At 53.0% G+C, this 57,014-nt stretch carries 61 protein-coding genes and 2 pseudogenes (2 of these 63 cut by a window edge); 13 read left to right on the forward strand and 50 right to left on the reverse strand.

Features of this window, described 5'->3' with window-relative positions; all coding sequences use genetic code 11:
* The 11 genes from MKY58_RS16075 to MKY58_RS16125 form a co-directional block, all read right to left on the reverse strand.
* On the reverse strand, positions 1-710 hold the 5' portion of the coding sequence (locus tag MKY58_RS16075) for an extracellular solute-binding protein (RefSeq protein ID WP_339321173.1). The gene continues 517 nt to the left of window position 1, outside the view; 710 of the gene's 1,227 nt are visible here — the first part of the coding sequence; it begins with the start codon at positions 708-710; the stop codon falls past the left edge of the window.
* Positions 605-985 (reverse strand): hypothetical protein, encoded by a 381-nt coding sequence (locus tag MKY58_RS16080; protein WP_339321174.1) that lies wholly within the window; start codon positions 983-985, stop codon positions 605-607. Before MKY58_RS16080 ends, MKY58_RS16075 begins: the two co-directional genes overlap by 106 nt.
* Before the next feature lie 36 nt (positions 986-1,021).
* On the reverse strand, positions 1,022-1,918 hold the full coding sequence (locus tag MKY58_RS16085; RefSeq protein ID WP_339321175.1) for a carbohydrate ABC transporter permease: 897 nt from the start codon (positions 1,916-1,918) through the stop codon (positions 1,022-1,024).
* Between the two features lie 15 nt (positions 1,919-1,933).
* Entirely contained in the window at positions 1,934-2,806 is an 873-nt protein-coding gene (locus MKY58_RS16090; protein ID WP_339325175.1) for an ABC transporter permease subunit, read from the reverse strand.
* A gap of 221 nt (positions 2,807-3,027) precedes the next feature.
* Entirely contained in the window at positions 3,028-5,349 is a 2,322-nt protein-coding gene (locus MKY58_RS16095) for an AraC family transcriptional regulator (RefSeq protein ID WP_339321176.1), read from the reverse strand.
* 148 nt (positions 5,350-5,497) lie between these two features.
* A complete protein-coding gene (locus MKY58_RS16100) occupies positions 5,498-6,049 on the reverse strand; it encodes a DUF4269 domain-containing protein (protein WP_339321177.1) in 552 nt (183 codons plus the stop codon).
* A 25-nt stretch (positions 6,050-6,074) separates the two neighbouring features.
* Positions 6,075-6,230, reverse strand: a complete 156-nt coding sequence (locus tag MKY58_RS16105) for a hypothetical protein (RefSeq protein ID WP_339321178.1) — start codon at positions 6,228-6,230, stop codon at positions 6,075-6,077.
* Positions 6,231-6,260: 30 nt separating this feature from the next.
* Entirely contained in the window at positions 6,261-6,842 is a 582-nt protein-coding gene (locus MKY58_RS16110) for a histidine phosphatase family protein (RefSeq protein WP_339321179.1), read from the reverse strand.
* A 14-nt stretch (positions 6,843-6,856) separates the two neighbouring features.
* Positions 6,857-7,348 carry a GNAT family N-acetyltransferase gene (locus tag MKY58_RS16115; RefSeq protein WP_339321180.1) on the reverse strand — a complete coding sequence of 164 codons (492 nt, stop codon included), beginning with the start codon at positions 7,346-7,348 and terminating at the stop codon, positions 6,857-6,859.
* Positions 7,332-8,300 (reverse strand): aminoglycoside phosphotransferase family protein, encoded by a 969-nt coding sequence (locus tag MKY58_RS16120; RefSeq protein WP_339321181.1) that lies wholly within the window; start codon positions 8,298-8,300, stop codon positions 7,332-7,334. The genes MKY58_RS16115 and MKY58_RS16120 overlap by 17 nt, the downstream gene beginning before the upstream one ends.
* Before the next feature lie 85 nt (positions 8,301-8,385).
* Positions 8,386-8,844 (reverse strand): RidA family protein, encoded by a 459-nt coding sequence (locus tag MKY58_RS16125; RefSeq protein WP_339321182.1) that lies wholly within the window; start codon positions 8,842-8,844, stop codon positions 8,386-8,388.
* 268 nt (positions 8,845-9,112) lie between these two features.
* On the opposite strand from MKY58_RS16125, the gene MKY58_RS16130 reads away from it, so the two are divergent.
* Positions 9,113-10,570, forward strand: coding sequence for an ATP-binding protein (locus MKY58_RS16130; RefSeq protein ID WP_339321183.1), 1,458 nt, complete (start codon positions 9,113-9,115; stop codon positions 10,568-10,570).
* 79 nt (positions 10,571-10,649) lie between these two features.
* Here the strand turns inward: MKY58_RS16130 and lepB are convergent, their stop codons facing one another.
* The 5 genes from lepB to MKY58_RS16155 form a co-directional block, all read right to left on the reverse strand.
* Positions 10,650-11,321 (reverse strand): signal peptidase I, encoded by a 672-nt coding sequence (lepB, locus tag MKY58_RS16135; protein ID WP_339321184.1) that lies wholly within the window; start codon positions 11,319-11,321, stop codon positions 10,650-10,652.
* Positions 11,322-11,372: 51 nt separating this feature from the next.
* Positions 11,373-11,648, reverse strand: coding sequence for a hypothetical protein (locus tag MKY58_RS16140; RefSeq protein WP_339321185.1), 276 nt, complete (start codon positions 11,646-11,648; stop codon positions 11,373-11,375).
* A gap of 62 nt (positions 11,649-11,710) precedes the next feature.
* The gene (locus MKY58_RS16145) at positions 11,711-12,232 is read right to left on the reverse strand and encodes an N-acetyltransferase (protein ID WP_339321186.1); all 522 of its coding nucleotides are present in this window, start codon (positions 12,230-12,232) and stop codon (positions 11,711-11,713) included.
* Positions 12,233-12,324: 92 nt separating this feature from the next.
* Positions 12,325-12,834 (reverse strand): hypothetical protein, encoded by a 510-nt coding sequence (locus MKY58_RS16150; protein WP_339321187.1) that lies wholly within the window; start codon positions 12,832-12,834, stop codon positions 12,325-12,327.
* A 208-nt stretch (positions 12,835-13,042) separates the two neighbouring features.
* Entirely contained in the window at positions 13,043-14,743 is a 1,701-nt protein-coding gene (locus MKY58_RS16155; protein WP_339321188.1) for an MFS transporter, read from the reverse strand.
* A gap of 159 nt (positions 14,744-14,902) precedes the next feature.
* On the opposite strand from MKY58_RS16155, the gene MKY58_RS16160 reads away from it, so the two are divergent.
* A complete protein-coding gene (locus tag MKY58_RS16160; protein WP_339321189.1) occupies positions 14,903-15,529 on the forward strand; it encodes a TetR/AcrR family transcriptional regulator in 627 nt (208 codons plus the stop codon).
* Between the two features lie 59 nt (positions 15,530-15,588).
* Here MKY58_RS16160 and MKY58_RS16165 read toward each other — a convergent pair whose 3' ends face one another.
* From MKY58_RS16165 to MKY58_RS16185, 5 genes are all read right to left on the reverse strand, one after another.
* Positions 15,589-15,930, reverse strand: coding sequence for a YrdB family protein (locus MKY58_RS16165; protein ID WP_339321190.1), 342 nt, complete (start codon positions 15,928-15,930; stop codon positions 15,589-15,591).
* A 53-nt stretch (positions 15,931-15,983) separates the two neighbouring features.
* The gene (locus MKY58_RS16170) at positions 15,984-16,139 is read right to left on the reverse strand and encodes a hypothetical protein (RefSeq protein WP_339321191.1); all 156 of its coding nucleotides are present in this window, start codon (positions 16,137-16,139) and stop codon (positions 15,984-15,986) included.
* A gap of 37 nt (positions 16,140-16,176) precedes the next feature.
* Positions 16,177-16,353, reverse strand: a complete 177-nt coding sequence (locus MKY58_RS16175; RefSeq protein ID WP_339321192.1) for a hypothetical protein — start codon at positions 16,351-16,353, stop codon at positions 16,177-16,179.
* Between the two features lie 144 nt (positions 16,354-16,497).
* The gene (locus MKY58_RS16180; protein ID WP_339321193.1) at positions 16,498-17,502 is read right to left on the reverse strand and encodes a serine hydrolase domain-containing protein; all 1,005 of its coding nucleotides are present in this window, start codon (positions 17,500-17,502) and stop codon (positions 16,498-16,500) included.
* A gap of 91 nt (positions 17,503-17,593) precedes the next feature.
* Positions 17,594-18,145 (reverse strand): GNAT family protein, encoded by a 552-nt coding sequence (locus tag MKY58_RS16185; protein ID WP_339321194.1) that lies wholly within the window; start codon positions 18,143-18,145, stop codon positions 17,594-17,596.
* A 114-nt stretch (positions 18,146-18,259) separates the two neighbouring features.
* Here MKY58_RS16185 and MKY58_RS16190 point away from each other — a divergent pair, with 114 nt between their 5' ends.
* Positions 18,260-19,291, forward strand: a complete 1,032-nt coding sequence (locus tag MKY58_RS16190; RefSeq protein ID WP_339321195.1) for an aromatic acid exporter family protein — start codon at positions 18,260-18,262, stop codon at positions 19,289-19,291.
* Here MKY58_RS16190 and MKY58_RS16195 read toward each other — a convergent pair.
* The 14 genes from MKY58_RS16195 to MKY58_RS16260 all read right to left on the reverse strand — a co-directional run bounded on the left by MKY58_RS16195 (position 19,249) and on the right by MKY58_RS16260 (position 29,987).
* Positions 19,249-19,884 (reverse strand): nucleotidyltransferase family protein, encoded by a 636-nt coding sequence (locus MKY58_RS16195; RefSeq protein ID WP_339321196.1) that lies wholly within the window; start codon positions 19,882-19,884, stop codon positions 19,249-19,251. The genes MKY58_RS16190 and MKY58_RS16195 overlap by 43 nt on opposite strands.
* A complete protein-coding gene (locus MKY58_RS16200) occupies positions 19,881-20,918 on the reverse strand; it encodes an XdhC family protein (RefSeq protein WP_339321197.1) in 1,038 nt (345 codons plus the stop codon). Before MKY58_RS16200 ends, MKY58_RS16195 begins: the two co-directional genes overlap by 4 nt.
* Complete coding sequence (locus MKY58_RS16205) at positions 20,884-21,432, reverse strand: (2Fe-2S)-binding protein (protein WP_339321198.1); 549 nt, start codon at positions 21,430-21,432, stop codon at positions 20,884-20,886. The genes MKY58_RS16200 and MKY58_RS16205 overlap by 35 nt, the downstream gene beginning before the upstream one ends.
* 8 nt (positions 21,433-21,440) lie before the next feature.
* On the reverse strand, positions 21,441-22,274 hold the full coding sequence (locus tag MKY58_RS16210) for an FAD binding domain-containing protein (RefSeq protein ID WP_339321199.1): 834 nt from the start codon (positions 22,272-22,274) through the stop codon (positions 21,441-21,443).
* Positions 22,261-24,588 carry a xanthine dehydrogenase family protein molybdopterin-binding subunit gene (locus tag MKY58_RS16215; RefSeq protein ID WP_339321200.1) on the reverse strand — a complete coding sequence of 776 codons (2,328 nt, stop codon included), beginning with the start codon at positions 24,586-24,588 and terminating at the stop codon, positions 22,261-22,263. Before MKY58_RS16215 ends, MKY58_RS16210 begins: the two co-directional genes overlap by 14 nt.
* A gap of 130 nt (positions 24,589-24,718) precedes the next feature.
* Positions 24,719-25,153, reverse strand: coding sequence for a GNAT family N-acetyltransferase (locus tag MKY58_RS16220; RefSeq protein ID WP_339321201.1), 435 nt, complete (start codon positions 25,151-25,153; stop codon positions 24,719-24,721).
* 74 nt (positions 25,154-25,227) lie between these two features.
* The gene (locus MKY58_RS16225) at positions 25,228-25,776 is read right to left on the reverse strand and encodes a 2'-5' RNA ligase family protein (RefSeq protein WP_339321202.1); all 549 of its coding nucleotides are present in this window, start codon (positions 25,774-25,776) and stop codon (positions 25,228-25,230) included.
* A gap of 24 nt (positions 25,777-25,800) precedes the next feature.
* A complete protein-coding gene (locus tag MKY58_RS16230) occupies positions 25,801-26,202 on the reverse strand; it encodes a DUF6508 domain-containing protein (RefSeq protein WP_339321203.1) in 402 nt (133 codons plus the stop codon).
* Positions 26,203-26,253: 51 nt separating this feature from the next.
* Positions 26,254-26,463: a hypothetical protein gene (locus MKY58_RS16235; RefSeq protein ID WP_339321204.1), complete on the reverse strand. Its 210-nt coding sequence runs from the start codon at positions 26,461-26,463 to the stop codon at positions 26,254-26,256.
* 185 nt (positions 26,464-26,648) lie between these two features.
* On the reverse strand, positions 26,649-26,945 hold the full coding sequence (locus MKY58_RS16240) for a hypothetical protein (protein ID WP_339321205.1): 297 nt from the start codon (positions 26,943-26,945) through the stop codon (positions 26,649-26,651).
* A complete protein-coding gene (locus MKY58_RS16245) occupies positions 26,942-27,526 on the reverse strand; it encodes a GNAT family N-acetyltransferase (RefSeq protein ID WP_339321206.1) in 585 nt (194 codons plus the stop codon). The genes MKY58_RS16240 and MKY58_RS16245 overlap by 4 nt, the downstream gene beginning before the upstream one ends.
* 13 nt (positions 27,527-27,539) lie before the next feature.
* On the reverse strand, positions 27,540-28,223 hold the full coding sequence (locus tag MKY58_RS16250; RefSeq protein WP_339321207.1) for an HAD family hydrolase: 684 nt from the start codon (positions 28,221-28,223) through the stop codon (positions 27,540-27,542).
* A gap of 28 nt (positions 28,224-28,251) precedes the next feature.
* Positions 28,252-28,656, reverse strand: coding sequence for a glyoxalase superfamily protein (locus MKY58_RS16255; protein ID WP_339321208.1), 405 nt, complete (start codon positions 28,654-28,656; stop codon positions 28,252-28,254).
* Between the two features lie 191 nt (positions 28,657-28,847).
* Positions 28,848-29,987, reverse strand: coding sequence for an MFS transporter (locus MKY58_RS16260; RefSeq protein WP_339325176.1), 1,140 nt, complete (start codon positions 29,985-29,987; stop codon positions 28,848-28,850).
* A 368-nt stretch (positions 29,988-30,355) separates the two neighbouring features.
* On the opposite strand from MKY58_RS16260, the gene MKY58_RS16265 reads away from it, so the two are divergent.
* Both MKY58_RS16265 and MKY58_RS16270 read left to right on the forward strand, forming a co-directional pair.
* Positions 30,356-30,937 (forward strand): TetR/AcrR family transcriptional regulator, encoded by a 582-nt coding sequence (locus MKY58_RS16265; RefSeq protein WP_339325177.1) that lies wholly within the window; start codon positions 30,356-30,358, stop codon positions 30,935-30,937.
* Positions 30,938-31,093: 156 nt separating this feature from the next.
* Positions 31,094-32,011: an aldo/keto reductase family oxidoreductase gene (locus tag MKY58_RS16270; RefSeq protein WP_339321209.1), complete on the forward strand. Its 918-nt coding sequence runs from the start codon at positions 31,094-31,096 to the stop codon at positions 32,009-32,011.
* 191 nt (positions 32,012-32,202) lie between these two features.
* Here MKY58_RS16270 and MKY58_RS16275 read toward each other — a convergent pair whose 3' ends face one another.
* Positions 32,203-32,775, reverse strand: coding sequence for a TetR/AcrR family transcriptional regulator (locus MKY58_RS16275; RefSeq protein WP_339321210.1), 573 nt, complete (start codon positions 32,773-32,775; stop codon positions 32,203-32,205).
* A gap of 305 nt (positions 32,776-33,080) precedes the next feature.
* Here MKY58_RS16275 and lpdA point away from each other — a divergent pair, with 305 nt between their 5' ends.
* Positions 33,081-34,454, forward strand: a complete 1,374-nt coding sequence (gene lpdA / locus MKY58_RS16280) for a dihydrolipoyl dehydrogenase (protein ID WP_339321211.1) — start codon at positions 33,081-33,083, stop codon at positions 34,452-34,454.
* A gap of 153 nt (positions 34,455-34,607) precedes the next feature.
* On the opposite strand, the gene MKY58_RS16285 is transcribed toward lpdA, so the two are convergent.
* On the reverse strand, positions 34,608-36,035 hold the full coding sequence (locus tag MKY58_RS16285) for a PLP-dependent aminotransferase family protein (protein ID WP_339325178.1): 1,428 nt from the start codon (positions 36,033-36,035) through the stop codon (positions 34,608-34,610).
* Positions 36,036-36,148: 113 nt separating this feature from the next.
* Between MKY58_RS16285 and MKY58_RS16290 the strand changes: the two genes are divergently transcribed.
* Both MKY58_RS16290 and MKY58_RS16295 read left to right on the forward strand, forming a co-directional pair.
* The gene (locus tag MKY58_RS16290; RefSeq protein WP_339321212.1) at positions 36,149-37,084 is read left to right on the forward strand and encodes an EamA family transporter; all 936 of its coding nucleotides are present in this window, start codon (positions 36,149-36,151) and stop codon (positions 37,082-37,084) included.
* A 671-nt stretch (positions 37,085-37,755) separates the two neighbouring features.
* The gene (locus MKY58_RS16295; protein ID WP_339321213.1) at positions 37,756-38,247 is read left to right on the forward strand and encodes a pyridoxamine 5'-phosphate oxidase family protein; all 492 of its coding nucleotides are present in this window, start codon (positions 37,756-37,758) and stop codon (positions 38,245-38,247) included.
* 98 nt (positions 38,248-38,345) lie between these two features.
* On the opposite strand, the gene MKY58_RS16300 is transcribed toward MKY58_RS16295, so the two are convergent.
* Positions 38,346-38,636 carry a YfzA family protein gene (locus MKY58_RS16300; RefSeq protein WP_339321214.1) on the reverse strand — a complete coding sequence of 97 codons (291 nt, stop codon included), beginning with the start codon at positions 38,634-38,636 and terminating at the stop codon, positions 38,346-38,348.
* Positions 38,637-39,267: 631 nt separating this feature from the next.
* Here MKY58_RS16300 and MKY58_RS16305 point away from each other — a divergent pair.
* On the forward strand, positions 39,268-40,956 hold the full coding sequence (locus MKY58_RS16305; RefSeq protein ID WP_339325179.1) for an RICIN domain-containing protein: 1,689 nt from the start codon (positions 39,268-39,270) through the stop codon (positions 40,954-40,956).
* Positions 40,957-41,074: 118 nt separating this feature from the next.
* Here MKY58_RS16305 and MKY58_RS16310 read toward each other — a convergent pair whose 3' ends face one another.
* A complete protein-coding gene (locus tag MKY58_RS16310; RefSeq protein WP_339321215.1) occupies positions 41,075-41,431 on the reverse strand; it encodes a helix-turn-helix domain-containing protein in 357 nt (118 codons plus the stop codon).
* Positions 41,432-41,594: 163 nt separating this feature from the next.
* Here MKY58_RS16310 and MKY58_RS16315 point away from each other — a divergent pair, with 163 nt between their 5' ends.
* Positions 41,595-42,185: an NAD(P)H oxidoreductase gene (locus MKY58_RS16315; protein ID WP_339321216.1), complete on the forward strand. Its 591-nt coding sequence runs from the start codon at positions 41,595-41,597 to the stop codon at positions 42,183-42,185.
* Between the two features lie 423 nt (positions 42,186-42,608).
* On the opposite strand, the gene MKY58_RS16320 is transcribed toward MKY58_RS16315, so the two are convergent.
* From MKY58_RS16320 to MKY58_RS16355, 8 genes and pseudogenes are all read right to left on the reverse strand, one after another.
* Positions 42,609-43,001: a hypothetical protein gene (locus tag MKY58_RS16320; protein ID WP_339321217.1), complete on the reverse strand. Its 393-nt coding sequence runs from the start codon at positions 42,999-43,001 to the stop codon at positions 42,609-42,611.
* A 57-nt stretch (positions 43,002-43,058) separates the two neighbouring features.
* Positions 43,059-43,211, reverse strand: a complete 153-nt coding sequence (locus MKY58_RS16325; protein WP_339321218.1) for a hypothetical protein — start codon at positions 43,209-43,211, stop codon at positions 43,059-43,061.
* Between the two features lie 21 nt (positions 43,212-43,232).
* Complete coding sequence (locus tag MKY58_RS16330; protein ID WP_339321219.1) at positions 43,233-43,616, reverse strand: VOC family protein; 384 nt, start codon at positions 43,614-43,616, stop codon at positions 43,233-43,235.
* A 17-nt stretch (positions 43,617-43,633) separates the two neighbouring features.
* Entirely contained in the window at positions 43,634-44,149 is a 516-nt protein-coding gene (locus tag MKY58_RS16335) for a GrpB family protein (RefSeq protein ID WP_339321220.1), read from the reverse strand.
* Positions 44,150-44,188: 39 nt separating this feature from the next.
* The gene (locus MKY58_RS16340; RefSeq protein WP_339325180.1) at positions 44,189-44,785 is read right to left on the reverse strand and encodes a class I SAM-dependent methyltransferase; all 597 of its coding nucleotides are present in this window, start codon (positions 44,783-44,785) and stop codon (positions 44,189-44,191) included.
* Positions 44,785-45,324: an HAD-IIIA family hydrolase gene (locus MKY58_RS16345; RefSeq protein ID WP_339321221.1), complete on the reverse strand. Its 540-nt coding sequence runs from the start codon at positions 45,322-45,324 to the stop codon at positions 44,785-44,787. Before MKY58_RS16345 ends, MKY58_RS16340 begins: the two co-directional genes overlap by 1 nt.
* 271 nt (positions 45,325-45,595) lie before the next feature.
* Positions 45,596-45,691: pseudogene (locus MKY58_RS16350) on the reverse strand (L-2-haloalkanoic acid dehalogenase); the annotation flags it as partial.
* A 127-nt stretch (positions 45,692-45,818) separates the two neighbouring features.
* Positions 45,819-46,649, reverse strand: a complete 831-nt coding sequence (locus MKY58_RS16355; RefSeq protein WP_339321222.1) for a helix-turn-helix domain-containing protein — start codon at positions 46,647-46,649, stop codon at positions 45,819-45,821.
* Between the two features lie 134 nt (positions 46,650-46,783).
* On the opposite strand from MKY58_RS16355, the gene MKY58_RS16360 reads away from it, so the two are divergent.
* The 3 genes from MKY58_RS16360 (at position 46,784) to MKY58_RS16370 (ending at position 49,806) form a co-directional block, all read left to right on the forward strand.
* The gene (locus MKY58_RS16360; RefSeq protein ID WP_339321223.1) at positions 46,784-48,067 is read left to right on the forward strand and encodes a Gfo/Idh/MocA family oxidoreductase; all 1,284 of its coding nucleotides are present in this window, start codon (positions 46,784-46,786) and stop codon (positions 48,065-48,067) included.
* Between the two features lie 34 nt (positions 48,068-48,101).
* Positions 48,102-48,749, forward strand: a complete 648-nt coding sequence (locus tag MKY58_RS16365; protein WP_339321224.1) for a GerAB/ArcD/ProY family transporter — start codon at positions 48,102-48,104, stop codon at positions 48,747-48,749.
* A gap of 166 nt (positions 48,750-48,915) precedes the next feature.
* A complete protein-coding gene (locus MKY58_RS16370) occupies positions 48,916-49,806 on the forward strand; it encodes an AraC family transcriptional regulator (protein WP_339321225.1) in 891 nt (296 codons plus the stop codon).
* Positions 49,807-49,916: 110 nt separating this feature from the next.
* Here the strand turns inward: MKY58_RS16370 and MKY58_RS16375 are convergent.
* The 3 genes and pseudogenes from MKY58_RS16375 to MKY58_RS16385 form a co-directional block, all read right to left on the reverse strand.
* Positions 49,917-51,889: pseudogene (locus tag MKY58_RS16375) on the reverse strand (beta-L-arabinofuranosidase domain-containing protein).
* A 26-nt stretch (positions 51,890-51,915) separates the two neighbouring features.
* Positions 51,916-56,523: a discoidin domain-containing protein gene (locus tag MKY58_RS16380; RefSeq protein ID WP_339321226.1), complete on the reverse strand. Its 4,608-nt coding sequence runs from the start codon at positions 56,521-56,523 to the stop codon at positions 51,916-51,918.
* A 17-nt stretch (positions 56,524-56,540) separates the two neighbouring features.
* On the reverse strand, positions 56,541-57,014 hold the 3' portion of the coding sequence (locus tag MKY58_RS16385; RefSeq protein WP_339321227.1) for a carbohydrate ABC transporter permease. The gene runs 402 nt beyond the window's last position; the window shows 474 of its 876 coding nt (coding positions 403-876); its start codon lies off the right edge, out of view; the stop codon is at positions 56,541-56,543.

The raw sequence follows: 57,014 nt of genomic DNA on the forward strand, positions 1-57,014 counted from the left end.
CAGCGGAGCGCCAGCTCCGGATTTTTGGCTTTTTTGGTGATGATGAAGGCGCCCGGCGTCAAAGCCGTCGTGTCGACGGCGGCATACTGCACGCCTCCCGGTCCTTTTAACGGCGGAACCGCTTTGTATTCCTTCCAGCGTCCGCTGTCCCCCATGAGCTGCGTGAATACGCCTTCATGTCCGCCCGTGGATGCCCCCAAGATGACCGTACCCGGATTTTCCCCCTGCTGAATCAGCTGGTTTTCGTCCTGGGTGAACGATTCCGGCGCAATCAGGCCTTCCTTGTAGAGTTTGTTCAGATACCGCAGGCCCTCGCGCCATTCCGGCTTGTTGAAGGCCACGTCCAGTTTGCCGTCCTTAATGAACATATGCTTGCTGCTTGATCCGTACACCGGATTATAGATAAAAGAGTTCATCAGGAACGCGTCGATGGTCGAACGCCATGATTTTTGCGTGATGGACAGCGGGATTTCGTCCTTTTTCCCGTTGCCGTTCGGGTCGTTTTCCTTAAAAGCCTTCAGCACGTTGTAGAGCTCGTCGGTCGTTTTCGGCATCTCGAGCCCCAGTTTCTTGAGCCACGGCTCATAGATCCACATTTTTTGGCTCATCGAGCAGTGGTAGCAATCGTTGACCTCGGGGAGCGCATAAATGTTGCCGTCGATCGCCGTGACCGTTTTTCCTGCATGCTTTGTTCCGGAACGACCTCCCATTCGATATGGACGTTCGTTTTTTCCTCATACCATTTGGTGAACTCGTTCGTTTCGAAATTTTCCACCAGCGGGTTGCCGCGCACCATGATTTTCAGCGTTGTTTTTTCTTTAACGAGCGGATAAGTCCCCGGCGGCGTCAGCTCTACAGTGCCCGCAGCGGGCGGGTTGCTTCCTTTCGTATCCGCGCTCCCCTCTTTCGCGCCCCCGGAGCAGCCTGCGAGCAGCATGCCGGCGGCAATGACGATCCCCGCGATTTTATTCAGCTTTTTATACATAACGCCCCTCCATCGATTTCAATTTTGGCTTCCGTTCTATCCTTTTAATGAACCGATCATGACGCCTTTCACGAAAAACTTCTGCACGAACGGGTACACCACCAGAAGCGGCACGGATGTGACGACGATCAGCGAATATTTGAGCAGCTCCCGCAGTCCCTGGCGCGCAGCGGCCGTTTTGGCGTCCCCGAGCATGTCGATATTGATCTCGTTTTGGACGAGAATGTCCCGAAGAATCAATTGCAGCGGATACAGCTCCGCCCTTTTAAGAAAAATCATCGCGTTAAAATACTGGTTCCAATGCCCCACGGCATAAAACAACGCAATGACCGCCAGAATCGGCCCCGAAAGCGGCAGCACGATCCGGAGCAAAAAACGAAAGTCCGAACAGCCGTCCAACTGGGAGGCCTCCAGCAATTCGCCGGGGATCGTCGTTTGGAAATAGGTGCGCATGATGATGACGTTCCAGACGGACAGCGCCCCCGGGATCAGCATGGACCACACGGTGTCGATCATGCCCAAATCTTTGACAAGCAGGTACGTCGGGATCAGCCCCCCGCTGAACATCATCGTAAACACGAACAGCAGCATGAACATGTTCCGCCCGCGAAAATCGACCCTGGACAGCGGATACGCCGCCAAAACCGTAAACAGCAAATTGATGCCGGTTCCCGCCACCGTATAAAAAATCGTGTTCATGAAGCCGCGCACGACCATCGTGTTTTTGAACACGGCCCGGTAGCCATCCAGCGTCGGTTCGACCGGCCACAACCATACCCGTCCCGACAACACGGCGCTGCTCGAACTGAATGAAGCGCTTACAACATACACAAGCGGGTACAGCACGATCAGCATGACAAGCGTCAACACGCAATAATTCACGATCGTAAACAGACGGTCAGCGCCGGCTTCTTTTATTTTCATTGCATGCATAGTTCCGCCGCCTTTCTACCATAAGCTTTCCTGCTTCAATTGCTTCGCCGTCTGATTGACGATAATCAGCAGGATGAATCCGATCACCGCTTTGAACAGGCCGATGGCCGTCGCATAAGAGAAATTCATCGCCTGCGAGACAAGCCCAACCTTGTAGACGTATGTGTCGATCACTTCCGAGGTGCGCAGATTAAGCGGGTTTTGCATCAGCAATATTTTCTCGAAGCCCGTCTCCAGCATCTGTCCCGTGTTCAAAATAAGCAAGATGACCGCGATCGGGAGAATGCCGGGCAAATCGATATGACGCATCCGCTGAACCTTGGTCGCGCCGTCCATGACGGCCGCTTCATGCAGCGCCGGGTCGATGCCGGACAGCGCCGCCAAATAAATGATGCAGGCGAACCCCGTGTTTTGCCATACATGCGACCAGACGTAAATCGATTTGAACCACGACGCCTGCGCCATAAAATGGTACGGACCGAGCCCGAACCAACCGAGCAGCGTATTGACGAGCCCCGTCCGCGGATCGAGGAACTGCAGCAGAAGGCCCACCAGCACGACCAGCGAGATAAAATACGGCGCGTACGTGATCATTTGGACCGACTTTTTGAAGCGTTCGTTTTTGACGTAATTGAGACCGAGCGCCAGGATGATCGGGAACGGAAAACTTGCGATCAGCGCGTAAAAGCTGACCACGAGCGTGTTCCGGAGCAGCCTCCAAAATTCATGCGAGTGGAAAAAACGCTCGAACTGCGCGAATCCGACCCACGGGCTGCCGGTGATGCCTTTAGTCACGTTAAAATCCTTAAACGCGATTTGCGCTCCGTACATAGGCACGTATTTAAATACGATGATGTAAATCAGCGGCAAGGCAAACAAAGCGTACAGCTGCCATTTGCGCGTGATGTCTTTCCAAAGATTCAGCTTGGTCACCCCCTTTGTTTTGGATGGAAAAATCCGGCCGGTGACCACATCTTAATTGAAAGCGCTTCATTGCGTAAATCTGCATGTTTTGGCGGTTATGCCGGGCTTTAGAAAAGGCATTATTCCGTTTCCCCGGCGGTATCCGTTTTTTAAGAAAAGGCTGCGTGCGGCGGCCGTTTGGGCCTTTACGCTTCACGCGGCCGGGAAATTTTGCGGTATTCGGTGGCGCTTACGCCGTTAGCCCGTTTGAACGCCCTGCTGAACGAGTTCAGCGACAAATACCCGGTCCGGACCGCAATTTCGCTGACGGGAATTCCGGTTCCGGCCAGCAGCCGCTTCGCCTCATCCATGCGGACATGCTCCAAATAATCGGAAAAGTTCATTCCGGTCTGCTCTTTGAAAAAATAAGACACGTACGCTTCCGAATTCCCGGCTTCCCTCGCGAGTACCGCAAGGCTTAAATCCGGATCCGGGAAATGGCTGTCGATATATTCCATCAGCTTGGCAGCCAGCGTATCGTTATGGCTCCGTTTTTGTTCCTCATGCTTGCGGCACAGTTGCATTAGGGCTTGAAAAAGCTTTTGGACGGCTTCATCAGGCGACCATGCGGGATCGGAAACTTCCAGCACCACCTTCATCTCGTCGGTCAACGCATCCCGGTTCGCGAAGGAAGGCTCGCAGCATTTCATCAGCGTTCCGCTCAGCTCCTGGGCCAGCAGCTTATGGGCGACGACGGGCAGCGGACCGCTGCCTTCGTTTTTCTCCCGGATTTCCCCGATCAGCCGGGCCGTCTCCGGCTCGTTGCCCGAACGCACCAGCTGGATCAATCGCTGTTCCACGTCGGAAGGGTAAAAATAAACGGGCGGCGGCACTTCCGCTTCCTCATAAAACAATATCGGCTGCCGATCGCTCCAGGCCGCGTTCACTAGAAGAAACTCCGCTTCGCCAAGGGAACGATAAACTTCGGTCAATCTCGTCTGGCACGTGCCCACGGCAATCCAAAGCCCGGAATGGCTGGTTTGCTTCACATGATCATGCAATTGCGCCACCAGCCGTTTGACCCCTTGCATAAAATCGTCCGGCGTTTCGCCTTCCCCGTGAACGAGCAAAGCCAGTTTATTTTCGCCTAGATCATGCGCCTGAGCCGAGATCTGCACCTCCGGCCCGATCGATGGGATGGCGTCCCGGATGTTCAGTTTCACAATGTCCAGCTCCGTCAGCATCTCCTCGTTGTACGGAGCATGGTAGCCCCGAATTTGGACGGCGGACACGGCGAAATATCCGCTCCTCAGCTCCATCCGGGCATGCTCCATGGCGGCTTCGACCTCGCCCATGGACGTATACCCGCCCTGAAGCAGACGATCAAAAAACACGCTGCGAAGCAAAGGGACCTGCGCCTCGAGCCTGCTGCTCAGCTCGCCATGGCTTTCGACCAGCGCGGAAACGGAGCTGCGGATGTCGTCCATCAGGTTGCCGAGCGGGCGGTTTTTGCGGCCCCCGGGTTTCAGCGGCAGCAGCTGCAGCATTTTAAACACGGGCCTGCTGCTCCGGTAGGCCAGCAAAGCCGCAACAGCGAGCCCTGCGCCCAACGCCAGCATAAATACGGTTAACGTCAGCTCTTTAATGTAATTGGCCTTGGCAAGCACGACCGTCTCCGGTTGGGCGGATACGTAGGTCCAGCCGTTGTACTGGGAAGTCGTTTGCGTGATCAGCATCTTTTTCCCGTTCCAATCAAATAAGGAAAAACCTTCTTTAACAGGAAGCGCTTTCATGATTGCGGTCGTCGGATCCATGCCCACGTAACTGATCAGGTTGCCGTTTTGGTCCGCAACATAAGCAAACCCTCCCTGCTCGGCATCGATATGCCGCAGCATCTCTTGAATTTGCTTGTTGTCGATCAGCACGGTAATGACGCCTCCGCCGTCTTTCGTGCCGAAGGACTGCATGTAGCTCACGACCGAATACGGTTTTCCTTCATACAGAACCTGCCTGCCAGGCTTATAGGTTTTGTAATAATACCGCCCGAAAAGCTCGTCGTGCCACTCATCGTAGGATTTGCCGTCATAACGCAGCTGCAGGCCGTAGAACTGCTTGGCATCGTACACCTTGCGGGGCGAAATGAACATGCCGCTGTTTTTGTACGCGATAAAATAATCGATGATAAAATGGTTGGTTATCCGGTAATCGAACAAGCTTTTTTCCAGGTCCCAGAGCCGGAAAGGATTCGTTTGCTCGAACGGGGCTTTGACGAACTGAAAGGACTGTATTTTGGACTCGCTGGCCATCTGCTGCGCAATCGTCTCCACTTCGGCAAAACGGCCGTCAAGCGCCTCGCGGATTTGGCCGAGCGCCGCCGCATTGCTTTTCATCGTTTCCGATTCCACGAGCGACGATGTTTTATGGTAGGCGAACCACCCCGCAAGCAGAGACCCGAGCAATATAAGCACATATGGAACAAAAAATCGAAGGATCAACGTCGCGCGTTCACTGGAAGCATTCACAGCCATATCCCACCTTTGGATCTGTTTTACGGATCATGCCGGCCGCACGCAGCGGCCGTTTCCTTAACGATTATAAAATGCGGCAGATCATTTGAAAACGCATTCATCAAAAAAAGAAGCCGGCCGGACTGTAAGTTTTCCGGCACGGCTTCCCCTATGCGGGTTCAAACCCTTGTTGAACAAGGAACAGCCCCAGCTTTTCCTCGTCCCAATCATGCATGTCAAGCAGCCGCTGATACGGATCTCCTTCGAGGCTGAGCAGTCTGGCAAAGGCGGGTTCGGTTTTGACGCCGCTGCTTTTTAATTTTCTGACGTCGTCGCGGAATACGGATCCTAGCCGTTTCAATATCCGGTCTTCGACGACCATATGTTTATAGGCGTTCTGCTGCGTCACCGGCCGGTTCTGGGCAAATATCTCGACGGGCCACGAACCGAACCGAAAATTACATACGATGACCTTGTCGCCATGCATGCGTTCCCGGCTTAACGCAAAACGCTCCAGCGCGCCGTATGCCGGGATCACAACCTGCTCCAGCGCCTCCGGTTCCCGCATCTCGCAAATGATATCCAAATCGCTGTCTTCGACATCGATCTCGATCGGAATGGTTCCGGCGAGGACCGGGCTGAATGCCGCCAATGTTTTGAAAATGCCCAGCCGGTCGAGCGCCGCAAAGGCCTCCCGCTGCTTCGCGTTTCCTGTTTTCAAGTATGAAATATCCATAAAAGGTTGACTATTCCGGGTATCGATCGTGATCCTTCCTTTCCGCCTTCCGCTGCCGGTCCCGATCCAGCGCTTCCTGCACGTAATCGCGTTTCGGGAGCTTATGATTGATGTTCAGCAGAACCGCCAGATTGCAGATCAGCAGCAAAACGATCAAGATGCTCATTGAAGTCCTCCTTATGCCGGACGCACGCGGTCAATCCGCCCAGCATCTTGTCACTTCAGTCAGTTTAAGATCTTCAAACACCAGTTTATACACATCCGGCATCGATGTCGATCTCCAAAACGCAAAGCCGAATTTGGAATCAAAAAAGTTCAAGATCAGCGTCATGATATCCCCATGCGTGCCTAATGCCAATTTTTTGCCGGGATGCCGCCGCAGAAGCTGCATAAAGGCTTCCGTCCCTCTGCGCTGCGCTTCTTCGCTCGACTCCCCTCCGGGGAGCGCATACCGGAAATCATCGTACAACCGCTTTTTGCAATCGGCAAACTGCTCGCCGGGGATGTGAACATGATCCGCCGCAAGCGTTCGTTCCCTAAGCTCGTCGATAATCGCAATTTCTTTTCCGGCCGCCTGTGCGGCAGGCTCCAGCGTTTGGATCGCGCGCACGTAGGGGCTCGAAAAAAACGCATCGATCTCTTCCCGCTGCAGCAGCTCTTTGACTTTTACCGCATCCTGCCTGCCTTTTTCCGATATTCCCCTCGCCTTTTCCTGGCCCGGTACGTACCGCGATTCCGCGTGCCTGACCATAAAGATGACGGTCTGAATGGGTGCCACCCCCCAATGCATTTTTATCGTTTAGCCGAAATAAAAACTTGAATCGGACCGTCCCAACCGTCTTCCCTGATTTCATCGTACTGTCCGCCGGTATACCTTTCGATAACCTTCCGCCAGAACCGCTGCGCAGGTACGTTCGTTTCCATTACGGCAACCTTCCATTTCCCGGGCAATCGATCGAACAATTCAAATGCCGCCTGTTGTCCCGCCCCCGAGCGGCGGTATTTTCTCAAAATAAAAAATTCGGCCATTTCGTACACGGGAACGCCTTCCTGCATGCCGGTTCGCCGTACCAGCGCAAAACCCGCCAGCTTGCCGCCAACCCGGAACAAATAAGGATACCTTCCTTCTTCGGTCCAGTAATGGTCCAGATACATATACTCATATAAGCCGTTTTCGTTCAGATCATCCTCCGGGTCGAATTCGCTGAAATCGTATTTGTACAGCTCCAGCAAGTTTCGGAGCGTGGATTTGTCGGCATACGCCGCCTCATGAACCGTTATCATCCGATCTGTATGCCTCCTTTCTTGTGTGGTTTGTGTACCAGGCGGGAATCAACGTTTCAAAATTGCGATGTTCCTCCAAGACGCGGCCGATTCTGTCCAACATATCATTCAATCCATCCGGGTGCGCCTTCAGCGTCCAAGCAACCGAACCCACCAGGTTCATGGCCAAATATAGGGAATAAAGCCGCCAAAATTCGGCGTCCGGCTCCCGGCCCTGATGGTACCCATGGATTTGGCCGACGGCAAACGCAGTGCTGATGTCCGCGGAGAAAAAACCGATTTTCAAAAAATCATGGATCGGATCTCCCCAGTCGCAGCGGTTAAAATCAATGACGCCCGATAAATGCCCGTCCTTGACGACCAGGTTCGCCAGATGAAAATCGTCGTGCTGGAACCGGTTCGGCCGGTCCGACATCGCGTCCAGATGTTCTTCGATAAAAGCCAGCAATTGGGCGTCTCCCGGAAACCGTATGCCGCAGCCCCAATATTGCTCCTTATTCCGTTCGTGTTTTTTCCTTTGCCGTTCATACCACGGTCCAACCGAATCCGGCGCTTCATATCGGTGGATTTTGAGCAGTTCCGCTCCGGCCTGCAAGCCGATTTCATATTGGGTTTCCTCCGGATAGGAGCAAACGACGTCCGCCCCTTCATCCCCGTCAATATACGTAAATACCATGTATCCCAAATTTGCTTCTTCCCAGCGCCCCAGCTCCAAAGCCCTTGAACAAAGAACGTTTTCCTGCCGCATTCGCTCCAGCGCTTTGTATTCCATTTCCTTGCGCGGATATTGATGAAGATCGAAAACCCGTAGCAGGAAACGCTCATTTCCTTTCGTTACGACGTATTTTCGATCTGCGGAAAAACCTTTGGCAATGAGTCTCGGTTCGCCGCAGCCTGCAAGCAGCGGAATCCTTCCGACTCGCGCACGAAGCTCAGCCGTCTTGTCTGCCAAGTTAGCCCCCCCTTTTTTTCGATCATTTAAAACAAGACTTTCGGTCTTCCGGCTGCCGTTTGATTCGATGGCCCTTTTTTTGTCTCTATTCCTCGACTTCAAAGATCGAGTCGATAATGATCGGTAAATTATCCCTTACCGACACCGCTCCGAAGACGGAGCGCGCATGTTTCCCTATATCGCCAAACACGTCGATCATCAGGTCTGAACAGCCGTTCAGCACGAGATGATGCTCCTCGAAATGAGGCTCGGCGTTGACGAAACCTTGTATTTTGACCACCCGCTTCACTTTATCCAGCGTTCCAAGCGCCGACTGGACGACGGCCAAAATTTCCAGCCCCGTGCTCCGGGCGAACCGGTAACCTTCCTCGGTGGAAAAATCGCTCCCCAGCTTTCCTTTCGGATTCCCGGACGGGCCTTTTCCCGAAACGAACAAAAGCCCGCTCTTCAGGATAAAATTGACGTATTTGGCCGCCGGCTGGCCTGCCTCAGGCAGAACGATGCCAAGCGAAGCAAGCCTCGACTCCATGCTTTCAAAAGCCATCTCTTTTCCACTCCGTTTCAAAAGATTGATGTTTTGCTAGATTCGACAATTAGCGAGAAAACCCTTTGCTTTAGAGGTTAAAATGGATCTCCACCCAGCTTTTTGCGTATGATTCGATGCGATAAAGGAACTATTTTAACCTGTTATGTCCAGCAATTTTTTCAATTCCGAACAAGTTTTGAATCTTCCATTGAAGACCGTTCGGGATCATGCTTATAATATGGTTACAATCCGACAAAAAACTGGAAAAAAAGAGAGGAGATTTGTAGTGCTACGTGATCATGTCCAAAATGATGATCCCATCTTTCGGCACGCTGCTCTTGGAATGGCTCTCATATCGCTTCACGGAACCTTCATCATGATCAATCCCGCGTTATGCGATCTATTGGGACATCCGCAGCACGACATCGATTCCACAGCTCCCCTGGACCATACCTACAAAGATCTTTTGGCTGACATCCGACGCTTCGGCGAAGCGCTTGCAAACGAACGGAACATTTCAGGCCGGTTCGAGCGCCCGCTCGACCAAGTCTCCGGCCAGCGGTTAACGGTCACCATCCATGTCTCGCTCATCCGCGACAAGGATGCGCTTCCGCTCCACTATTTGGTCCAGTTTGAAAACCGCACCCCGCTGCTTGAAATCGAAGAGAAACTGAAAGCCACGGAATTCGCGCTGACGGATATCCACAATTCTTACTACGAACTGCTGGAAAAAATGCCGCTTGCCGTTTTGATCACCAAAAAAGGGATCATTCAATACGCCAATCCCGCCGCTCTCCGGCTGGTTCACGCCCAAGACCGAAGCGAAGCGCTCGGCTTATCGACCAACATGGTCGTCGATGCGACCTATCACACGGCGCTTGAAGAACGGCGGAAGATCTATGATGTAAAAAAAGCGCTAAACCCCATTGTTTATCTCATCAACTGCATGGATGGGCGTCAAAAATACGTGGAGGGGTTCACGCTTATCATCAATTATGAAGGGGAACATGCCGCCGTCAACGTATTTAAGGACATCACGGATCAAAAACAGCGGGAAGAATATATGATGCAGTCCGAAAAACTGACGATGGCCGGGCAGTTGGCCGCGGGCATCGCCCATGAAATCCGGAACCCGCTGACGTCGATCAACGGCTTCATGAAGCTGATCCGATCCTCCAAGCGCAGCCCCGAAACGTATTATGAGATTATCGAGTCGGAACTGAAGCGGATCGAACTGATCGTCAACGAGCTGCTCGTTTTGTCCAAACCTCAAGGGAAACATGTCAGCAAGCCGATCAACGTCCTGCCGATGTTGGAGCAAGTGATAACGTTAATGAATGTTCAGGCGGCGTTAAAAAACATTGAAATCACGCTTGAGCGCGCCGATGTACCGCAGTGGATCGTCGGGGAGACCAATCAGCTCAAACAGGTATTCATCAATTTGCTCAAAAACGGCATGGATGCCATGGACTCCAGCGGAACCATTCGCGTGTCCGTCGATTCCACGGAGCAAGAGGTGTGGATCCGCGTCCAGGATGAGGGCAGCGGCATGACGCCGGAGCAGGTTCAGAAGCTCGGACAGCCTTTTTTTACCACGAAGGACACGGGAACGGGACTCGGTTTTATGATTACGCAAAACATTATACATAACCACGGCGGCTCCATTCAGATCGAAAGCGAACCCGGACAAGGGACGGCCTTTACGGTGAAGCTGCCAAAAACGATGAAACCGGAATATACATAGTTTGCAATACGTTCTGGGTAAGCAGCCCTTGCTGAAATAAGGACTGCTTTTTCGTTATGTCGAAAGTCAGGCACGAAGCTTATTTTGCCGGCGGATCAGCCGGGTACCCAAGCACCTTCCCTTGGATCGAGCCGATCGGCAAAGGGCCGAAATGCCGACTGTCGAAGCTTCGAAACCAATCGTCGCCAATCACGAATACATGCCCGTCCGGAACGCGCAAGGCGTCCAGCCGGTTCGATGCCAGATCCTTGATCGCATGTTCGAGATTAAGCCTCATTGGATCATCCGGATTCTGTTCCAGCGCCTTCTTCAACCCTTCCATATCGGAGCCCAGCCGGTGGGCCCTTCCGTAAAAGGATTCGAGCCTGCGGTGATCGACGTAAATTTGCCCCGATTTGATTTCGACCGTTTCTCCCGGCAGGGCCACGATTCGCGAAATGCTCCATGTTTCAAGCGTAACCCGCGGGTATGTTTTATGGTCGAAGTCCGGATTTTGAAAGTATACGATTTCTCCCCTTTTGAAAGGATGCTGCTCGTAATAATGGGGATCGATGACGGTCCGGGCCTCGAAATCATGATGGCCGCGGTCCATGTTGTCATAACGATGATCATAGATGATAAATCCGTCCTTCATCTCAACCACGGGAATATCGGGAACGGCGGATTCTTCCTTGAGGGGCGGGCCTTCCTCGTCTTGGCATCCTGCGAGTAGCAGGATGAACAGCCCGGCATATCGTATCGCTCTTTTCATGGGTCACCTCGCCCGTAAGTTCGGATCAAACCAGTTTGACGCCCGCTTGGTTTACGGCCCCGTTCCGGCCGATGAAACGCTCCAGCCCAACGCGGATTTTTTGACGTATACGAAAGGTTTGGATGACGCATCCACGAGGTAAAGATCGCCGTATCGGGCATCGTTTTTGATGTTTCCCTCTTGGATCGGCTCCAAACAGGCCATCATGGGATGAAACGATAACAGCAAATGCTTGCGGACGGCGAGTTCGGGTGAAGGGGACGGGAAAAAGACAATGTAGAGCAGGGCAACCGCGATGATCGCGATCCACCATTTCTTTTTCTTCATGATGGGGTGGGCCTCCTTTTCATATTTTGATACACGCATATCCATGCAAATATTGTAAGCGATCATAAAAACACCTCGGGATATATGAGCTCTCCCTGGATCCGGCCGAGGGCGCCCTCCTGCAGCTCACAAACCATAAAGACGTCCTCGGGAACGTCGAACTGTTTTAATTCGAGGCCGTAGGGGCGAGCCGGTTTGAACCCGAATTTCGGATAATACGCCGGATGGCCGATTAACAGCACAAGCTCATACCCCAGCTTCCGGGAGCGCTCCACACCTTCCTGGATCAAAAGCCCGCCGATACCTTGTTTCTGATGTTTCGGGTCGACGGCGAGCGGAGCCAGCGCAATCACGCCGGTCTGTTGGTCCCCGTTAACAACCTTCGCCTTGCTTAACAAAATATGGCCGACGATCACACCGTTTTGCTCGGCCACGAGCGACAGTTCGGGGATAAACCCTTCGGACTGCCTGATTCTTTTTACTAATTCGGATTCGTCTTCGCGGTTGCCGAAAGCTTGAAACAACACCTTCTCGACTTGCTCGGCATCCGCTTGCGTTTCCGTTCGAACGGTTACGGTTGGCATCGCTGCGTTTCTCCTTCTCTTTTTGCACGCTATCATTTCAGAAAATAAAACGGCCCGGCCTGGATCCATCTCCCTCCGACCGGGTCACGTTGTCACTTCATGCTGCCAATCAACTCGCGCAGCACCTTTTTGCTTTCCTCATCCTTCGGGCGCGGCATTCTGCCGATCTCCCGATACACTTCTTTTTCTTCGAGAAGCTGACGGGGGTTAAGGACGCGTGCCGAGATGCCGTAAAGGCTGAACGTCTCGTTCTGCAGCGCATCCGTCCTCCATACCCATTCGGGGAGTCCGTTCAAGATGATATGGCCGTCCTCCGTATAGGTCACGTAACAAACCTGGATATCGGTTTCATTTTTCCGAAAATCCGTCTGTCTCCCGCTGATCGGAAACCTTTCATAACCAGCATCGGCAAGCTTCTGCTCCAGCAGATCCCGGCATTCGACGAAAGCCACAAGATCAAGATCCTCATGGGGACGCGTAACGCTGCCGAGCAAAAAGTCGATGGCCCAACCTCCGCGAAGCCAAAACGGCCGGTCCAAAGCACAAAAGATGGCGGCGATTTCGTTCAAAATTTCCAGCTGTGCTTTCGATTTTTCGTCCATCTTCCGGTTTGGGTCAACATCCGAAACTTTATGTTCATGTTTTATCGTCAGGAGGACCGCCCCTTTCATACATCAGGATCGCAAATTCCTTACATAACATTATACTTGGATTACACTGGGTGATAAAGACACTTTCACAAGTTGCTTCCATGCGGGTCACTGTTCAAGTATGCTACCTGAACAACAAAACGGGAACGCAGTTATGAAATTAAGCCAAATCCGTTGTCCGATAACCGGCGGATGTGTTCTGAATTTTTCTCTTCCTGCGCTTATCGCTCATCCATGCAAAAATAATCCCCGGCAGAGACATGAAACTCGCGTAAATGAATGTTTGGCCGAACCCTTTGACGGAAGCATTTTTCAGCTCCGCATTCACACCTGAGAGCAGCACCTTTATTTCCTCCGTTTGACTTTGGCGCGCTGAGACAAATGCCTTTTGCTGCTCCGGCTCCAGCGTGGCTGCAGCCGTCTCCAAATCTTTTATGATCCTTGCGGCCAGCATTTCCTCTTGAATTCCGCTGCCGGATCCATTCCTCATTTGGCTCCCTTGTTCGTTGATCACGCCAACAAGAACCTCTTTGACAAAAGGCATCAGCAGCACATCGCCCTCCACCTGCTCCAGAACACGGGTCTGGGCGGTCTGCATTTCCCCGCTGAGATTTTGCTGCAGAAAGGTGACGATAATGGCCACTCCCAATACGCTGCCGATCGACTTCGCCATATTGATGATTCCTGACGCAATGCCAACCTTCTCCTCAGGCACGTGGCGTATACCGGCCGACATTACAGGCGCCATCGTCATGCCAACGCCGATTCCGGCTATGAATAAGCGCAGGATGATATCGGCAAGCGGGGAATCCGCATGCAGAAAACTCATCGAATAGAGGGAACCGCATATCGTCAAGGCCCCGACCGCTCCAAACCAACGGCTGCCGTATTTATTCGACAATCCCCCCGAAACCGCCGAACTGACAATGGATCCTGCCGCTACGGTGGATAACACCAGCCCTGCCTTAAGCTCCGTCATCCCCATGACCCGGGTTAAGAAAAAAGAGGTCAGTAATGCCAGATTGGATAATGCCGCTCCAACGATAAACAACGCCAGCGAAGTTCCGTTAAATGCTTTGATTTTCAGGAGCGCCAAAGGGAGCATCGGCTCTTTCCCACGCTGCTGCACAAAAAAGAATAATGCGATACATAACAATCCCGCACCGATCAACGCATAAAATTCACCCGAATCCCAACCAAAATCATTGGCCTTAATAAATGCATAGGTAATCAATAGCATGCCTGCGGTAATCGACAACATGCCGCCGTAATCCACCGATTTTCCTGCGGATTCATCCCGGGATTCTTGAATGAACAGCAGGATCAACACCATGCTGAGCACTCCGAGCGGAACATTCACGTAAAAAATCCACTGCCAATTCAGTTTCTCCGTAATTACTCCCCCGAGCGAAGGCCCGCTGGCAGCGGCAAGCCCGGCGATCGCCCCCCATAAACCGATGATGATGCCGTGTTTTTCCTTGGGGAAGGACGTCGTGGTTAGCGGAATGGTGACCGGTACAATAATCGCGCCTGCCAGTCCCTGAATGATTCTGAACAGGATCAGCATGCTAAGCGATGTTGATAATCCGGCAAACAGGGAGGACAACGTAAACAATGCAACTCCCAATAAAAAAACTTTCTTCCGCCCGAATTGATCGGCAAGCCGCGATGCCGTAAGAATCAACGCTGCAAACGCCAGATTGTACCCGTTCATGATCCAAGAGATTTCCGACACCGTGCCGGCGAAATGCCGCATCATCTCCGGAAGGGCGATATTCACGATCGTCGTATCCAGCAGCGCCATAAAATAACCCAGCAAAATGGCCGTAAAGGCCATCATTCCTTTTACTCGTCCGTTCATCTTTCACGCTCCTCAACAAAATGTGAACCTAAGTTCATGTTTTGAGTATATGAACTCGAGTTCATATTTGTCAACACAAAACATGAAATAAAGTTCAACTTTCGTTGACAGCCCATTTGTTCTCCTCTACAATCGTTATTACGAAGGGGGCAAATTGAAGTGACAGAGACCGAAAATGAGACGACCAAAATCCGAATACCGCGGCAGGAGCGGAGCATTAAAACGAAGGAAGCCATTTTGCAGGCCGCCATGGAGCTCTTTTCCGAAAAAGGCTACCATGGAACCAACACCAAAGAAATTGCCGCCGCGGCAGGCGTTTCCACCGGGAGCTTTTATTCGTATTACAAGGATAAACGTGCTGTATTCCTGGATTCACTCTCCATCTACTTCAACACGCTCCTGGAACGGATCGAAGCATATCTTGCCGGAATCAATTTCAGCACCATGGACAAGCACGAGATGATTCGCGAGGTCATCGACAGCCTGATTTACTCCCATCAAGTCTTTACCGGGTTTCACAAAGAACTGCAGGTGATGTATCATTCCGATCCGGAAGTTCAGTTACTTATGGACGAGCAGTTCGACCTGGGCCGCCGTAAAACGCTGGAATATCTTCTGATGAACTCTGAGGAATTAAAGGTAGACAACGTCGAGGCAGCGTCCATCGTTATGTTTGAAGCCATCAACAGCGTTGTCGACATGCTCGTGTTCTCACCGCAAAAAGTCGACGACGATCTCATAAAAAACGAACTTGCAAAAATGCTCGTCAATTATTTATATCTTTGAACATTCCCCTAAATAGAAAACGCAGCCTTTAAGGCCGCGTTTTTTTCAGCATTTTGGATTCAAAACTCCTGCATGTTCCATTTCAAAACAATAAAACGGTTGATGACCGCAAATGCGGCAAAAATGACCGCAAATACAGTAAAACCCGATTGTATGAGACAAAGTACCGCCGCCGCGAACAAAACCGCCTCCATGATAAGCACCGCAAACAGCGGAACACGGCCCGAGGCTTTTGGTGAAATAAACAGCCCCCATACGATCGCGGCCGCGACAGGCAGTCCAAGGCCGACCACAAACTGCAGGAAGAAGCTCCCCTTCAAATGGAATCCCCAATAACCTAAAGAAAAAAGGAGGATAAGCTCTAACACAAACCGTACGATGAGAGTGACCGCTTTGAACATGGATAACCGCCTCTTTTCGATAAAGATGAAATCCGCTCCCCCGACAGTACCCGTCAAAAAAGATCGCTAACGATCGGAATCCCTTCCTCCAGACGCCTGCGGCTTTCACGCAAATATGCGGCCGTCCAGTCATCCAATTTCGTCATATCGAAGCTGCGGTGCATGCCGACGTAAACGATAAACTCGCACAGCCGCAGAAACCGTTCCATTTGCTTGAGCGATGCAAGGTCCTGCGAATGATGCTTTTCATAACCTTGTAATGTGGGTGAACCTGAGAATATATGAAGTTCCGCTTCGCTCAATATTCGTAAATAAAGTTTTGAAATCCGCCAATGTATGTAACATCCCCAGAGCCGCATCAAAAAACGATGCACCGTCCGTTAGCAGTCGATCGTTCATCAGCGCCTTGAGTTCTTTCTCCACTCTTTTCAGCTCCTGTCGGTTGCCATGGGTCAGCTTGTCTTATCCTGGGCAGGGTCAGCCTCGCCTCATATTAGACAGAGCACGCCCCTTCATACTCCCGAAAAATTGCGGTAAATCAAGAATCGGACTATCTCCCATCATCGTTCATGATCTTACAATGGACAACGCCGCCTCATGCAAAATCGGCCGCAGATGCCTCAATTCGTTATGCTCCCTGCCCAAGTGCACCCCGTTCGTCAAAAATACGACGGTCATCTCGTCAACCGGATTGATCCACATGCTCGTCCCGGTAAATCCCGTATGCCCAAAGCTGCCTTCCGGCCAATTCGGGCCGCATGACAGCCCTTCATCCGAGGCGCCCTGTACCTGCCATCCCAGCCCGCGTCCCTGAAAAACAGACTTCAAGCATGCATCCACCGTCTCCTTGGAAAGCAGCGAATAACGTTCAGGGTAAAGCCATATTTTCGCATACCGGGCCAAATCCTCCGCCGTCGAAAACAAGCCCGCGCTGCCAGCGACGCCCCCGAGGCGGTAGCAGGTTTCGTCATGCACTTCCCCGAGGATGTATTTTTGACCGTCCCACTCGGTTGGGGCGATCCGTCCCTGTAAGGTTTCCGGCGGGTTAAAATAACTGTCTTTCATGCCAAGCGGCTCAAAAACATGCTCCCTGGCCCATTCGTCCAGCGGCTGCTGCGTCAACCGGGAAACGATCCAGCCGATCAAAATCATGCCGATATCGCTGTAGTTCACACGCTCGCCGGGGCGGAATTCAAGCTCCAGCTCGAAAATTTGCCGGATGTCCAATGGTTTGTAACGATCCTTGAAATCCGGAACGCCGGAAGGCAATCCCGAAACGTGTTTTAGACAGTGCTCGATGGTCACATCCGGATGGCGAAACTCCGGGATATACATTTGGATCGGGTCCTGAAGCGAAACCCGCCCCGACTGGACCAGCGTCATGATCGCCGGCAGCGTCGCCACCACCTTCGTTAGCGAAGCCACGTCAAAAATCGTATCCCGCGAGGCTGTTCCGTAAGCGGCTTGCCACCTAAGCTTGTCTTTGACCTGAATGTCAATGACCGCGCCGGGTATTTTGTTCTCCGCCACCCAGCCTTCGATTAATTGATGCACGTTCTCGATTCCTTTCATATCGCCACCGTCTTCCATTCGAGATTCGAATCTTTTTGATCATGTCCATAAGCCGCGCATTCGGGGTATTAAAAACCCCTCTTACATATCATTAGGAACGCGCCCGAAATTCCTCTTCCAAAAGCGCCATCAAAATCATGTCATGAAACCGGCCATCAAAATAAAGCGCATCCCGCTTCACGCCTTCCCGGCTAAAACCCAGCTTCTCATACACATGAACGGCCCTGGGATTAAACGCATACACTCCGAGCTCGATCCGGTGCAGGTTCAAATCTTCAAAACCGTGCCTGAGCATCAACCGCATCGCTTCCGAACCGTACCCTCGATCGCTGTGCCGCCCGGAAACCATGATGCGTATGTTGGCGCAGCGATTGACCGGATCGATTTCGTTCAGAACGACCTCCCCGATCAATTCATCCGTTTCCTTTAAGGCGATCATCAAATCGACGCGATCCTCATGAACGCGGCCGATCTTTTGCAGCCATGCCGACGTGGATTCCTTGGTGAAACGCTCCTGCGTTCCGGTCAACCTCATCGCCTCAGGCTCCTGCAAAAGCCCGAAGTAAGCATCCAATTCGTTTTCCCGTACGGGTCGAAGCAGGATCCGGTCCCCAATCAATCGCGTTTCAAGCAGCCCTTCCATCCCTTATCCCCTCTCAGCTTGCAAAATGTACTTCAAAATAACGATGCCGGCGAATGATCGGCTTCCATCTGCGGCAACAATAACCTAAACAATTATAAAACGGAGTCCAGCCTAGTGAAAAGCAATTTAACGGATATCATTAATAATAATGGAACGGTATGGAAAATGCCGTTAGCTGCAGCGCTGTCATGGGAAGCCGCTAAATGGGCCGGGTCCAACCATCCTTACTTGGCCCCGCTGACGGCTATTTTATGTTTTCAAATTACGGTCAGCCAATCCCTGCATTTTGCCTGGCAGCGTATCATCGGAACGATCGCCGGCGTTGCGGCGACCGCATGCATCGCCCCTTATATCGGCTTAAGCGGATGGAGCATCGGGCTGTTGGTGCTGCTTGGGGCCGCCATCGTCAAGAGGCTGAACAGGGATCATGCCTTGACGGTCCAAATTGCGCTCAGCATTTTGCTGGTATTGTATTTTCAAAGCAAAATGCCGAGCTATCCGCTAGACCGCGTGCGCGATACCGTAGTGGGTGCCGTCGTTGCGGTTCTTATTCACGTGCTGTTGTTTCCTCCCGATTCCATCCAAACGGCCAAACAAAGTATGGCGCGTTTTGCGGAGCGTTTAACCCGCCAATTTTATCAAACGGCCGACTGGGTACGGCATGGCTGCCCGGCAAGCCAAGTAAAAATAGTAGAAGACGAACTGCAAACCATGTTTCAGGAACTGCATCAAGCGACCGTCGAAACGGACAAGGCGAACCAAAGTTTGCGTTACAACCCGCTTGCCTCCAAAAAAAGGACCGCCATGGACGAATTGACCCGGCAAATGGACCAGCTCCGATCGAGTTTTGCCAATCTGTCGGACATGGTCCGCATTTTCAAAAAATGGGCCGAAAGCGGCCGTTTTACGGAGGAAGACCGGCGGATATGGGCGGATCACTTGAACACGTTAGGCTCGCTCGTCAACGGTTGGAGGACCATGCTCGATGATCCCAAGCAGGCGACGTTCAAACCGGCCGAGGCCGCTTTGGCGATCAAAGCGCCTTCCCATTTGGCGAACGATCAGTACCTGCTTGCTTTGTACATGAACGCGGAACAAGTCGTTCAAGATTTCCATAGACACGTTTTTTTCAACAAAGACGCATAATCCATCCCGGTATCTACATCCAAAAACAAGTCGGGGTCGTCGAATTCGACGCAAATTCCCGGCCGATCCTCGCGAATCAGGCGCCTGGCTCCGACGTCTCCTTGCAGCGCAAGCAGATCCGGAAACATGCGATGGCTAAAAATGACCGGTGGTCTTGCCAGCCCATTCAGCCCTGCGGCTGCGTAAAGAATGCCGTCGTGACGCTGACGTTGATAACGATCGAGCAGTTCGTCGATCATCGCCGCCGTGATGAAAGGCTGGTCGGCCAGAAGTACCATCGCCGCTTCCGCTCCCGTCGACATGGCGGCACGTATGCCGCATCGCAGAGAGTTGGATTGCCCTAGACGGGCATCCGGGCAGCTGATCAAAGACCATCGCCGGCGGTTCCGGTCCTCGTAGAACGAGTGATCGATCCAATCCGCCTGCGTATTGCCGGAAACGACCCATACATGGTTCAAACCGGAAGCGAGTGCCGCAGCCAGCCCGTAATTCCCAAGACACATAGGCCCCAGCGGCAAACGAAGCTTATCGGAACCCATTCGCTCGCTGCGGCCTGCTGCCAGATATACACCGATTATACGGTTTTGTCTCATAAGCCGCTTCGGCGCTTTCTTTTTGCGTTATGAATCTGGATGATTTCCGCAAGCACGCTTACGGCAATTTCCTCCGGCCCCTCCGCCCCGATCGCGAGGCCTACGGGAGAGCGTACGTACGATGGGACAGCGGCGCCGTCAAACAATCGTTCCGTCCTTCGCTTCGGCCCCAACATGCCGAGATACACGGGCTCAAACCGGGACAGGAGGCGGATCAGCTCCATGTCCCTTCCAAAATGATGGGTCATCACCACAACATAATCGTTTGAAGTGATGCGAAGCGCTTCGACCGTTTCCTCCGGAAATCCAACGACGAGCTCTTCCGCATCCGGAAAAAAACGCCGGTCGCATAATGCCGGCCTCCAATCGGCAACGGCCACGGAAAACCCGGCGGCTGCGGCAAACGATGCAAGCGGCCTGGCATCCCGCCCCGCACCGAAAATGATCAATCTTCGTTTGGGTGAATACATATGGACGAATATGTTCTCATTCAGGGAAGGGAACGCCTTCATTCCGCTTTTTTCCATGCTGCCGGAAGACGCCATGCGGAACAATTCCTCGGGGACATCGCCCTTCCATTCACCAAACAGCTGGCGGTCGGCAGTAAAAAAGCCGTACCCGGAAATCGACCGGTCCGGATTGAAGGCTTTGATATGGATTACCCCGCAAGCCTGATCCAAATATCCCTTCAACGTACGCAGATGACCTGCGAAAACATCGTTGACGGGCTCCATCGCTACGTGAACGATTCCGCCGCATCCCGGCGTTTCGCCCCAGGATAAGGGATCAAAAGACTGCATATCGAAGGCGTAGACGCGGGATTCCCCCGTCTCCAGCATTTCCGGCACGCGTGCCGCCAGATCGGCTTCCAAACAGCCTGCGCTCAGCATCCCGATTTGCGATCCGTCTTCAACAAACAGCATGGACGCCCCTTCTTTTCGGTAGGCGCTTCCCTCCACATGGACGACAGTGGCCAGCACGCTTCGCCGGCCGCTGCGCTCAACGGCTTCCAGGATGTGGTGTATCTCCTCCAACCCCGTCCTCCTTCCCCTCGTTGCCGGTTGCCGGTTTCCCCTCGTTTTTCGAAGCAAGGGCCGCCCTGACCGCTTCATGGATTTCTTCATATGAGGTGCATCTGCAAATATTCGATTCGAGCCATATTCGGATGGTTTCTTCATCCGCTTCCGGATGGGCATCCAGCAGCCCTTGGCCGTTCATGATAAATCCGGGCGTGCAATAACCGCATTGGAACGCTTGCTTATGAACGAAGGCTTGCTGCATAGGGGAACCGGCCAAGCCTTCGATGGTGGTGATCTGTCGTCCCTCCGCTTCGACCGCAAGCATGATGCAGGATTTGAACGGCAGGCCTTCCATGAGGATCGTGCATGCCCCGCAATCCCCATTTTCGCAGCCGGGTTTGGAACCGGTTAATCCGAGGTGGTCCCGAAGGGCATTCAGCAAGGTTTCCGCCGCCCGGACTCTCACCGTCCTTTTTTCGCCGTTAACCCGCAGTTCGATCGGATAAACACTCGGAACGTTCATGTCCATTTGCAAGCTCACCTTCCTTCCAATGAAACCAGAGCTTCTTCGATCGTTTGTTTCAGCACGAACTGCCGGTATGCAGCGGATCCTTCCGCATTCGACAGGACCTGAGCCGGCAGCTGTTGGATGGCCAGCTCCGCCTTTTCATCGGGACGCAGCGTCGGATCGTTCAACGCCTGCTCGATTGCGGGAGACCGGAAAGGGAAAGCGCAAACGCCGCTGTACGCAGTACGAATGAATCCGTCTATCTTTAGGGCAGCCAACGTGACGAGAGGGTAAGCGACGTTCCCGATCAGACGTTTTTTGACATGATAATACGGCAAAGATACGTACTTGCGATCTGTAATGATCTGCATAAGGAACTCTCCGGGCTTCAATTGGATTTGTCCCGCGAACGCTTCGTGGATTGAAACCTCCCGCTTCCCCTCCGGTCCTCCGATGACCATGCGGCTGTCTGCCAGCAATAAAGGAAGCACGGCCTCACGGTAATGGATTTTTCCGCAGATGTTTCCTCCGAGCGTGATTTTGTTTCGCGAAGTTTGGTCGGCGACGCCTTGCGACGCCGCGCTGAGCAGCGGAAACGGATTGGCCGCGGACAATGCCGATAACGTGACGCAGGAACCGATCACCAACCGGTCCTTATCGAATTCAAGTATGCCGCATTCCGGAATGGACTTTAGATCCACAACCGCTTGAGGTTGAATGGAATTTCTTCGGGCCATCGTAATGATTTCCGTTCCGCCCGAATAATACATCGGTTTTTTTTCCCGCGAATGCAGCTTCATGTATAACTCCGCAGCCTCCGTGGCGGAAGCCGGCCGATAATAATCGAAATCAAACGGAATCATGGACCGCCCTCCAGATTCTTTCCGGCGTTAAGGGGAGCCGGTTTAATTCGACGCCGGCAGCGGCCGACAAGGCGCTCGCCAAGGCGGCAGGCATGCCGATCACGCCATGCTCGCCGATGCCGCGCAGTCCGTAAGGCGCTTCCAGATGCGGCGTTTCGACGAAATCAACAAAATACGACGGCTGCTCCCCGTACCGAATCAGCTTATAGGTTCGAAACTGCGTATCTAATATTACGCCGCGATCGTTGAACAGAAATGTTTCCCTGCTGGCCAAACTAAGGCCCATGCTCATGCCCCCCGTCAGTTGGCCGCGCGCGAACGCCGGATTGATCACCTTGCCGGCATCGATGACCGTAGCCGCTTTGACGATCCGGTAGGTAAAGTCTCTCGTGTTGAATTCCACTTCGACCGCCTGGGCACCGACGGTCCATTCCGGCCCAGGATTTCCCCTTCCCGTCTCCGGATCGAGCTCGGTAATTCCGCGCATCGTGTAACTTCCGCGGCCGATGACCTGGCTGCCGACGATCCGTCCGTCCGGAAGTTTGTAGCCGTGGGCAATCGCATCGATGCCGATCCCGTCGGCCGGGTTATCCTTGCAGTAGACCCTTCCCCCGCCCACTTCCAATCTGTCCCCCGGGCAATTCAAAACGGAGGAAGCCGTACGCTTCAGCTGGGCAATCGCATCGTCGGCCGCCGTCATGAGCGCGTTCCCGACCAGAAAGGTGCTTCGGCTTGCGACCGTTTTCCAAAGCTCGGGATCGGATTCGGTACGGACATCGGTTGCGATATGAATCCTGCCCTCATCCATTTTCAGCCGTTCGGCCAGCATTTGCGTGAGCGCCGTGCGGGTGCCCTGACCGATCTCCACCGCTCCGCACAGCACGTTTACGCTGCCATCCGCGTTAAAAATGACGACGGCTCCCGCCCCCGCGTCTGCCGGCGTATTTGAATTTTTCCAAAAACAGGACACCCCTGTCGCCTGCACGATATGGCCGTTCGATTTCACGCGGCTCCTCTCATCCCACTGGACGATGTCGTGCAGCTTGGCAATGCATTTGGGCAAATCGCCCACATTGCTTCGATTGAGCAGCGTTTGCGTCGGCGTCGTATCGCCAGGCCCGATCGCGTTATGGAAACGAAACTCAAGCGGGTCCATTTGCGCTTTTTCGGCCAAGGCATCCATGGCCCTTTCCATCGCGAAGGTCAGCTCCAAGTGCCCGAATCCCCGAAACGAAGTTGAATAAGGATGATTGGTGTACATGCATAACGAGTCGCAATGAAGGTTGTCGATGCGGTACGGGCCCGAGCAATCGGTGGCTCCGGCCCGGCTCATGATTACGCCCCGGTCCGAATAGGCGCCGCCGTCGAACAAATGCAAAATGTCGGCGGCGGCGATTTTGCCGTCCCGGGTACAGCCCAGCCGAACCCTGGATTCGAGGCCGATATGAACCGGGGACGAAACCATATCCGTTTCCCTCGCATTGAGAAGTTTTACGGGTCTTCCTCCGACCGCCCTGGACGCCAAAAAGGCGAGAAACTCCAATTGCACGGCAGCTTTTCCGCCGTATGCGCCTCCGACCAACGGGGTGTGGACCTGAACCTTTTGAAGAGGGACGTGAAAATAATGGCTGATCTGCTTTCGGATGATATAGGGAGATTGCGAAGCGGAATGAATGATGACGTTGCCGTCCGGCCGGATTTCGGCGATGCTGCACCTCGTTTCCATGGCGGCATGGTCCGACTGCGGCAAACGGACAAAAACTTCGACGGTATGGGCGCATTGCTTCCAGCCCTCCGCAAGATTGCCTTTACGGATTTTGGTGCGGTTGGCGACGTTCGTGCCGGGTTCGGGATAAACCTCTTCTTCTCCATGGTAAGTTGCGAGACGTTCGTGGATAAGCGGGGCGTCTTTTTGGTAGGCTTGGCTTGGGGAATGTACGACGGGCAGAGGTTCATATTCGGCTTTAATCCGCAAAGCGGCCATTTGGGCGACATATTCCGAGTCGGCGACGACCAAAGCAACCGGCTCGCCGTAATATCTGACTTTGTCGATGGCGATCGGCGGCCGGTCTTCGAGCGGAGACCCGGTCAACACCGGAAAATGCCGCCCCGTCACTACCGCTCGTACGCCGGGAATGCTTAAGGCCTGCGAGGTATCGACCGAGATGATTTTGGCATGGGCATGGGGACTGACCGCCAGTTTCGCATACAACATCCCCGGTTTTGCAATATCGTTCACATAGCGGGCCGTTCCGGTCGCTTTTTGCCATGATTCCTTTCTCGGAACGGTTTTTCCGATTGCTGAACCGCTCATGGCTCCCCTCCTTGGACCTTGAATGGGCGTATAAATTCATTTTCCACAGCTATGTATATGGGAAACGAGTGGCCGATATATCTAAATGATTGGGGGATGTTCCTTTCCGGATGCGGTGCCAGAAGGGGTGCTACAGCAGTTTCCTGAATCCTTCGACCTGTTCGTCGCGGTAACCGAGCTTCTCGTAAAACCGGTGCGCTTCCTTGCGCTGTTCTCCGGACACAAAAATGATATATCCACAATCATGGTCCCTCGCGATTTGCTCAATGGCTTCCATCAGCTTCTTTCCGATGCCCTGCCTGCGAATGCGGCTTGAAACGATGACGTTTTCGATGACCATAAACGGTTTGCAGCTTCCGACAAAGTCGAGGCATATAATCCCCATCAGCGATCCGGCGAGCTCTCCTTCATGGAATGCGCCCAAAATATGATAGTTTCCGCTGCTTTCGGCGTTTCGGAAAACCTGAAGCATCCTGTCCCCGTTCGTCGGAATTCCCATCAGTTCTTCGTAGAGCCGGGCAAGCGCCGGAAGATCGGATTCGGCAATGTGTCTAATGTTTGTCATGATGTCGTCCCTGCTTTCTGTCTTTTGTTTTTTGTTTTCGTAAAATCTTGCTTGTCTTCTTCCTACATTAAGAATCATATCAACAGCTTCGTCAACATAGCGGCGCAATCCGTGCAGCGGTTATTTAGGTATTTCAGTTTGATCAGGGACACGTCCCGAATCTCGGCGATAAATGTTTGGATGCTGCCCGTGCAATAGAGCAAGGCTTCCGGAAGTTTCCGTTCATCAAGCCTGCTTGCGATCGTGCAATGCGGCACCCATGCGTTAGGCGCGTAGAGCGAATTGGCTTCGTCCGCATACCGGCTGAAATATTGATGATGTTCGGCGTGAAATTCCAGCAGCTCGGCGTCCGGATTGGGGGCCAGAAAAAGCGTCCCCGACCCGATAAACGTCCCCAGCATGCCGAAGCTTAACGAAAAGCCCGCCCTTGCGTCGTAAAAACGATCAAACATTTCCATGAACTCGGCCTCATCCAGATTCGAATAATCTGCAAGCGTCAAATGCGGCCGCCGGTTCGGGACCTCATCCACGTACCCCGAGATGCCCCGATCACGTATTTCTACCCAGATCCGTTTCAGTGCTTGTTCCGTCTTTTGATCGAAGTGAAGAACGACGGCGTACATATCGGATTCGCACCTTTCCCTGGCCTACTCCTGCATCTCTTCCCGAAGCATTTTCAGCCTTTTTAGAATTTGCGTTATTTTGCCGTTTTCGATGACGCGGATCAGCACGCCTTCGGTGTAACGGTCCCCGCGAACATAACTCGTGACGAGTTTTCTTAACGTCTCCAGATCCGCATGCCGGATATGGTCCTCGATGTTCCGGTCGATATCTCGATAGATTTCATGCTCCGCGACCCACGAACTCCAATCAAAAACCATCATAAATCCCGTGCCGGACAACTCCTGCAAAAAATTCCGGACAACCTCCGTTTCGCAGCGGTCATGGCCGGAGGTCGTACCCGGGACGGAACCGTGCTTTTGGAAAATTTCCAGGTACGGAAGCAGCCGATCCATCTCTTTTGCCGTTATAAGGGCATCGTACGCCATCATCCACCTTCTTCATATTCGTCCTCCTGTAAAAAAGCCAGCAAAGCCAACTTACTGATTCCATACGGTGTACATCAACCAGGCCACAAGCAGGTATACCGGGATCGACAGCATAACGGCAAGCCATCTTCGCTTCCTTTGGATCAAAATGGCCGAAGCTGCGAATAAAAGAGGAAAAACGAGTCCCCATAATTGAAACCGCGGCGTCGCAGCCAAATATAAAGCTAATGGAAGCAGCAGCACCGCAGACAGGTAAAGCAAAACACTTTTCCGAAAAATAAGGCCGATCACGGAAAGGATTACCGTAGCGAAAATGATCATCCAAAAAAAGTTGAAGAAGACCACTGGCTTGCGCTCCATTCTTAACAGAATTTGCCTTTCTGCTCAGCTTGCCTGCCATTCTATCCAATGTGCATCCGCGTTGCCATCGTTAAAAGGCTTATGGCTTAATCCCTGTTTGATTTTTTGCTCCGGAAAATGGAGATGCTGCCGAATCCGCTAATCACCGCAATATAGAATCCGACATCATACCACCAACCCGAATTATAAATTTCATATACCCTAATATCGGGTTTAAACAATCCTATAATTAATGAAATAGGCGCGATCCACCCATGCCAGATTCCCCAGAAAAAACCTGCGGCATGCTGGGGCGTATTTGTGCCGTCTCCGGGGACGCAGCCTGTTAGAAGCGAAATTGCGGCAAACACCAACAAAAGCGCGAATACGTATTTCTTTTTCATTTCCATCCCCCTTCGTGAGCCCTGGCGTTCGCTTCATGAATGACGGCATAAAGCTTCAAATCTTCGAACTTGCCTTTTACGAGTATATTTTTTCGTAAGACCCCCTCGAATTCCAATCCGCATTTTTCCATCACCCGGCTGGAGCCAATGTTAGACAGATGACACCGGGCTTCGATCCGCACCAATTGCATCGCCTCGAATCCGAAGCGGATGATTCTTCCCGCTGCTTCGCTCATCAAACCTTTGTTCCAATACGCCCTGGAAAGCGCATAAGCCAATTCGGCCCTTGCATGCTTGGGATGCCAATACACAAAACCGACCGTGCCGATGACGGCGCCGGTTTCCTTGTCTTCGATCCCCCATGGCGCGATATCGTTTTGTTCGTACAACCCGAGAACACGATCGACGTACTGGATGGAATCCTCGATTGTCTGATGCGAATACCAGGTGGTGTATTTCGAAATTTCTTCGTCGGAACAGTAGGCGAACACGTCGCCGACGTCGTTTGCCGTCAATTTCCTTAAAATCAGCCGCTCGGTTTCCAATACCGGGTTGCCGGGGTTTTGCGGTTGCGGGTGCATGCTCATCACCTTTCTACGCTTTGTCGATCAACGCGATGATTTCATCCAGGCTGTCGATCCGATGCTCAGGTTCGTCCAGATCGCGATGCCAATCCATAAATCCTCTCAGCCAAACGGCCTTTAAACCGGCGCTCTTTGCGCCGAAAACATCGTTCCGCGGATGGTCGCCGACATACCAGCTATTCTCCGGTTTGGCTTCCAGTCGGCTTAAGGCCAGCTCAAATATGCGTTTATCCGGTTTATGGAACCCCGCTTCGCCCGATACGATCACAACGTCGAAATATTCCCGGATTTGCGCCTTGTCGATTTTGGCATGCTGCGCATGCGGCGAACCGTTGGTGATCAGGCCGAGTTTAATGTTTTTCCGTTTCAGTCGCTCCAAAACGTTCAAGGTTCCGTCCATCAGAACGGTATAATTGTAAAATTCGGCGAACCAATGGTTGAGCAGCTCTTCGGCGGTCGTATCCGGATTTTTCAGCGGGAAAGCGGCCAGGCACTCCTGAACCATTTCCCGTTTGTCCCGGTAGCCGTCCCGATCCGACACCCGCATGAATTCGATGAATTCTTCTTTTTGCCGGGCATCCCGGACGGATGCGAACCGGTCGATAAAATGCTCGGAATAAGCGCGAAAAGCAAGCTTCCGGTTAATCAACGTGTTGTCGAGGTCAAAAATAACGGCTTCCGTTTTCATGGGCATGTTCCTTTCCATCTTCATTCGGCTGCGTTCAAGCGCCTACGAAGGGCTCCTGAATATCGGCAATCTTCGGTTCCACAGGCTCGTAAAACGCGATTTTATTGCCGAACGGATCGATCACGCAGCACTCCAGGGTGTGCCACGGCGTTTTCTCCAAACCGGGCCTGGAGTAACGATACTGCTTGCCGATCAGCTGCCGATGGAAGGCTTCGATGCCTTTCATTTCGACGCGGATGGCGGCTCCCGGGCTGCAATCCCCGTAATGCTCGCTAAGATGGATGGTTGCTTGATGCAAGGAGATTTGCGCATACAGCGGCAGGTTCGGTTCGAACCGGTGCTCCCAATCCAGCTTGAAACCGAGGTAATCGATATAAAATTCTTTGGCTTTCCTTTCATCGAATATGCGGAAAATCGGAATGATTCCTTGGGCTTGCACGCCAACCGCCTCCTAAATCTTTCGATCTGCAAATCACTCTATGTCATCATTGGTTGAATTTATTCTACCAACAAACCACAATTTTCTAAATATCTCAAATTAAATCGGTGGTTGCCAATTTCATTTGTCTCTTCCATGAAAAATCCCCGCCGGTCTAAATGAATCATTCATGGCGGGGACTGCTTCCGCGCTTAGCCCCGGCGGGTGCAAGCCCAAAACAACAGCGCCAGCGCGCTTACGGACGCACCCAGCGTGCAAACCCCGGTCCATCCAAAACAGGAATACACCGCCGTGGAAGCAATGGATCCGGCGGCGCTGCCGATCGAATAAAAAATCATATATCCGGCGGTCAACCGGCTTCTTGCTTCGGGGCGCACGTTAAAAATCAAGCTTTGGTTCGTGACGTGCACCGCCTGAACGGCCATGTCCAGGAGAAGGATGCCAAACACCAATAAAAGCAGGGAACGATGGAGCAAACCGATCGGCAGCCACGACAGCAGCAGGAGGGCAAGCGCGATGCCGGTCGTTTTTTGGCCAAATCCCATGTCGGCCCAGCGGCCTGCCCTTGCCGCCGCAAGCGCCCCTGCGGCCCCTGCGAGCCCGAACGAGCCGATGGCCGAATGGGAAAGGGACAGCGGCGGACGGCTAAGCGGGAGGACGAGCGAAGTCCACAGAATGCTGAACGAAGCAAAAATAAGCAGCGCCAACATCGCGCGAATGCGCAAAATCCTCTCCTGCATAAACAAGGCGAGCACCGATTGCAGCAGCTGCACGTAGTTTAGCCGCGGTTGATCCCGATGTTCGCGGGGCAGCGAGCGCAGCAGAATGCAGGCCACGAAGAACAGCATCACGGCCGAAGACAGGTAAACGGAGCGCCAACCGGCAATATCGGTTAACGTCCCGGCAAAGGTACGGGCGAGCAAAATGCCGATGACCACGCCGCTCGTCACCAAACCGACGATTTGTCCGCGTTCGGAAGGTGCCGCCAAACTCGAAGCATACGCAACCAGCGTTTGCGTCACGACGGCAAGCAGCCCGACCACGGCCAACCCGGCGAACAAAACGGCGGTGCTGCTTGCCGTACCGGCCACGATCAAAGCGAGCACGGACAACAGCATCATGCCCGGGATGAGTTTTCGCCGATTCCGCAGGTCCCCCAGCGGGACAAGCAGAAACAATCCGAGCGCGTAACAAAGCTGGGTTACCGTGATGACGATGCCGACGGAAGAATGCGGAAGTCCGAATTCGCGGGCCAAAGCATCCAGCAGCGGCTGGGCGTAATAAATGTTGGCGACGGATAACCCGCAGGCCACGGCAAACAGCAAAGCCATCCGGCGCGAGAACGAAAATGCAGGCCTCTTTCCTCCCTCACCTTCCCCGCCATGTTCGCGGATTTGCGCGGCTGGGGCTTCCATTGGTTTTTCAAAAACCTCTGTGTTCATCAAATGCCTCCTTTATTTTATACCGAAAAGTATATTATACCGATCAGTATGTTATGATGAGCTTACAATAACCTCCTTTTAAGTAAACTGTCAAGAGAAGGAGGACCAACAAATGGACGGATGAAATCGGGAAAAGCAGTTCTGTAGAAGGTTATTAGCGCTTTTCGTCTCTGTCTGGACAGGCAAGTCTTTTGACATTTCAGCATCAGATCGGCTACAATCATTTTATACTAAACGATATGAAATGGGGTGTCATTATGGTTCGGCAGCGGGAATTTGATGTGGACAAGGCATTGGACGCGGCCATGCAGCTGTTTTGGGAAAAGGGGTACGAAGCGACCTCGTTAAGCGATTTGACTTCGGCCATGGGAATCCAGCGGCCAAGCATCTATTCCACGTTCGGGGATAAAAAGGAGCTTTTCGAAGCGGCTTTGCGAAGGTATACTTCAGCCCATGCCGCCGGTATCCGCGCGAAGCTGCAGCATCATCCGTCGGTGAAGGAAGCGTTCCGCGTTTTTTTTGAAGGATTGGTGGAAGAAGAATATGCGGGGACAGGCAACCGGGGCTGCTTCTGCATCAATACGATGGTCGAGCTGGCGCCGCATGACGCCAAGTTCGAAATCCTTACCAGGGAGCACGAAATGTATCTGGCGGCGATTTTTCAGGAGACGATTGAAAAGGGGCTTCGTTCAGGCGAACTTCAAGCCGGGCTCGATGCCAAAGCCTTGGCTCAAACGCTGGTCGTTTCGTTGATTGGGCTGACCGTCATCATGAAAGCCCGCCCGGAGCGCGCATTTGTCGAACATTCCGTCGAAACGATGCTCTCGCTGATAAAATAAACTTGAATCCTTTCCGGGTACGTGCAAAAATGAATTGGAGACTGTCTGCTTTGCTTATCCATCAAGCGTAAACGCATACAAGACCGCAAACTCCCGGCGGCAGCGCCGCCGCGGAGCAGAAACATCATTCCATTATGAGTCTGGAGGACAGCATTCATGAAAACGATTAAGCTTGGAAGCAGCACGTTGGAAGTCCCTGTCGTTGCTGTCGGCTGCATGCGCATCAATTCCCTCGACAAAAACGGCGCGGAGCGTTTCGTGCAAACGGCGCTGGAATTGGGCGCGAATTTCTTCGACCATGCCGACATTTACGGCGGCGGCGCCTGCGAGGAAATTTTTGCGGACGCCATACATATGAACAGCGATATCCGCGAAAATATCATTTTGCAATCCAAATGCGGCATCCGTCCAGGGATGTTCGATTTTTCCAAAGAGCATATTTTAAATTCGGTCGACGGCATTTTGAAGCGGTTGAAAACCGATTATTTGGATGTTTTGCTGCTGCACCGTCCGGATGCGCTCGTGGAACCGGAAGAGGTCGCCGAGGCGTTCGATCAGCTGGAAAGCTCCGGCAAAGTGCGCCACTTCGGCGTATCGAACCAAAATCCGATGCAGATCCAGCTGCTGAAAAAAGCGGTGAAACAGCCGATCGTCGCCAACCAATTGCAGCTCAGCATCACAAATGCGACGATGATCTCCAGCGGCATCAACGTCAACATGGAAAACGAATCGGCCGTCAACCGCGACGGAAGCGTTCTCGATTTCTGCCGTTTGCACGACATTACGATTCAGCCTTGGTCTCCGTTCCAATACGGATTTTTCGAAGGGGTATTCCTCGGCAACGACAAATTCCCTGAGCTGAACCAAAAAATCGATGAAATCGCCGCCAAATACGGCGTCACCAGCACCACGATCGCCATCGCCTGGCTGCTGCGCCATCCGGCCAACATGCAGCCGGTCATCGGCACGATGAATCTCGAACGCTTGAAGGATTGCATCAAAGCAAGCGAAATTACGTTGTCTCGCGAAGAGTGGTATGAAATTTACCGCGCGGCCGGAAATATTCTGCCGTAAACCGCGAAAGGGCATTCGCCAGCAATGTTCCATACCGAAAAAAGGGGCGCCGGTCGTTCAAACGACCCGGGCCCCTTTTTTATTTGATGAGCCAAAGCTCCGCTTCTTCCCTCGTTTCAAAAACCCGAAACGCGTTGCCGTATCGATGGCAGTATCAGAACACCAGGCCGTTTGGGCTTGTGCTGGATGCCTTACATTTGCTGATCAATCAGACGTTTGGCGGCGCCGAGGAAATGATCCGGAACATACGCAGCCCGCTCCAAATATGCCGACATCATGGCTCCGTTATATAACATCAGCAGCTGGGCGGAAAGCGTTTCAGGATCTTGGGCTCCGGCCCGTTCGGCCAATTCCCGCAGCCGACGGCGCATCTCCAGATGGTATGTCGCAATCGGCTGTTGGGTCGGGTGGTTTTCGTCGGGAAATTCCACGGCCGTATTCAGGAACGGACATCCGCGGTAACCCGGCTGCTCGCTTCTTGCGCCCAAGCTGTCCACCACGTCGTATAGCTGATGCAGCGGCGCGTCGGGATGCCGCCGTTTCGCCTCTTCGAACGGTTTCATCAGCTCTTCGTTGCATCTTTCCAAATAAGCCACGACCAGATCGTCTTTGGTCGCGAAATTCCGGTAAAAGCTCGCTTTCGCCACGCCGGATTCCTCGATGATCCGATCGATGCCGACGGCCCTCACGCCTTCCCTGTAAAACAGTTTGATGGCCGTGCGCAAAATCCGCTCTTTAGCCGTTTCTTTTTTCTGCATATTCATTGCTGCCCCCTTCCTTCCGGCATCCAACCCGTTGACATGATACAGATCTGTCTGTATGATAATCGTGAATACGGTACAGACCTGTCTCATTCATTTTAAAAAAAGTCCCGTCTTCCGTCAATCTCGACGCCATGGTTGGAGCGAGGCGCGCACGACCCCAGAAACATCGGGCGAAAGGCGCGTTACACGCGTCCGCTTTTCCCAGCCCCATTACGCTTGACGCCGGTTCCGGATGCCGTCCGAGACCGCGGCTGGCGGATCGTGATTTGGAAACAAAAAAAATACGGCCAAAGCAGGTGAACGTTGTGAACATTGCAAACGAAACAAAAGAGTTCGACGTCTTGGTGATCGGTTCGGGTCCGGGCGGATACACCGCCGCCAAACGGGCGGCGGAAGCCGGTCTTCGCGTCGCCGTCGCGGAACGGGAGCGGATCGGGGGCGTGTGCACCAACGTCGGGTGCATCCCGTCCAAAGTTCTGATCTCCGAAGCCCATCGCTTTGAAATCGGCGGCCGGTCGAACCTGGTTTTTGCGGAAGTGCAAGCCTTTAAGGAAGCGGTCGTCCAGAAGCAATCGGGCGGCGTCGGTTTTTTGCTGAAAAACAAATACACGGAGACGTTTCGCGGCGAAGCCCGTTTGCTCAGCGATCATGAAGCGATCATCGATCAAGGCGGGACGTCGACCCGCATCCGGTTTGAATACTGCATTCTCGCCACCGGCTCCCGTCCAATCGAGCTGCCGGCATTCCCTTTCGGGGGAAGGATCCTGTCCTCGACGGAAGCGCTGGGGCTGCAGCAGGTGCCTGAAAGCCTTATCGTCATCGGCGGCGGATATATCGGCATCGAACTGGGGCAAACCTTCGCCAAGTTTGGATCCAAAGTCACCATTCTGGAAGGCGGCGATCAGATCCTTCCCGGATTCGAAGCCGAGTTGACCCGTCCGGTGGCCAAAAAGCTGCAGGCAAATCAGGTCGACATCTTTACCGGGGCCATCGCCGAACGGGTCGAGCAGCAACCTGACCGGGTAACCGTTCATTTCAAGGAAAACGGAAACCCGCGCCAAGCGACGGCCCAATACGTGCTCGTCACGGTCGGCCGCCGTCCGAACACGGACGGGAATTTGGGGCTTGATCGGGCGGGCGTCAAACTCGCGGAACGCGGGCTGATCCCGGTGGACGAACAAGGCCGGACCAACGTCCCCCACATTTTTGCCATCGGGGATATCGTCGCCGGTCCCGCCTTGGCGCATAAAGCTTATTACGAGGCAAAAGTAGCCGTGGAAGCGCTGAAGCATCATCATGCGAAGGTGGACTACCGGGCGCTGCCGCTTGTGGTCTTTTCCGATCCCGAAGTCGCAAGCGTCGGTTGGAGCGAAACGGATGCCAGAGCACGCGGCACGGAAGTCGTCACGGGAAGAGCCTCCTATGCCATCAACGGCAGGGCTTTGGCGCTGCGGGCCGCCGAGGGGTTCGTTAAAATCGTGGCGGAAAAAGAAACGGAGCGAATCATCGGCGCGCAAATCGTCGGCGCGGAAGCCTCCAATCTGATTGCCGAGCTGGCGCTGGCCATCGAAATGAGCGCCACCCTCGAAGATATCGCGCTTACGATCCATGCCCATCCGACCTTGGGAGAAATCGCGATGGAAGCGGCCGAAGCCGCTATTGCCAAAAGACGCAAATAAGCAAGCTTCCCGTTTTTTGCGCCAGACGAAGCATCCGGGGAAGACAAGGGGAAGCACCGAAATGAGACATAGCAGACAAAAAAAAGCCTCATTCAAGTTCACGAGCTTGAACGAGGCTTTTGGCCTTTCCCGAGAAGTAATATGGAACCTCCGCTATTTTTCTCCGGACAGCTCCTTGTACAGCCCCACAAACCGCCGGACGCCTTCCCGCAGCTGCCGTTCGTTCAAAAACGAATAACTCATGCGGATCCAAGGCTTCAGTTCCCGGAGCGGATCGCAAATCGAGCCTGGGACGAAAGTGATGGAACGTTCCCTGCTCGTCACAAGCAGCTCCTCCATCGGGGTCGATTCCGGCAGTTGGACCCATAGATTAAAGCCCCCTTCGGGGCTTCTCCACTCCCAGCCCGTTCCGGCCAGCTCTTCCTCCATGATGTCCTTGCGGACCGCCAGCGCCGTCCGAAGCTTCTCCAAATGCCGCTGCATCCGCTCCGAAAAGAAATAATGCAAAAAGATCTTTTGGTTCAGGAGCGGCGTGCCGCTGTCCGACAGCGATTTGGCCTTGATCAAATAGTTCATCAATCCCGGCCTGCAGGCCACCGTCGCGATGCTCAGGCCCGGGGCGACGTATTTGCTGAAGCTGCGGATATAGATCGTATATCCCGAAGTATCGTAAGCAAAAAACGGCGGCGGGGGTTCATTGCCGAAATAGATGTCCGGGCAAGGATCGTCTTCGATCAGCAGGCATTGATGTTCGGCCGCGAGATCCACCAGTCGCTTCCGCTGCTCCGCAGGCACGGTGTATCCCGTCGGGTTTTGAAAGGTCGGATTGATATAAAAAAGGCGCGGTTTGTATAGGCGCATGAATTCTTCGACCTGATCCAGCCGATAGCCGTCCGGGTAAATCTCAACGGGGACGATCCGCGCCCCTTGCCTTCTGAACACATCGATCGCCGGACTGTAAGTCGGCCTTTCGAGCAGCACGGCGTCCCGCGGCTTAACCAATACCCGGGCGATCAGGTCGATGGCCTCCTGCGAACCGCAGGTGATCAGGAGCTCGTCCGGGGTGAGGTCGAACCGGTACCGGCCGGCGAAATAGCGGCACAACGCTTCCCTCAGCTCCGCGTCCCCCTGCGTGGTCGCATACGTGCCCAGCACTTTGGGATACAGATCGAACACTTTTTTTACGTATTCGGAAAAATATCGGTTCGGCAGCAGGTTCGGGTCGATCAACGCTTTGGAAAATTGATACGCGGCCTCCACCTGGTGGATTTCGGAGAGATGGCTTTCATGAACGTAAGCCGAAACGATCGGGTCCTGCTGTGCAGCAGGGGGCAGCAGACTGCCCGGTTGAACATAATAACCGGATTTATCCTTTACGTATACTTTATGGTTTTGCTTCAGCCATTGGTAAGCTTTGAATACGGTTAGCCGGTGCACGCCGAATTCGGCCGCAAGCGCGCGAACCGAAGGGAGTTTATCATGCGCCTTCCATTCCCCGCGCCGGATCCGATCCAAAAGATAGTCGTACACTTGTTCAAAAAGTTTATCCGAATGAACATCGGAAAGGACCTCTCTTTTCAGATGACTCCCCCCTTTCCTTCGATTATAACCTAAATGTCCGCCATCTGTTCTACTCGATTCCATCTGTTCTGTTCCACTCCTTTTATGATAAAGCCATACAAGGAGGAATGGACATGATATTCGTCAATTATTTGCTGATGTGTCTCGTATTCGGGACGACCTTTCTGGCAATCAAAGTCGGGATCGATGCAGGAGCGCCGCCTTTTTTCTCTGCGGGTCTCCGTTTTCTTTTGGCAGGAAGCATTCTTTTCGCATTCATGGTCATCAAACGAAAAGCCTCGTTCTCCCTGCTGCTTCGCAAGGAGATGTTTTTGACGGGAATGGCGCTGACCTTCGGCACGTTCGCCACCCTGTATTGGGCGGAACAGCATTTAAGCTCCGGGATTGCCGCCATCCTGTCGGCAACGGCCCCGCTTATGGTCCTGCTGCTCCAATCGGCCCTGGCCCGGCAGCGCCTTTCCGTTCACGCCTTGGCCGGCTGCCTCATCGGGTCGGTGGGCGTCGTGTTGCTGCTGCTGCCCGGCCTGACGGTCAACTTCAGCAGACTGTGGGTGATCGGATGTATCTCGGTTTTGGTGGGCCAAGTTTTTTACTCGGCCGGTACCGTCTATTCGCGCCGTGTCGTAAAACGGTTTGAGGATACGTCCCCCATCGCTTTGAACGCGGCCCAGATGATGTATGGCGGAGGAATGCTTTTGCTGTTGGCCTTGTTCGTCGAACCGATCGATATCGGTCCATGGCTTGCGCCAAAAGCCGCGTTATCGCTGCTTTATTTGATCTTCGCCGGCTCCATGACGGCCCATACGATTTTCTACTGGCTCATCGCCAAAACGAACCCCGTATTCCCGTCCACCTGGCTTTACGTGTCGCCGCTTATCGCCCTTTGCCTTGGTGCCGCGTTATACGGCGAGCCCATATCCGTTTTGTCGGTCATCGGCGGAATTACGATTGTCGCCGGCATTGTCGCCGTCAATCTGGATTCGCTAAAAACGCTTTTGTCCAAAGGCAGGCCGCAGCGCAACAAAGCCGGCGAATCCAAAGCAGTATAACGAAAAAACCCGGAAGTTCTGAAGGAAGAGCTTTCGGGTTTTTAAACAGAAATCGTCTAACCCCATTGGCGACCCCGTGACGGGAGGCGCGGTTGCACAAAAATTCTTTAAAATAAACAGTGGATATGGTCATATGAAACTTTTAATGAAAAACTATAGCAGCCAACCCGTTACTGTTACGCTGACACACAATGCTACTGGATTTATATATTTTGTTGAAGAAATATAAAGGAAACGACCAAATAACATGGAAAAATTTTGAAGAAGGTTTCGACCAAGGCATGCGTAGTGGAGAATATACGCTTCAATAGAGTGGCGGCGGTACTCCCGTTAATGGAGAATTTATTGGAAAAACGGGTTCAGCCATTTCCGATGTTCGAAAGTAATTCAAGTTTTGCTGTTGATTTCATCGAAAAATTCGTGTGTCAGGACTGGGAATTAAACTCCCGGCCCTCTTTTGTCGTAAGCCGTTCTCTTAGGCCCTGTCCGCGCCTTGCCGCGAGCACCGTTTTGGCCCCACTCCGGGCGAGGATCCTGGCGGTGGGTTACATATATGCTTGTGCATAAGAGGATTCAAATCAGAAGTTGATGCAATCAAAAACCCCTTGGTTTGGCAGCGTGTAAATAAGTGTAATACTAATAAATAAACACACTAGGAAAAGGTGAACAAAATGACAAATTCAACTCCGGACAACCAAGAAGCGATCGAGAAAATACGTGAATTGATGAAAGGCATCGACACGGCCATGCTGACGACCGTCTCGGAAGAAGGGCTGGTTTCGCGCCCCATGAAAACCCAGGACATCGAATTCGACGGCGACCTGTGGTTCCTGACCAAGAAAGATACCGACAAATTCCATGAGCTGCTGCAAAACCGGCAGGTCAACGTTGCCTACGCCGGCAAGTCCTTCGTCTCCATCCGCGGTGAAGCTGAGCTAGTGAACAGCACCGAAAAGCTGAAAGAATTGTGGAACCCCGTTTACGAACAGCTGCTGGAAACGAACGTTGACGATCCTAATCTTGTTCTCATCAAGGTCCAAGCCGAAGCGGCCGAGTACTGGGATGCCGGCAACAAGTTCAAAATGGCCAGGTTCCTGTTCCGCAGACTGATGGGGAAAAGCGGCGAAGGCACCAATATGAATCGAACGGTGGAATTGGATTAGGATAAAAAAACGGACGCCGGTTAAGAACCAGCGTCCGTTTTTATTTTCAGATCACAGTGCATTGACATCGGCAGGACTCAACTCATCTTGGCTGATCCTTAGCGAGAAAAAACCTTTTTGATCACACTTAGTATTCCAGGAACAAGAAAAAAGACGCCAAAAAAGACAGTGAGTAAATTATATTGGGGCGTTTCGTAGAAATGAAACCATTCCGTGAAAATAGGAGTGTCAAGAATCCTTCCAAGTATCGTTCCATCCGTATTCCTGTATTTAAGGATCCAACCTGTTGCTTCAGAGGTAATAAAGAATATTTGTGATAATACAAATACGCCAATAGAAGACACCCAATATCTTCTCAGAAATGGTACAGTCGTTTGTTTCCGAACCAAAATAATCTCATCCTTATCTAGTACTATTGTCTATATATAATAAATACGGATATTTAAGAAATTAAGTTTCAAAATTCATGTATTATATTGTCGTAAAAATACTTAAATTGCAGAATGCCCGAGGAACGAGGAACAACCATATGTCGCTTCAATCGCGAATCGCTGCTCTCCGGTTACTTTCCGGACTCGGAACATCAAACAAAATTTTTCGATTTGCTGAGAGACGCTTCTGTTTAGGGACGCCATTTTGATTCAGAAAATCATGCGTCAGCACCGAATCGATATCGCCGAGTATCAGGATGTAACCGCATATTTGGGTGAAGAAGCCCGGGAGATGTATCTGTAAGGCAATTGCTTGTTCCATTAGCATGAATGAGGAGCTGCCAGACATTCAGGCGGTGCGCTTGTTCATGCTGTTTTTTTGTTGCTGTATACCTCTCACTATTGCCGGCTTCAGCCATACGCTACCCTATAAATCACTAAAATGCACTATAATTTGGCAGGTTGTCTTCTTTCTTCCCCTGGCATACACTCTTTTTTGAAAACGCATTCATTACATCGTACTCCGTGATTTCGTACCGGCATTATTTTGCGTAATCCAAAAAAAAAGGAGATGAATCTTGTGAAGAAAATGAGATGGACCATCAAGCTTTTGCTGGCTCTGGTCATGGTGGTGCCCACGCTCATGGACAGCCAGCGCGCTGATGCATGGACCGGCATGCCCATGTCCAAGCTCCACGTAAGCGGCAACCAACTGGTGAACAGCAGCGGACAGCCCGTCCTGCTAAGCGGTTGGCATCAGCCCTCGGGCTCCTATTGGACCTACCAGTCCAGCAAGTACTACCTGGATCGGAACGGAGGGAACCGGCATGCGGCAATTTTGGAGTACTTGAAGGATATCACCGATACCTTTACCGATACCTCTGCCAAATACGGCAGCAGCCACGGCTGGTACATGAACCAGGTCCGGCTGTTTATCGACCGGGAAGACATGGGCGACGTGGCCGCCGGGACGTATAATTTTGCCGGTTTGCAGAGCGTTACGCAAAACGTCATCATTCCGTATCTTGCCTATGCCAAGACAAAGGGGCTGTATGTCACGCTGGGGCTCGATTTTACCCTTTCGAACAACCAGGCGACCACCCCATCCAATCTGAACAAGTTCAACGAAATCTGGGGTTACCTTGCCTCCCAACCGGCGATCAAAAGCGCGGACAACGTGATGTTCGAACTGATCAATGAACCGGTCCTGTCCGATGTCAACGGGCAATGGGGCGGAAATCCCTCTCAACCCAATTTCGCCGATTATTGGAACTCCCTTAAAAAATTCCAAAACTCCATCATATCCACCATACGCAGTAAAGGTGCCGACAACGTGATATGGGCGGCGGGGCTTGGCTGGGATCAATACTACCAGCTGTGCGCGTCCAGTCCGCTGACGGATCCCTTGAACAATATCGGGTATTCCGTCCACTGGTACCCAGGGTACGGTGCCCATGACGATTATGCGACTTTGCAGCAGCAGTGGGATACGAATATTAAGCCCTGCGCCGATCATTATCCCATCAACATTACGGAGACCACCTGGTTCAAGACGCAGCCCGGCGATTCCTCCTACTGGGAGCTGTTCAACGGGTCCAATGAAGGTTTCGGCAAAAACACGAAGGCCATATTCACAGCGGCTGGCAATGTCAGCATGACCGCCCATATGAACGGATTTTTGCTGGAGCCCGGCCCAAGAAGTTCTTTTGCTGATCCGACCGCAGGCCTCAAATATGACGGCAATACCGCACGGGACGGCATGGCCCGTTTTCTCTTCGAATGGTATTATGAACGGGCGCAGTTGAATCCTTGGAACGGGATCTGGAACGGGGTTTTGTCCGGCTCGACCTATAAGATCCTGAACCGCGCTTCGGGCAAAGCGATTGACGTGCCGGGTGGTCAGAATACCAGCGGGCTGCAGCTTCAGCAGTGGTCAGACAACAATGCAACAGCCCAGCAATGGGTTGCCGATGATCTGGGGACTTACAACAACGTGTACAGGCTGCGAAGCGTAAGCTCGGCCGACCAAAAAGTCATGGATATCCGGAACGGCACGAAGAACAACGGCGAAGCGGTCCAACTCATGCAGAACTTGGGAAATACCGCACAGCAGTTCAGATTGATCAAACTGAGCAACGGTTACTGGAGCATCCTGAATGTGAACAGCAACAAGGCCGTTGAGGTTGCCGGAGCCTCCTCCGCGGATGGAGCGAAGCTTCAGCAAAATCTCTACCGGGGCAATCCGAACCAGCAATGGCAGCTGGTGAAAATCAATTAGTGCTTGATACCGAATATCCTGATGATGTTTCACTAAAAAACGAGCGCGGGCCTTCATCGGCCAACGCTCGTTTTTGAGATGCGCCCGGAACGCCGAATCTGCTGGTAAGATCTTCCCCTCATTCCGAACAGGAACACCTCCAATCACGCAGATTCATATACTTCTCGCCCCACTCATCCAATTGATCCAATATCGATTTCAGCGACTTTCCCAGCTCGCTCAGTTCGTAGACAACTTTCGGCGGAACCTGATTGTAAGACGTTCTCGTTACGATGCCGTCTTCCTCCAGCTCCTTGAGCTGCTGGATCAGCATTTTTTGCGTAATCTCGGGAATCGCCTTTTTTAATTCGCTCGTTCTTTGCGGTCCGTCCCCACAGTTCAAATGGCATAAAATCAACAGCTTCCATTTTCCCCCGATCACCTGAAGCGTCGCCTCTGCGGGTATGTTAAACGTCCGTGCGGTCTGCATTTCCATGGGCTGCCCCCCTCCTGTCGATTCCGATGAACGATTACTTTCCGGTGAGTATATCACTTTAAAGTGTCTATATCACCAAAAAGTAAGTACTTCCCATTTTTCACAGCATACCTGATAATTTTACCGTAATCTTATGAAATTTGAGAGAGGGAAGGTGACATCGATGAAAATTTTGACGGTTGTATCGCATCCACGGGTGAACTCCTTAACCTTTTCCGTGACAGAGAGATTTATCCAGGGACTTGCCGACGCCGGGCACGAAATCGAGGTGCTGGATCTGCATCGCAGCGGCTTCAATCCCGTGTTGTGGGAAGCCGACGAGCCGGATTGGTCTTCGGATCACAAAGTCTATTCGCCTGAGGTGGAAGCGGAGATGGCACGAATGAAACGGCACGACGCGCTTGCCTTTATTTTCCCGATATGGTGGTACGGCCTGCCGGCCATGCTGAAAGGATATATCGACCGGGTATGGAACAACGGGTATGCTTACGGCGCAAGTCACCTGCATCATCAACAAGTTCTGTGGCTTGGTCTGGCGGGAGCCCCGAAAGAGCACTTCGAGAAGAGGCAGTACGATACGTTGCTCTCCCAGCATCTGAACGTCGGCATAGCCGATTACTGCGGAATCTCGAACAGCCGGGTTGAGATCCTGTACGATACGCTGGATTCCAGGCCGGAAGTTATCGATACCCTCCTGACGCGAGCTTATCATTTGGGACGGCATTACGACAACGTTTCAGAGGCTGTGAATTAATCGGGAGGCGTTGCGGAAATCCGGGTCCGGCTCGAATGCACAGTCTTTGCTCAGCCGCTCGGACAGCTGGCGCATGACTCTCAAGCGGTGGTTTTTCAGGTTATGGTGAAGAATCGGGCAATGGTTTGAAAAAGCATCGTTCAGCCCTGCCCGGCCTTGGCCGGATGGGGCTTTTGTTAACCCTTTTGTTTCTCCCACTTCCCCTTTAAGGCTATCGAATCCTCTAACAAGATCTCAAGCAAAACACGAAAAATTCGCCTTGGCTTGATCAATATCTGGCAACATCCCCGCCCGCCTTCAGCAATAGAGTTACCGTATCCTCTTCCGAAGCGTCATAGGCATACAAGCCGCGACTTGAAACCGATACATATTTACGACCAACGAATCCGAAAAAAAAAGCCGTACGGATGACCATCCATACGGCTACTGCTGCTCCCAGTCTGTCTCGCCAAGACATGCCTTCACCGACCGCTCCAGCACGTCAATGACCTCGTCAAATCGCAGCATTTCCAGCGCCTCGTCTTTGGTTTCATCCTTCAGCGCAAAATCGGACCGCAAGTCCCCGATCAGTTCCGGAAGATACGTATAGTCGATCTCGTCGATGCGGACGGCTTCCGTTTCAAGCGGCTTGCAAACCAATGCATAATGATCGATAAGCCTCCCGTTCAGCCGCCGAAAATCCCTGTAATATTGTTCCTGGGCTTTTTTCTTTTCCGGCTGGGGCAGCCATTTAATTTTTTTGTAATAAATCTCTTTCACCCAAATGTCGTCCGAGATCAAATGATAGAAATAACCGAGAAAAAAAGGATCTTTCATGTGGTGCTCGTATTTTTGGCAAAAACCGCGGTAATCACAGGCAAATTCCGAATCCGTCTAGAGAATGATGAAATGGGACTCCTTTTTCGGCGCATTCATGTATTTATGGACGTCGGGCGCAATGCCGCCCAGCAAAAATTGATCGTCATCGATGCCCAGTTCCCGGGCCAGCAGCGTGGAGATGCAGTAGTGCATCACTCTCGATCCCATAAACGTATCCCCCCATTCCGGTTAGTCATTCGGCTGAATGACCCCCCACATGTTTCCGCTTGGATCGATAAATTTAAGCACCCATCCGAAGCCTTCATTTTGGTAAAACGTAATTTCGACGCCGAGTTCGTGCAGATGATCATGCAAAACGTGGATCTGGTCCGTGTTGTACAGCAATACGGGCATCGTTTGGCCGTTCACCGAGAAATTCGCGTCGGTTACGTCTTTTGTCTCCCATAACATGAGCATGGGCCCTTCTTGGAGCGTGAGAAACGCATGGCCATGTTCTTCGGAGACACCCAGCACTTGAAAGCCGAGATGGGAGACGTACCATTCTACGGCTTCGGATACACGTTTGACCGGGATTTGCATATGCTCCAATGTTTTGAGGACGGATTTACTCATATCGAACACCTCGCTGGTTATGATTTTTCGGCGCGTGCACACGCGATGATTTTGCGGATCAGCGGACCCTTCGCTTCGGTATATTTCGCCCGGTCGTGCGGGTGCTGCTCCGCGAACTCCTGTTTCAATCGGCCATATTCCTTTAGAGCCTCCGGATGGCGGATCAAATAATCGCGAAACAAGAGCTGGGTGTTCCAATGTTCGCCCCCGTGCCGATAGATATGCAAATGATGGGTCCCCGCCCGCCACTCGCCCCGGCGGAAAAACCTTCTTTCCGGAAAGTGCGGATGATCGACAAAATGGTATCCGATCCTCTCCAATCTGTCATGGTGCACAGGAGTGATTTCGTCCAAAGCAGAAACGCCGGCCATGATGTCGATGATCGGCTTCGCCCCGAGGCCGGGGACGGCCGTGCTGCCGATATGCTCGATCCCGAGCACGATGCCGTCCAGCGCCTCGGCGATTTTCATTTTTTCCTGCTCGAATTCCAAAGCCCATTGCGGGTTATATTTGCTTATAATCACTTGTTCCATCTGACTGCTCCATTCTGCCTTTATTGCATACAAGATTCTCTATTTGGCTTTTCGTATTTTCATGATAAAAAATCGGATGTTCGAAAAACGATCGTACGTTTCCACCTTCTCCGTCTCCATGCGCCATTGGGGAAGCAAGTCCAGCAGCTTGTCTTTGCGGTCATCCTGATCAAAATCCATATACATTAAAGTGCCGCCGGGTTTCAATATTTCGCCGATTTTCTCGAATGTTCTTCCGAAAACTCCGATTTCGTTCAAGGTGGAGCCAATCATCGTCACAAGGTCAAACTCCCCTGCCGGCAAATCGCAGGTTACAAAATCGCCGCAAACCACCGTCGAAGGATTTGGATGCCCTTCCCGCGCCTGCCTGTAACCAAACAGTCCGCAAATGTCCGGATCGATGTCCATGCTTGTCAGCTTGCCGAACCCATGTAACCGGTACCCCAAATAATCATCCCATTCTCCCACGCCAATGCCGATGTTGCAGGCTTTGATTCCCTTAAACGCTTCAAAATGCCGTATAAAAAAGTCGCGCGTCTCCAGCTCAAGATACAGGCTTGGGGCGGACAAATTCCATTGGTAGGCTTCCGGCTCCCGCATGTTCAAATAATATTGCAAAAGATTCGCATCGTTCATCACGCTAGTTCACGCCCTACGATCCATTGAACGGCCTCCAAAATATCCGCGGCCACAAAATCCGGCTCCGTTTCCTTCCAGCGGTCGCGAAAAGCGCCCAATGAGCCTTCGCCCCAGCCTGTTTTCACCAAAATCTTTTGAGCCCCCACTTGATGCGCCGCCAGCAGATCCGTGCTCCCTACATCCCCGATGACGACGCATTTCGTTAAATCCAGGCCATGTTCTGCCGAAGCCCGATGCAGCATCCCCGGTTTCGGTTTCCTGCATTCGCATTCTTCCGACATCCCGTGCGGGCATATGTAAGCCCCGTCAAACCCGTAGGCTTTAAACTGGTTTTCAAATTGCTCGATCGTCGCCTCTCCCCGAGAAATCCGGTGCTGATTCGTAAAAGCAAACACCTTGATGCGGCTTGCTTTCAATAGATCAATCGCCCTTTGCGCATTCGGATATAGCGTAAAATCGTCCGGGTGAAGAAAATGGCCCGTCCCGCCGATCGTTCCGTCGCGGTCGATAAACACCGCTTCGATTTTGCTTCCCATAGTTTGCGCGGCCTCCTAACCCTTTTTCAATTCTTTTAGCGTTTGGTTGATCTGATCCAACGATTGTTGCATCTGTTCCATCCGCCGAAGTCCGGAATACTGGTTTCCAATCACTCCGGCGAAAGCGACAATCAACACAATGACAAGCAATAAGATCACCGAAGATCTTCCCTTTCCGCTCATGAGCGGCGTAAACGACGAAACCCGGCCTTGAATCTCGGATGTCGAAGGTCGGGTTCTCGGTTTGTAAGCGTTTTGCTTTTATGTAAAGGGGGTTGACTCCCAAACGGTGCAATGACCTCTGGAATATTTCGGCATCGGGCTTCCGAATCCCTTCCGTTTCGGAGATCAAAATTTCGTCGAAGTAATCCCGATTCCCAAACCAGGGACATGATTCATCCGAAAAGACCGCGGCGCCGAGAGGACGGATTTTCTCGTTTGGACCGATGCGTAAATACCGTAAATAACCCGCCGTTCGCGCGAACCAAGCCAGGTTATAGATCCTTGACGTTGGCCGGCAAAGCCTGCTGAAGCTTGCGGTATCGCAAGGGCGAACAGCCGTTCATTTTCCTGAACAGCTTATGGAAATTCGCGACCGTCCCGATGCCGGTTTGTTCCGCCACCTCGATCATTTTGAGATTCGTCTCCCGGAGCAGCCGCTGCGCCTCCCGGATGCGCACCAGCTGGACATATTCGGCGAAACCGAATCCCGTGCACCGCTTGAATGTGCGGCTCAGGTAATACGGACTCACGAAAAACCGTTCCGCCACATCTTTCAGATGCAGCTCCTCCCGGTAATGGGTGCCGACGTATTCGGCGACCTCCGACATCGTTTGGTGCAGGGCGGACGGCTGCGCCTCCGGCTCCCCCCGCTCCGCTTGCGCTCGGAACACGTGCACCAGCAGCTGCTTCAGAAGCGATTCCAGCATGACGTCCCGCCCCGGCGAGCAGCCCTTCGCTTCGGCGACCAATTCCCGCACGAGCGCCTCCCCCTTGTACTGCTCCTGCGGAGGAAAGGTTATGACCCCGCTCCGCCCGGTCAACCCTAGTCCTTCAAGCAGCCCCGCGGCGAAATTGATGACGACCCGTTCATGCTTCGGCGCCCCCGCATCGATCGTCCGGTGAAGCTCCTCCTTTTCGATAAACACGAAGCTTCCCCGTTTTACCCGGTAGGTCCGGTCCCGGATGAAATAATCCCGCTCCCCGCTAAACAAATAATAAAGCTCATACCCTTGATGCATGTGCTGGCTTGTCATGCTGTAAAAACCGGTTCGCTCCACATGATCGATCTGAATCGTTCCGGCCGAATTATGGAAAATGTTCATACCGCGCCTCCAATAGTGCAAAAATTGCGACTTTTCAAGCGAATTGAGCAATATTTATAGACGATTATACTCTATTTGCTGCGTTACAGTAGAAGAAAAGGACCTATCCTTAGTTCTAAAAAAGGAGGCTTCCCATGAAAAAAAAGTACGCCCTCATCGGCACCGGCGGCCGGGCGGTTTTCTTCTACGGGGCACTGGCCAAAGACTTCCGCGAGACGTCCCGCCTCGTCGCCTTCTGCGACACGAACCAAACGCGGATGAACTACGCCAACAGGCTGCTGCGCGAGCGGTTTAACCACCCTGAGGTTCCAACCTATAAAGCCCGCGAATTCGAGCAAATGATTCTCCGCGAGCAGCCGGACACGGTCATCGTGACGACGATCGACCGAACGCATCATACGTACATCATAAGAGCGATGGAGCTCGGCTGCGACGTCATTTCGGAAAAACCGATGACCGTGGACCAAGAGAAATGCCAGGACATTTTGGACGCGGTCAAACGGACCGGCAAGCAGCTTCGCGTCACGTTCAACTACCGTTACGCCCCGCACAACACCAAAATCCGCGAGCTCATCATGAACGGCGCCATCGGGGACGTGCATTCCGTTCATTTCGAATGGCTGCTTAATACGGAGCACGGCGCGGATTATTTTCGCCGCTGGCATCGCGACAAACGCAACAGCGGAGGCCTGCTCGTGCACAAATCGACCCATCACTTCGATCTGGTCAACTTCTGGCTCGGCTCCCGGCCCCAAACGGTGTACGCGCAGGGTTCCTTAATGTTCTACGGCAAGGAAAACGCGGAAAAACGCGGCGTGACCGAATTCTACAGCCGGGCCCGCGGCAGCGAAATCGCAAAAAACGACCCGTTTGCGCTCGACCTGGAGAAAAGTCCGGAGCTCCAAGGACTATATGCGGACGCGGAGCATGAAGACGGCTACTACCGGGACCAAAGCGTGTTTGGCGACGGCATCAGCATCGAAGATACGATGGGCGTCTTGGTCCGCTACAAAAACAAAGCGATCATGACCTATTCGCTGAACTGCTACATGCCTTGGGAAGGATTCCAGGTCAACCTTAATGGCTCTAAAGGCCGCATCGAAATGAAAGTCGTGGAGAAATCATACGTCAATTCAGGCGGCAAAAAGGAAGACGAGGGGGCGCTGCAGACGAAAAGCATCAAGGTGATCCCGATGTTCGGGGAAGCGTACGAGGCCGAAATCGTCGAAGGCGCGGGCGGCCACGGCGGCGGCGACCCTGTCATGCTGAACGACATTTTCGGCGTGCCGGCGGAAGATCCGTTTAAGCGCGCGGCTTCGCACATCGACGGGGCGATGTCGATCCTGACCGGGATAGCGGGCAACCGGTCGATGAGCACCGGACTTCCGGTGAACGTCGACGACTTGGTGAAGTTTTAACACAAACGAATGACGATCCAAATAAAATACGTTAATGGACATACCTCCTAGGACGATTTCTAGGATGGACCGTCTCCTGCCGGTCATGGAACACGGACTGCTCCCGATCCTGGAACAAGCGATTCCGGAAGTCAACAGTTTTCCGTTCGGCCAGATCGTCGTCTTTTTGATGTTTTGGAGCCATTTGAACGAAAAACGGAAAATGGTCCGGGTATCCGTTTATTCGTATCTCTTCGTCGGGGTCCTCCTGCTGCTGTTTAATGTTCTGAATCTGGCGATTCTGGATCCCTCGATTACGTCGATTACGACGTTTCCATTATTGCGGTCCGTCCGTCTGATCCAAATCGCCAATTTTCTCGAACGGCTCGACCCCGTGATCATTCTCCTCATATACATCGGCATTTTCGTGAAAATGACGGCGTTTTATTTGGGGGCCGTGCTGGGCCTCGCCAATCTCGTCCGGATCAGCCGCCTCAAGCTGACGGTCGTCGTCGGGGCCGCGATCTACGGCATGAACTTTTTGGCCCCGAATTTTATTTATCACGTTTGGATCGGCTTTGCCCAAAACTTGAAATACCATTTCCCCATCTTTCAAATTTGTATCCCCGCGCTGCTGGCGGCGATCATCTTCTGCAAGTCATGGAACCATAAAAAAAAGAAACGGGCGAAACAACCGTCATAAGCCGGTATTCCGCCCTTCCCTTTTCCCCTCAACCGAATGCCTGCCATGCTTCCGATCAAGCTTTCCTCTTCCTTTCCGTCTTCGCCCATTATAATATAATGGAAAAGATGTGAAGCAAGCGTTTACATCTCATGCATACCTTGTAACCACGATAGAAGGAGCCCATATGGAAACGCCAATCTTTCACTTTATTTCCCCGCCGATCCCATACTTTATCGATTGCGGCAAAGCCCAGTTCAACGCCGGGGAAAAACATATCAGCCGCAGCGGCATCGGCGTCTTTGATCTCATCGTCGGCATGAAAGGAGCCCTGTCCGTCGGGGAAGACGGAAACGAATGGGTGGTGCGGAAAGGGGACATTCTCGTATTAAGGCCGGACGGCCGTCACTACGGACTTGCCCCGTGCACCGAAGAGACGGTAATTACGTGGATTCATTTTCAAACCTTCGGCAGCTGGCAGGAAGGAAGCTGCATGGACGACTGTCTAGCGGGACAATCCGGACTCATTGAAAATCACAAGAAAAACGCCTACCTGAACCATTGCGACGTAAACTCCATTTTTATCCCGAAGTATTCCAAAATATCGGAGAAAGCGCTGGAGGACATCGAGCAGTTTTTCCAGCTGGACCAGGAACCCAAGTCTTTGCGCAACTGGAAGCGCCAATCCACCTTTCAATTGCTGCTGCAGCATCTGGACCGGGACCTGACGTCGCTCTCCGATGCGACCGCGATCCAAATCGCCGACAAGATCGAGTGGTACATCCGCCAGCATTACAAAGAACAAGTCAGCAATTCGTCCTTGCGCGAAGCCTTTAATTACCATCCCAACTACCTGGCCAAAAACATGCTGAAAGTGTACGGCATGACGCCGATGGAGTATTTGCAGCACTACCGGATCGAGCAAGCGAAAAAGCTGCTGCTTCAGACTTCCTGGACGGTTGCGAAAATCGCCGAAGAGACCGGTTATCAGTCGGTTTCGTATTTTTCGGCGACCTTTGCCCGCAGGGAAGGGATCTCCCCTTCCGAATTCAGGCGAAAATTCATTACGCATGGTTGACCCTTGCATCGAGGGCTTCCATCCCGATTCAGGTTACTGTGCGATGCCCGGATAAATGATGAAAAAAGCGGCATGGCCGACTGCTTCGCCTGCCATACCGCTTACATCCGTTATTGTTCCCTCACCCACACCCTCATTTCGCCTTCGCCGCGGTTGGCCCACGCATAATACGGAATGAACTTGGCCTTAACGGGACGATAATCCGACAGTTCCCACCCGCTGTAGAGGCTTTCGCCCCACTTCTCCTCGTTCAAACGCAGGGCATCGGCTTCGATCGCGACCATGCCGCCAAGCAGCTCTTCTTCCAGCATGCTGAGGCCGGCCTCTTTCGGAAGCACCAGCTGATGCAAATGTTTCCCGTTATCCGCCTCCTCCAGGCAGTAAACCAAAGGTCCCCGTTGGATGGCGACTCTGCCTGCATTCGCTTGGACCGCAGGGTGGCTGTGAACCCTCATGACCGGCATTTCCAAAGACAACGCGATAACGTCCGAAGGCCTCCACTCGCGCTTGATGACGGCGTATCCGTTGACGACCTCCAGGCTGTCCGCGGGAATCGTCTGGCCGTTCACGCGAACCGATGCATTTCCGCCGCACCAGTGCGGAATACGGAGCGCCACCGCGAAGTGCCGTGCCTGTTCCGGAGACACTTCGATGGTGATGTCGCCCTGCCAAGGATACCGGGACTCCTGCTTCAGCATCACGTGGGTGCCGTTCACCTTCAGGTTGGCTTCGCCCCCGATGTATAAATGGTGATAAATCGTATCGCCCTGCACCGAATAAATGTAACTGCCTAACGAAGAGAGCAGCCGGGCGATATTCGGCGGACAGCAGGCGCAGCCGAACCATTCCTGGCGGACAGGCTTCACGTGGTCGTAATTTTTGTTTTTACCTCCGCAGGATTTCGGGTTCACTTCAAGCGGATTGACGTAGAAAAAATGTTTTCCGTCCCGCGACATCCCCGCGATCACCGTGTTGTAAAGCGCCCGTTCCATAACGTCGGCAAACTGCGCGTCTTGCTTGATCTGCAACATGCGGCGAGCGAAAAAGATCAGGCCGATCGATGCGCAGGTTTCCGCATAAACGGTATCGTTCGGCAAGTCGTAGTCGTAGGAAAACGCTTCGCCGTGAACCATCGATCCAATGCCGCCGGTAATGTACATTTGACGGGATACGATGTTGTCCCACAGCCGCAGGCATGCATCCAGCATCTCTTGGTCGTTTTTCCTTGCGGCCACGTCGGCCATGCGGCGAGCATATAAACAAGCCGCACGGCATGGCCGACCGCCTTATCCTGCTCGCGGACGGGGAGATGGCTTTGGTTGTATTCCAGGTCCGTCGCCATGTTCAGCCCCGGAAAATGCGTTTGTCCCCCGCGTTCATGCAGCTGCTGTTCGAAAAAGCTAAGCTTTTGCCCGCGTTCATTCAGAAAATAGGCGCTTAAGTCCAAATATCGTTCATTTCCGGTCGCTTCGTAAAGCTTGACGAGCGCCAGCTCGATCTCCTGGTGGCCGTCATAACCGCGCAGCTTGCCCGGTTCGTTCCCGAACACGCTGTCGATATAATCCGCGAACCGGATCACGACGTCCAGCAGCTTCCGTTTCCCTGTTGCCCGGTAATAAGCTACACCCGCTTCGATCAGGTGCCCCGCGCAATACAGCTCGTGGCATTCGGCGAGATTGGTCCATCTGGCCCCCGGCTCTTTCAGCGTAAAATAAGTATTCACGTAACCGTCTTCCTGCTGCGCGAGCGCAATGATGTCGATCATGCCGTCCGCCAGCTGCTCCAACTCCGGATCCGGCCTTGTTTCCAGCAAGTATGCAGCGGCTTCCAGCCATTTGGCCACATCGCTGTCCTGGAAAACCATGCCGTAGAATTCGCCGTCCATGAGACCGGCCGCGATTTTGAAGTTGGCGACCGCCCCGCTCGGCTCGGCGCTGTTCACCCGGTCGTTCAGCGCTTCCCATTGGTAGGGCACGACCACGTTCCGGACCAGATCGATGTAATAGCTCCAAAACGGATCTTCGATTTTGAAATTGGACAGGCGCGCATTCCGCGCCGTTTCCGTCGTTTCGGACTGATGCATAAGATGTTCCTCCCAAGTCGTAAAAACTATTTTTGAATGTTAAAGGTGTCCAAGGCTGTCTTCAGGCGCTCTGCAGCTGCCTTTATATCTCCTTCGGTCGCCGATTTGTCGTCAGCGGCGGTTTGAGCCGATGCGAGAGCATCCTTCAACGCTTTCCATTGCTCCGGCGCGGCCTCATATTGCTCCTCGTGATCCAAAACCCCGCGCGCCTGGCCGATCAAAGCTTTCAACTCTGACTTGTCGTACGTGACGGTAATCCGGCAGCTGGCCGATTGTTCGGTCCCTTCCACGCGTCCGAGGACGACGAAGGAATGCGCCGTCGTCAGCTCGTTATACGGAACCTCATTCCAGGTGACCGGTTTGGTGCCTTTCGTTTGGTCCGCAAACGTGACGTTGACGGTGGCCGGAAGCTGCGGAACGACGCCGATGACGGTTTCGGCTTCCACGGGATCAATGCTCAAAACCGGCTTGTTCGAGCCGCTGCCCGGATTTCCGGCAACCGCCTCCGGACCGAGTACCCGCCACTCCTTCACGCCGGTCCAAGCTCCGGACTGCCTGATCAAATGGAGGCGGAGTTTCGTCGTCGTGATTTCATCGAAGGTGACGTCGTTAAAACTGTCCTTGTTCATCGCTTTTCCGGACAATCCGGTCACCGGTTTGAATTCTTTTGCCGTTTCGTCCCAGTACTCCAAGGAATAATCGGCCGGAACCTGAACGCCGCCGCCGTCGTCGTAAAAGTAGATCGAGCTTTGCGACAGCTTCACGGGCCGATCCCATGTATACAGCAGCCAATGGGACTCGGCCGGGCCGGCCCAGTTGCCGTATTGCACCTCATCCTCCGGTTTGCCGATGCTTGCTGACGTATAAGGGATGTATCCGTCATTGACGCCGGCAATGGATTCCCACGGCGATAAGTAGGAAGTGGTCGCCTTGGCGAGCAGCGCGACGTTTTTCACTTGAAGCCCGTCTGACGCCTGCTTCAGTTTCGCCCGAACCGCCTCAACCTGCTCCCGCGTATAATCCTTGCCCGCAAGCAATGTCTTCGCTTCGGTTAAAGCCGTTTGCAGCGCATCCCAGGATTCCGGCGTGAAATCGTCCTTGTTCCGGACAATTTTCCCGTTGTCCCTTGGTGCATAGGCAGTAATCATATCGGCAATGTCCTGGGTCGGAACGGAAACGGTAATATGCACGTCAATTGTCGTTTCCTTTTCCCCGTCGCTGACGGTCAACGTATAAACGTAGGTGCCGACGTCATGGAACACGGCCTTCAATTCGGCCCGATCCGTCTGCATTTCTTCCACGCTGCCGCTGCCTGACGTTTTGCTCCATCGATAGATCAGCTCCTTGCCCGACAATCCGTCATCGTATATGGCGGGCAGGATCGATACGGTTTCATCCTGCGCGGCCGTCCGTTCGGTCTGTCCAATGTACGCCTTCGGCGCCTGGTTGACCGCCGGGGCTACGTTTTTAAGCTTGTTGTCGTAGATCTGCACTTCCTTGATTCCCGTCTGGGCATCAAGCGCATGCGTTACTCTGAGGCGAATGGCCTGCGTTTTCACCGTTTCGAACTCGACGTTGTTATAGTTGGAGGCGATCGTTTCGGGATAACGGGTTTGCCCTGGAACCGGCTTCCACGTGTTCCCGTCCGCATCTAAATATTCGAGCAGGAACTGCTGCGGCGTGCCGTAGCCCCCTTCGAGCCGGTCGTTGTAGAAATACACTTTGACGTTGTTGACCGGTTTCTTTTTCCCGAAATCGAACGTGACCGTGTCGCTTGGATTCGGACTTCCTCCGAGCAGCGCCGTATTCCCCGCATGGTCCGTCGAGGCGATCGTCGATCCGTCGGCCAAACGTTTGATATCCGATTCGGGGCTCACGTAAGTCGACGTAATCGTCGTTCCGGAAGCCATGGCCAGGTTTTCGCCTTGATGCTGAAGATCAATCCCGGCTTTGTTGAACAGGTCCACCACCCGCGGCTCGCCGGCAAGCGACGTGTCCTTCACGGAGGCGACGCGTTCCTTTTTCCCCTTTTTCTCGTACCAGATCTGCGTGTTCGCATTATTGCCCGCTGCGCCTTCGATATCCGATTTCGGAAGCTCCGCTTTCCCCGTTTTCGTATCGTAAATGACGTGGGACATTTCGCTTGTCGTCAGCACGCGCTCCCCGTTGATAAAGAGCGAAAAACCTGCCGGAATGCCTTTGTAATACGGATTGTTTTGGTATTTGGCCGGGTCCTGCCATACGATGGACAGGTTGGCGTCATGGTAACGCACGTTGTCCACCACAAAATGGTCGTAATCGATGCCGATCGGCCACAGCTCGATTTTGTCGTCGGTTCTTGGCTGAATCCCTGCGATATCCTCCATGACCGTGTAATTCATCATGCCGAGCGTATCGTGGTGAATCCATGATCTGACCATGTCCCCGCTCGGGTTCGGCGGATTGTCCTTGGTCCACTGCGTGCCGAAAAAGTAGTTTTCCAGCCAAAAGAACTCGTTGGAGTCCAGGTGGTCGGTATTCCCCGGTTCTACGGTATGCAGCCATGCACCCCATTCGAACAGCTTTTTGTAAGTGTCCGCATTGATGTTGTCCACAGGGTAATGCCTCAATGACGCCCTAATCGTATTGATGTAATTGCCGAAATTGCACCAGGCGAATTGGTCCGTGCCATAGGCGTCGGTCTTCCCGTCCACGAATGCCTGCACCCTTTTCATGATGCTGTGCTGGTCCGCCGTGAAAAACGGAAAAATCGGATAATATTGCGGATCGCCGTAGTCGGACAGCTGGGTCAAATATTTGGACTGGTAGCCGTTCTCTTTCGCCGTCGGCACGACGCCGAAATTAAACACGAACATGTTGTTGTCCCTCCAAGGGACGAAGGTATCGACGCCGTTTACGATTTTTTTGTGGAGGAAGCTGCCTTCTCCCTTCGTGTCCGCTTTCCCGTCGCCGTCGAAATCCGCGCTGTCGAACCACATCTCGCCCAAAATGCTGCTGCGGATGTTGCCCGCAAGTTCGCGTTCCTTGTTGGCCTTGCTTTGGTCCCCAAGCTCGTCGTACATCTCCGCCGCAGCAACCGCGTTGGCATACGTCGTTGAGGTGCCGTCCAGCCGGGCGTAATTGCCCCCGCCGTTCCAATGCATCGATACCGTATCCCCGTCGTTGCCGGTAATCGGGGCGTGATTGTAATAGACAAGGTATGGATTGGTGCCCTTGAAGTGCTCCAGCGTTCCGGTCACGTCATTCGCGGAAATATCGGCAAACTTCTTCAGCAGCTTGTTCCCGCCGCCGTAGATTTTATAAGCTTCCCATCCCACTTGGGAGGTGTTCTGCATCATGTCCCAGGTCCAGATGTTCGGGCGGCCCGGGTTGTTTTTGTAGTTTTTGTTTTCCGAATATTCCCCTTGCGCGAGCCAGGTGCCGTAGGCATACGCCGGGTTTCGCAGCCATTTGAGGTCCTGCATCGCCCATGGGACGCTGACGGTAATGCCGTTGTTGTATCCGAGCACGCCTTCCATGTTCATCGGGAACTGCCAGTCGTTCCCCGGGATGTTGGCTTCCAGCAGGTTAAACCGGTTGCACCACCAGCGGTAATAAAGCACCTTTTTTACGTTTTCGTCGGGAATGTCGATGTACGGAATGTTGTCGGCCCACCACTCGTTGTATTCCTTCACTTGACGTTCGAAAGCTTCGTCGTTGTCGGCCATCTTTTTGTATTCTTCGTATTGCGTCTTCGATTTCGGGATTTCGTCGGCGAGCCAGCCCATCGTGATTTTTTGCGAGGCGGTGCCGCCGGCCGGGACGACGATTTCCTTCACCAATCCTTGACCGCCCGGTTTCATGCCGTTCCCGCTGAGACGGACGTCGACATAGGACATCGCCTTGACGAACTTGCTGCCGTCGGTGCCGATCATAAGCGGGGCAGCTACGCGTTTGCCAACCATTTCGTCCCCTTCGGCGACGGGGGCAAACGGAGACTTGACCTGGATCGTCAGCTTGACGTCTTCCGAAGTCGGATTATGAAAGTCCAGCAGCGTCACCGCCGAGTTGTAATAGGTGATGAATTTCTTTTGATGTACCTGCAGCGCTCCGCTCGTGTATGTCTGATCCTCATGGCTCGGATAATTTTTTCTCGCGTTTTTGTCTTCGCGGACGTCGCCGATGGACAAGCTGACCGAATACATCACATCCTGGTTGAGCGTATCCGCGTAATACACCTTCCCGGCAAATCCCAGCTTCGTATTGTCCTGGGTTTTCATGAACAAGGCGCTCCCGCGGCTGAACAACGTGTTGGCGCCGCCCTCATCGTCGATGTCGTCCGGAATGACGCCTTTGTTGACGAGCAGGGAATCAAGCCAGGGCAAATCCTGATGGTCTTTCTTAAACGCTTCAAAATCGAAATTTTCGATGGTTTTCATCATTTGACCCACGGTTTGGCTGCTGAAATCGACGCCTTCGCTTGCAAATTTGTTGCCGCTGTCCCATGTGGCCGTTCCGAAATCATGCCCTACGCCCGGGACCTCGAATCCCGTCGTATAATTCGCCAACGCGGCCGATGCCGCGCCGCCGGACGCAAGCGCCACGCTGATGAGGGCCGCCGCCCCTTTTCCAAGCCATGTTTTGCCTGTTTTCACGTGTATCCATGCCTCCCTTATCCTTTGATTCCCGTTAACGTAATCCCCTCAACAAAATACTTGTTGCCGACAAAAAAGAACGCAAGGCACGGCGCGGTAACGATGAGCGCAAGCGCCATCACCTGCTCGTAGTTCGGAATCCGCATGCCGTTGACGATATAGAGCCCCATCGGCAGCGTATAATCGGCTTCTTTTTTCAAATAAATCATCGTGTAGAAAAAGTCATTCCAATTGTTGATGAAGCTGAACAGCGCCACCACGATCAATGCCGGGCGAATCAAAGGCAGCATGATCTTCAAATAAATGCGGAAATATCCGGCCCCGTCGATTTTGGCCGCCTCCAGCAGCTCATCCGGTATGGTCACGAAAAATTGCCGCAGCAAAAAGACGAAATAGGCATTCCCCCCTGCACAGAATATGGCCGGAATGATCAAAGCCGGTTTGCCGGCGAGCCCGAGGCTCGTAAACAAGGAATATTGCGGAATCAGCGT

Origin of the sequence: Paenibacillus sp. FSL W8-0194, assembly GCF_037969745.1 — a bacterium.
Lineage (GTDB): Bacteria > Bacillota > Bacilli > Paenibacillales > Paenibacillaceae > Paenibacillus_AQ > Paenibacillus_AQ cookii.

Coding starts and splice junctions, on each gene's coding strand:
- MKY58_RS16080 (WP_339321174.1), bottom strand. CDS start 985: ATGTATAAAAAGCTGAATAAAATCGCGGGGATCGTCATTGCCGCCGGC.
- MKY58_RS16085 (WP_339321175.1), bottom strand. CDS start 1,918: ATGCATGCAATGAAAATAAAAGAAGCCGGCGCTGACCGTCTGTTTACG.
- MKY58_RS16095 (WP_339321176.1), bottom strand. CDS start 5,349: ATGGCTGTGAATGCTTCCAGTGAACGCGCGACGTTGATCCTTCGATTT.
- MKY58_RS16105 (WP_339321178.1), bottom strand. CDS start 6,230: ATGAGCATCTTGATCGTTTTGCTGCTGATCTGCAATCTGGCGGTTCTG.
- MKY58_RS16115 (WP_339321180.1), bottom strand. CDS start 7,348: ATGATAACGGTTCATGAGGCGGCGTATGCCGACAAATCCACGCTCCGA.
- MKY58_RS16125 (WP_339321182.1), bottom strand. CDS start 8,844: ATGGCTTTTGAAAGCATGGAGTCGAGGCTTGCTTCGCTTGGCATCGTT.
- lepB (WP_339321184.1), bottom strand. CDS start 11,321: ATGAAAAGAGCGATACGATATGCCGGGCTGTTCATCCTGCTACTCGCA.
- MKY58_RS16140 (WP_339321185.1), bottom strand. CDS start 11,648: ATGAAGAAAAAGAAATGGTGGATCGCGATCATCGCGGTTGCCCTGCTC.
- MKY58_RS16145 (WP_339321186.1), bottom strand. CDS start 12,232: ATGCCAACCGTAACCGTTCGAACGGAAACGCAAGCGGATGCCGAGCAA.
- MKY58_RS16150 (WP_339321187.1), bottom strand. CDS start 12,834: ATGGACGAAAAATCGAAAGCACAGCTGGAAATTTTGAACGAAATCGCC.
- MKY58_RS16155 (WP_339321188.1), bottom strand. CDS start 14,743: ATGAACGGACGAGTAAAAGGAATGATGGCCTTTACGGCCATTTTGCTG.
- MKY58_RS16165 (WP_339321190.1), bottom strand. CDS start 15,930: ATGTTCAAAGCGGTCACTCTCATCGTACGGTTTGTGTTAGAGCTTATC.
- MKY58_RS16170 (WP_339321191.1), bottom strand. CDS start 16,139: ATGGAACGGTTTCTGCGGCTGTGCGAGTTTATCGTTTACGTCGGCATG.
- MKY58_RS16180 (WP_339321193.1), bottom strand. CDS start 17,502: ATGAAAGGAATCGAGAACGTGCATCAATTAATCGAAGGCTGGGTGGCG.
- MKY58_RS16185 (WP_339321194.1), bottom strand. CDS start 18,145: ATGGAAGGGCTGCTTGAAACGCGATTGATTGGGGACCGGATCCTGCTT.
- MKY58_RS16195 (WP_339321196.1), bottom strand. CDS start 19,884: ATGAGACAAAACCGTATAATCGGTGTATATCTGGCAGCAGGCCGCAGC.
- MKY58_RS16205 (WP_339321198.1), bottom strand. CDS start 21,432: ATGGACATGAACGTTCCGAGTGTTTATCCGATCGAACTGCGGGTTAAC.
- MKY58_RS16210 (WP_339321199.1), bottom strand. CDS start 22,274: ATGATTCCGTTTGATTTCGATTATTATCGGCCGGCTTCCGCCACGGAG.
- MKY58_RS16215 (WP_339321200.1), bottom strand. CDS start 24,588: ATGAGCGGTTCAGCAATCGGAAAAACCGTTCCGAGAAAGGAATCATGG.
- MKY58_RS16220 (WP_339321201.1), bottom strand. CDS start 25,153: ATGACAAACATTAGACACATTGCCGAATCCGATCTTCCGGCGCTTGCC.
- MKY58_RS16225 (WP_339321202.1), bottom strand. CDS start 25,776: ATGTACGCCGTCGTTCTTCACTTCGATCAAAAGACGGAACAAGCACTG.
- MKY58_RS16230 (WP_339321203.1), bottom strand. CDS start 26,202: ATGGCGTACGATGCCCTTATAACGGCAAAAGAGATGGATCGGCTGCTT.
- MKY58_RS16240 (WP_339321205.1), bottom strand. CDS start 26,945: ATGAAAAAGAAATACGTATTCGCGCTTTTGTTGGTGTTTGCCGCAATT.
- MKY58_RS16245 (WP_339321206.1), bottom strand. CDS start 27,526: ATGCACCCGCAACCGCAAAACCCCGGCAACCCGGTATTGGAAACCGAG.
- MKY58_RS16250 (WP_339321207.1), bottom strand. CDS start 28,223: ATGCCCATGAAAACGGAAGCCGTTATTTTTGACCTCGACAACACGTTG.
- MKY58_RS16260 (WP_339325176.1), bottom strand. CDS start 29,987: ATGGCTTTGCTGTTTGCCGTGGCCTGCGGGTTATCCGTCGCCAACATT.
- MKY58_RS16265 (WP_339325177.1), top strand. CDS start 30,356: ATGGTTCGGCAGCGGGAATTTGATGTGGACAAGGCATTGGACGCGGCC.
- MKY58_RS16270 (WP_339321209.1), top strand. CDS start 31,094: ATGAAAACGATTAAGCTTGGAAGCAGCACGTTGGAAGTCCCTGTCGTT.
- MKY58_RS16275 (WP_339321210.1), bottom strand. CDS start 32,775: ATGAATATGCAGAAAAAAGAAACGGCTAAAGAGCGGATTTTGCGCACG.
- MKY58_RS16290 (WP_339321212.1), top strand. CDS start 36,149: ATGATATTCGTCAATTATTTGCTGATGTGTCTCGTATTCGGGACGACC.
- MKY58_RS16295 (WP_339321213.1), top strand. CDS start 37,756: ATGACAAATTCAACTCCGGACAACCAAGAAGCGATCGAGAAAATACGT.
- MKY58_RS16305 (WP_339325179.1), top strand. CDS start 39,268: ATGAGATGGACCATCAAGCTTTTGCTGGCTCTGGTCATGGTGGTGCCC.
- MKY58_RS16310 (WP_339321215.1), bottom strand. CDS start 41,431: ATGGAAATGCAGACCGCACGGACGTTTAACATACCCGCAGAGGCGACG.
- MKY58_RS16315 (WP_339321216.1), top strand. CDS start 41,595: ATGAAAATTTTGACGGTTGTATCGCATCCACGGGTGAACTCCTTAACC.
- MKY58_RS16320 (WP_339321217.1), bottom strand. CDS start 43,001: ATGAAAGATCCTTTTTTTCTCGGTTATTTCTATCATTTGATCTCGGAC.
- MKY58_RS16325 (WP_339321218.1), bottom strand. CDS start 43,211: ATGGGATCGAGAGTGATGCACTACTGCATCTCCACGCTGCTGGCCCGG.
- MKY58_RS16330 (WP_339321219.1), bottom strand. CDS start 43,616: ATGAGTAAATCCGTCCTCAAAACATTGGAGCATATGCAAATCCCGGTC.
- MKY58_RS16335 (WP_339321220.1), bottom strand. CDS start 44,149: ATGGAACAAGTGATTATAAGCAAATATAACCCGCAATGGGCTTTGGAA.
- MKY58_RS16340 (WP_339325180.1), bottom strand. CDS start 44,785: ATGAACGATGCGAATCTTTTGCAATATTATTTGAACATGCGGGAGCCG.
- MKY58_RS16345 (WP_339321221.1), bottom strand. CDS start 45,324: ATGGGAAGCAAAATCGAAGCGGTGTTTATCGACCGCGACGGAACGATC.
- MKY58_RS16355 (WP_339321222.1), bottom strand. CDS start 46,649: ATGAACATTTTCCATAATTCGGCCGGAACGATTCAGATCGATCATGTG.
- MKY58_RS16360 (WP_339321223.1), top strand. CDS start 46,784: ATGAAAAAAAAGTACGCCCTCATCGGCACCGGCGGCCGGGCGGTTTTC.
- MKY58_RS16365 (WP_339321224.1), top strand. CDS start 48,102: ATGGACATACCTCCTAGGACGATTTCTAGGATGGACCGTCTCCTGCCG.
- MKY58_RS16370 (WP_339321225.1), top strand. CDS start 48,916: ATGGAAACGCCAATCTTTCACTTTATTTCCCCGCCGATCCCATACTTT.